General features: G+C 68.9%; 48 protein-coding genes (2 of these 48 running past the window's edge). 26 read left to right on the top strand and 22 right to left on the bottom strand.

The genetic code is table 11. The features are described from left to right. The 7 genes from BKK80_RS03945 to BKK80_RS03915 form a co-directional block, all read right to left on the bottom strand. Nucleotides 1–826 carry the 5' portion of a Tim44 domain-containing protein gene (locus BKK80_RS03945; RefSeq protein WP_205683711.1) on the bottom strand. Its footprint begins 170 nt before the window's first position, so 826 of the gene's 996 nt are visible here — the first part of the coding sequence; its start codon is at nt 824–826; the stop codon falls past the left edge of the window. A gap of 44 nt (nt 827–870) precedes the next feature. Then, the gene (gene ubiE, locus BKK80_RS03940) at nt 871–1,602 is read right to left on the bottom strand and encodes a bifunctional demethylmenaquinone methyltransferase/2-methoxy-6-polyprenyl-1,4-benzoquinol methylase UbiE (RefSeq protein WP_071010971.1); all 732 of its coding nucleotides are present in this window, start codon (nt 1,600–1,602) and stop codon (nt 871–873) included. Between the two features lie 31 nt (nt 1,603–1,633). After that, entirely contained in the window at nt 1,634–2,050 is a 417-nt protein-coding gene (locus BKK80_RS03935; protein ID WP_071010969.1) for a gamma-butyrobetaine hydroxylase family protein, read from the bottom strand. Nucleotides 2,051–2,112: 62 nt separating this feature from the next. Beyond that, on the bottom strand, nt 2,113–3,954 hold the full coding sequence (locus BKK80_RS03930; RefSeq protein ID WP_071010967.1) for an ABC transporter ATP-binding protein/permease: 1,842 nt from the start codon (nt 3,952–3,954) through the stop codon (nt 2,113–2,115). Between the two features lie 175 nt (nt 3,955–4,129). Then, a complete protein-coding gene (locus tag BKK80_RS03925) occupies nt 4,130–4,564 on the bottom strand; it encodes an HIT family protein (protein ID WP_071010965.1) in 435 nt (144 codons plus the stop codon). A 291-nt stretch (nt 4,565–4,855) separates the two neighbouring features. After that, complete coding sequence (locus BKK80_RS03920) at nt 4,856–8,830, bottom strand: DUF3683 domain-containing protein (RefSeq protein WP_071037524.1); 3,975 nt, start codon at nt 8,828–8,830, stop codon at nt 4,856–4,858. A 186-nt stretch (nt 8,831–9,016) separates the two neighbouring features. Continuing rightward, entirely contained in the window at nt 9,017–9,595 is a 579-nt protein-coding gene (locus BKK80_RS03915) for a YqaA family protein (RefSeq protein WP_071010962.1), read from the bottom strand. A gap of 317 nt (nt 9,596–9,912) precedes the next feature. On the opposite strand from BKK80_RS03915, the gene BKK80_RS03910 reads away from it, so the two are divergent. The 8 genes from BKK80_RS03910 (at nt 9,913) to BKK80_RS03875 (ending at nt 18,190) form a co-directional block, all read left to right on the top strand. Beyond that, complete coding sequence (locus tag BKK80_RS03910) at nt 9,913–10,410, top strand: (2Fe-2S)-binding protein (protein ID WP_071010961.1); 498 nt, start codon at nt 9,913–9,915, stop codon at nt 10,408–10,410. Between the two features lie 16 nt (nt 10,411–10,426). Continuing rightward, nucleotides 10,427–12,805: a xanthine dehydrogenase family protein molybdopterin-binding subunit gene (locus BKK80_RS03905; RefSeq protein ID WP_071016053.1), complete on the top strand. Its 2,379-nt coding sequence runs from the start codon at nt 10,427–10,429 to the stop codon at nt 12,803–12,805. Between the two features lie 22 nt (nt 12,806–12,827). Next, entirely contained in the window at nt 12,828–13,628 is an 801-nt protein-coding gene (locus BKK80_RS03900; protein WP_071010959.1) for an FAD binding domain-containing protein, read from the top strand. Between the two features lie 202 nt (nt 13,629–13,830). Then, the gene (locus BKK80_RS03895) at nt 13,831–14,727 is read left to right on the top strand and encodes an AAA family ATPase (RefSeq protein WP_071010958.1); all 897 of its coding nucleotides are present in this window, start codon (nt 13,831–13,833) and stop codon (nt 14,725–14,727) included. A 4-nt stretch (nt 14,728–14,731) separates the two neighbouring features. After that, entirely contained in the window at nt 14,732–16,000 is a 1,269-nt protein-coding gene (locus BKK80_RS03890; RefSeq protein WP_071010956.1) for a vWA domain-containing protein, read from the top strand. After that, nucleotides 15,991–16,575 (top strand): CoxG family protein, encoded by a 585-nt coding sequence (locus BKK80_RS03885; protein WP_071068611.1) that lies wholly within the window; start codon nt 15,991–15,993, stop codon nt 16,573–16,575. The genes BKK80_RS03890 and BKK80_RS03885 overlap by 10 nt, the downstream gene beginning before the upstream one ends. Beyond that, nucleotides 16,548–17,597 (top strand): XdhC family protein, encoded by a 1,050-nt coding sequence (locus BKK80_RS03880; protein ID WP_071068610.1) that lies wholly within the window; start codon nt 16,548–16,550, stop codon nt 17,595–17,597. Before BKK80_RS03885 ends, BKK80_RS03880 begins: the two co-directional genes overlap by 28 nt. Beyond that, entirely contained in the window at nt 17,594–18,190 is a 597-nt protein-coding gene (locus BKK80_RS03875) for a nucleotidyltransferase family protein (RefSeq protein WP_071068609.1), read from the top strand. Before BKK80_RS03880 ends, BKK80_RS03875 begins: the two co-directional genes overlap by 4 nt. Nucleotides 18,191–18,234: 44 nt before the next feature. Here the strand turns inward: BKK80_RS03875 and BKK80_RS03870 are convergent, their stop codons facing one another. The 3 genes from BKK80_RS03870 to otsB form a co-directional block, all read right to left on the bottom strand. Continuing rightward, nucleotides 18,235–19,629 carry an alpha,alpha-trehalose-phosphate synthase (UDP-forming) gene (locus BKK80_RS03870; protein WP_071010952.1) on the bottom strand — a complete coding sequence of 465 codons (1,395 nt, stop codon included), beginning with the start codon at nt 19,627–19,629 and terminating at the stop codon, nt 18,235–18,237. Nucleotides 19,630–19,703: 74 nt separating this feature from the next. Then, nucleotides 19,704–21,461, bottom strand: coding sequence for a glycoside hydrolase family 15 protein (locus tag BKK80_RS03865; RefSeq protein WP_156811344.1), 1,758 nt, complete (start codon nt 21,459–21,461; stop codon nt 19,704–19,706). A 106-nt stretch (nt 21,462–21,567) separates the two neighbouring features. Beyond that, a complete protein-coding gene (gene otsB / locus BKK80_RS03860) occupies nt 21,568–22,332 on the bottom strand; it encodes a trehalose-phosphatase (protein ID WP_071010950.1) in 765 nt (254 codons plus the stop codon). 206 nt (nt 22,333–22,538) lie between these two features. Here otsB and ilvA point away from each other — a divergent pair, with 206 nt between their 5' ends. Then, the gene (gene ilvA / locus BKK80_RS03855; protein WP_071010949.1) at nt 22,539–24,065 is read left to right on the top strand and encodes a threonine ammonia-lyase, biosynthetic; all 1,527 of its coding nucleotides are present in this window, start codon (nt 22,539–22,541) and stop codon (nt 24,063–24,065) included. A 93-nt stretch (nt 24,066–24,158) separates the two neighbouring features. Continuing rightward, a complete protein-coding gene (gene queF / locus BKK80_RS03850; protein ID WP_071010948.1) occupies nt 24,159–24,992 on the top strand; it encodes an NADPH-dependent 7-cyano-7-deazaguanine reductase QueF in 834 nt (277 codons plus the stop codon). 55 nt (nt 24,993–25,047) lie between these two features. On the opposite strand, the gene BKK80_RS03845 is transcribed toward queF, so the two are convergent. Next, nucleotides 25,048–26,562 carry an amidase gene (locus tag BKK80_RS03845; RefSeq protein WP_071068608.1) on the bottom strand — a complete coding sequence of 505 codons (1,515 nt, stop codon included), beginning with the start codon at nt 26,560–26,562 and terminating at the stop codon, nt 25,048–25,050. 271 nt (nt 26,563–26,833) lie between these two features. Further along, nucleotides 26,834–27,976, bottom strand: coding sequence for a substrate-binding domain-containing protein (locus tag BKK80_RS03840; protein WP_236903716.1), 1,143 nt, complete (start codon nt 27,974–27,976; stop codon nt 26,834–26,836). An 86-nt stretch (nt 27,977–28,062) separates the two neighbouring features. On the opposite strand from BKK80_RS03840, the gene BKK80_RS03835 reads away from it, so the two are divergent. Continuing rightward, nucleotides 28,063–28,518, top strand: a complete 456-nt coding sequence (locus BKK80_RS03835; RefSeq protein ID WP_071010946.1) for a MarR family winged helix-turn-helix transcriptional regulator — start codon at nt 28,063–28,065, stop codon at nt 28,516–28,518. Between the two features lie 21 nt (nt 28,519–28,539). Here the strand turns inward: BKK80_RS03835 and BKK80_RS03830 are convergent, their stop codons facing one another. Then, entirely contained in the window at nt 28,540–29,964 is a 1,425-nt protein-coding gene (locus BKK80_RS03830; protein WP_083383931.1) for a carbohydrate porin, read from the bottom strand. Nucleotides 29,965–30,196: 232 nt separating this feature from the next. Between BKK80_RS03830 and BKK80_RS03825 the strand changes: the two genes are divergently transcribed. Genes BKK80_RS03825 through BKK80_RS03805 form a run of 5 tightly spaced genes read left to right on the top strand, consistent with a single transcriptional unit; the run spans nt 30,197 to nt 35,764 of the window. Next, complete coding sequence (locus BKK80_RS03825; RefSeq protein ID WP_071010945.1) at nt 30,197–30,940, top strand: TetR/AcrR family transcriptional regulator; 744 nt, start codon at nt 30,197–30,199, stop codon at nt 30,938–30,940. 20 nt (nt 30,941–30,960) lie between these two features. Then, nucleotides 30,961–31,965 carry an HlyD family secretion protein gene (locus BKK80_RS03820; protein ID WP_084545467.1) on the top strand — a complete coding sequence of 335 codons (1,005 nt, stop codon included), beginning with the start codon at nt 30,961–30,963 and terminating at the stop codon, nt 31,963–31,965. Then, nucleotides 31,962–32,951: an ABC transporter ATP-binding protein gene (locus BKK80_RS03815; protein WP_071068607.1), complete on the top strand. Its 990-nt coding sequence runs from the start codon at nt 31,962–31,964 to the stop codon at nt 32,949–32,951. The genes BKK80_RS03820 and BKK80_RS03815 overlap by 4 nt, the downstream gene beginning before the upstream one ends. Further along, the gene (locus tag BKK80_RS03810) at nt 32,948–34,099 is read left to right on the top strand and encodes an ABC transporter permease (RefSeq protein ID WP_071010943.1); all 1,152 of its coding nucleotides are present in this window, start codon (nt 32,948–32,950) and stop codon (nt 34,097–34,099) included. Before BKK80_RS03815 ends, BKK80_RS03810 begins: the two co-directional genes overlap by 4 nt. A gap of 9 nt (nt 34,100–34,108) precedes the next feature. Beyond that, a complete protein-coding gene (locus BKK80_RS03805; protein ID WP_071068606.1) occupies nt 34,109–35,764 on the top strand; it encodes an efflux transporter outer membrane subunit in 1,656 nt (551 codons plus the stop codon). Here the strand turns inward: BKK80_RS03805 and BKK80_RS03800 are convergent. Continuing rightward, a complete protein-coding gene (locus BKK80_RS03800) occupies nt 35,749–36,951 on the bottom strand; it encodes a pyridoxal phosphate-dependent aminotransferase (protein ID WP_071010942.1) in 1,203 nt (400 codons plus the stop codon). The genes BKK80_RS03805 and BKK80_RS03800 overlap by 16 nt on opposite strands. Nucleotides 36,952–37,057: 106 nt before the next feature. On the opposite strand from BKK80_RS03800, the gene BKK80_RS03795 reads away from it, so the two are divergent. Next, nucleotides 37,058–37,303, top strand: a complete 246-nt coding sequence (locus BKK80_RS03795; protein ID WP_071010941.1) for a hypothetical protein — start codon at nt 37,058–37,060, stop codon at nt 37,301–37,303. Nucleotides 37,304–37,425: 122 nt separating this feature from the next. On the opposite strand, the gene BKK80_RS03790 is transcribed toward BKK80_RS03795, so the two are convergent. Further along, entirely contained in the window at nt 37,426–38,277 is an 852-nt protein-coding gene (locus tag BKK80_RS03790) for a beta-keto acid cleavage family enzyme (RefSeq protein ID WP_071068605.1), read from the bottom strand. A gap of 11 nt (nt 38,278–38,288) precedes the next feature. Further along, a complete protein-coding gene (locus BKK80_RS03785; protein WP_071070659.1) occupies nt 38,289–39,626 on the bottom strand; it encodes an aspartate aminotransferase family protein in 1,338 nt (445 codons plus the stop codon). Nucleotides 39,627–39,835: 209 nt separating this feature from the next. Between BKK80_RS03785 and BKK80_RS03780 the strand changes: the two genes are divergently transcribed. Further along, complete coding sequence (locus tag BKK80_RS03780) at nt 39,836–40,729, top strand: MurR/RpiR family transcriptional regulator (RefSeq protein WP_071068604.1); 894 nt, start codon at nt 39,836–39,838, stop codon at nt 40,727–40,729. A gap of 133 nt (nt 40,730–40,862) precedes the next feature. Here BKK80_RS03780 and BKK80_RS03775 read toward each other — a convergent pair whose 3' ends face one another. Next, nucleotides 40,863–41,774 carry a glutamate/aspartate ABC transporter substrate-binding protein gene (locus BKK80_RS03775; protein ID WP_071010938.1) on the bottom strand — a complete coding sequence of 304 codons (912 nt, stop codon included), beginning with the start codon at nt 41,772–41,774 and terminating at the stop codon, nt 40,863–40,865. Nucleotides 41,775–42,043: 269 nt separating this feature from the next. Between BKK80_RS03775 and BKK80_RS03770 the strand changes: the two genes are divergently transcribed. Further along, a complete protein-coding gene (locus tag BKK80_RS03770; RefSeq protein ID WP_071010937.1) occupies nt 42,044–42,712 on the top strand; it encodes an alpha/beta hydrolase in 669 nt (222 codons plus the stop codon). 340 nt (nt 42,713–43,052) lie between these two features. On the opposite strand, the gene BKK80_RS03765 is transcribed toward BKK80_RS03770, so the two are convergent. Next, nucleotides 43,053–43,403 (bottom strand): MarR family transcriptional regulator, encoded by a 351-nt coding sequence (locus tag BKK80_RS03765; RefSeq protein ID WP_071010936.1) that lies wholly within the window; start codon nt 43,401–43,403, stop codon nt 43,053–43,055. Nucleotides 43,404–43,499: 96 nt separating this feature from the next. Between BKK80_RS03765 and BKK80_RS03760 the strand changes: the two genes are divergently transcribed. Continuing rightward, nucleotides 43,500–44,057: a hypothetical protein gene (locus BKK80_RS03760; protein ID WP_071010935.1), complete on the top strand. Its 558-nt coding sequence runs from the start codon at nt 43,500–43,502 to the stop codon at nt 44,055–44,057. A gap of 85 nt (nt 44,058–44,142) precedes the next feature. Here the strand turns inward: BKK80_RS03760 and BKK80_RS03755 are convergent, their stop codons facing one another. Both BKK80_RS03755 and BKK80_RS03750 read right to left on the bottom strand, forming a co-directional pair. Further along, the gene (locus BKK80_RS03755) at nt 44,143–45,534 is read right to left on the bottom strand and encodes a heavy metal sensor histidine kinase (protein WP_071068603.1); all 1,392 of its coding nucleotides are present in this window, start codon (nt 45,532–45,534) and stop codon (nt 44,143–44,145) included. Continuing rightward, complete coding sequence (locus tag BKK80_RS03750; protein WP_071010933.1) at nt 45,534–46,220, bottom strand: heavy metal response regulator transcription factor; 687 nt, start codon at nt 46,218–46,220, stop codon at nt 45,534–45,536. Before BKK80_RS03750 ends, BKK80_RS03755 begins: the two co-directional genes overlap by 1 nt. Before the next feature lie 194 nt (nt 46,221–46,414). On the opposite strand from BKK80_RS03750, the gene BKK80_RS03745 reads away from it, so the two are divergent. The 4 genes from BKK80_RS03745 to copD are packed head-to-tail and all read left to right on the top strand — an operon-like array spanning nt 46,415 to nt 50,669. After that, nucleotides 46,415–48,259 carry a copper resistance system multicopper oxidase gene (locus BKK80_RS03745; protein ID WP_071010932.1) on the top strand — a complete coding sequence of 615 codons (1,845 nt, stop codon included), beginning with the start codon at nt 46,415–46,417 and terminating at the stop codon, nt 48,257–48,259. Continuing rightward, nucleotides 48,259–49,323 carry a copper resistance protein B gene (locus tag BKK80_RS03740; protein ID WP_418235880.1) on the top strand — a complete coding sequence of 355 codons (1,065 nt, stop codon included), beginning with the start codon at nt 48,259–48,261 and terminating at the stop codon, nt 49,321–49,323. Before BKK80_RS03745 ends, BKK80_RS03740 begins: the two co-directional genes overlap by 1 nt. 31 nt (nt 49,324–49,354) lie before the next feature. Then, a complete protein-coding gene (copC, locus tag BKK80_RS03735) occupies nt 49,355–49,741 on the top strand; it encodes a copper homeostasis periplasmic binding protein CopC (protein WP_071068602.1) in 387 nt (128 codons plus the stop codon). A gap of 4 nt (nt 49,742–49,745) precedes the next feature. Beyond that, complete coding sequence (gene copD, locus BKK80_RS03730) at nt 49,746–50,669, top strand: copper homeostasis membrane protein CopD (protein ID WP_071068601.1); 924 nt, start codon at nt 49,746–49,748, stop codon at nt 50,667–50,669. A gap of 172 nt (nt 50,670–50,841) precedes the next feature. On the opposite strand, the gene BKK80_RS03725 is transcribed toward copD, so the two are convergent. Both BKK80_RS03725 and BKK80_RS03720 read right to left on the bottom strand, forming a co-directional pair. Next, nucleotides 50,842–51,393 (bottom strand): single-stranded DNA-binding protein, encoded by a 552-nt coding sequence (locus BKK80_RS03725; protein ID WP_071010929.1) that lies wholly within the window; start codon nt 51,391–51,393, stop codon nt 50,842–50,844. Nucleotides 51,394–51,682: 289 nt separating this feature from the next. Then, on the bottom strand, nt 51,683–52,930 hold the full coding sequence (locus BKK80_RS03720) for an MFS transporter (RefSeq protein ID WP_071010928.1): 1,248 nt from the start codon (nt 52,928–52,930) through the stop codon (nt 51,683–51,685). 421 nt (nt 52,931–53,351) lie between these two features. Here BKK80_RS03720 and uvrA point away from each other — a divergent pair, with 421 nt between their 5' ends. Both uvrA and BKK80_RS03710 read left to right on the top strand, forming a co-directional pair. Continuing rightward, nucleotides 53,352–56,216 carry an excinuclease ABC subunit UvrA gene (gene uvrA, locus BKK80_RS03715; RefSeq protein ID WP_071068600.1) on the top strand — a complete coding sequence of 955 codons (2,865 nt, stop codon included), beginning with the start codon at nt 53,352–53,354 and terminating at the stop codon, nt 56,214–56,216. Nucleotides 56,217–56,318: 102 nt separating this feature from the next. Next, nucleotides 56,319–56,421 carry the start of an adenosine-specific kinase gene (locus tag BKK80_RS03710; RefSeq protein WP_071010926.1) on the top strand. 395 nt of this gene lie beyond the right edge of the window, so only the first 103 of its 498 coding nucleotides appear in the window; the start codon lies at nt 56,319–56,321; its stop codon lies off the right edge, out of view.

The raw sequence follows: 56,421 nt of genomic DNA, 5'->3' as shown, positions 1-56,421 counted from the left end.
GCATGCGCGCCTCGAGCGTGACGACGTCGGTCTTGTTCGACTCGCCGCCGCGCTCGCTCAGGTCCATCTTGATCTCGGCGAACATTTCCGGCGTGGTGAACTCGCGGATGTCATCGAGGTTGCCGGCATCCCAGGCCGCCTGCAGGCGGACGAAGTGCACCTTGGCGTTACGCAGGAAGGCCTCGGTGTCGAAGTCCGCCGGCACGCCCCAGGGCTGGCCGGCCGAGACCGCGTTGGCTGCGGTGGTCGCAGCGGCTGCCGTGGCAGCCGCTGCCGGTGCAGCTACGGAAGCCGGCGACGGGGCCGCTTCCTGCTGGCGCAGCGTGGGCTCGCCACCGAAGCCGCCCGCCGGGCCGCCCGCGCCGGCGTAGGCCGGCTGCTGACGGCTGGCGCCGCCACGGAACTTGCGGATCAGCCAGATCACGACGAAGGCGGCCAGCGCGATCAGGATCAGGTTGGACAGGAAGCTCAGCGCCGCGCCGCCGAGGCCGAAGTGCGACAACAGCCAGCCGATGCCCAGGCCCGCGGCGATGCCGCCCAGGATGCCGCCCCAGTTGCGCTTGGGCTTGGCTGCGGCGGCGGCTGCGGCGGCAGCGCCGGCCGTGGCCGGTGCCGCCTGCTGGCCGGGCTGCTGCGCCGGTTGCTGGGCCGGCGGCGTCTGCTGGGCCGGAGCCTGCTGCTGGCGCTGCGTCACATTGGAAGACTGCTTACCCACGCTGCGCGAGCCGCCCAGACGCTTGGCTTCCGCGTCGAACGTGGTGCTGAATGCCAGCACGGCAACCAGCGACCCCGCCAGGAATTTCCCGTAAAGCGACGACTTCTTCATTTATCCCCCAATATATTCGCGCATCGCGAGCAAAAAGTGATAGATCAGTACTTTCGCCCGACGTGGAGCGCCACGACTCCTGCCGTCAGATTGAAGTATTCGACCTTCTCCAGGCCCGCTTGTTCCATTAAACGTACAAGTGAATCCTGGTCTGGATGCATTCTGATCGATTCAGCCAGGTAGCGATAGCTGGGGGCATCCCCGGCGATGCGTTCGCCCAGCCAGGGGAGCACCTTGAACGAATAGACATCGTAGACCTTCTCCAGCGGCTTCCATACCTTGGAGAACTCCAGCACCATGACCTTGCCGCCCGGCTTGACCACGCGGCGCATCTCGGCCAGCGCGGCATCCTTGTGCGTCATGTTGCGCAGGCCGAAGGCCACCGTGACCACGTCGAAATAGTTGTCCGGGAAAGGAATGCGCTCGGCGTCGCACAGGCAGACCGGCGTCATCACGCCCTTGTCGAGCAGGCGGTCACGGCCGACGCGCAGCATCGATTCATTGATGTCGGTCAGCCAGACCTCGCCGGCGGGACCGGCCTGGCGGGCAAAGGCCCGCGCCAGGTCGCCGGTGCCGCCGGCGATGTCCAGCACCTTGTACCCGGGCCGCACCGCGGCCTGGGCGATGGTGAACGTCTTCCACAGCCGGTGCAGCCCACCCGACATCAAGTCGTTCATCACGTCGTACTTGCTGGCCACCGAGTGGAAGACGCCGGCCACCTTGCCGGCCTTCTCGGCCTCGTCGACCTTCTCGAACCCGAAGTGGGTCTCGCTCATATATCTGACTCCAGGGGAATGCGGATGCGGCTCAGTGGTGGTGGCCGCAGGCGTGGCCGGCAGCCGCCGGCATCGGGGTGTCGCGATCGGCGCCGGCCGCGGCCAGGCGATCCAGGTAGGCCAGCCACAGCGATTCCTGCTGGTCGCCCAGGCGGTACAGCAGCTCCCAGGAATAGATGCCGGTATCGTGGCCGTCGCTGAAGCGGATCAGCACCGCGTAGTTGCCCACCGGCTCCACCGCGTCGATGCCGACCTCGCGCTTGCCGGTCTGCAGCACTTCCTGTCCGGGACCATGCCCCTGCACCTCCGCCGAGGGCGAGTAGACGCGCAGCAGCTCGAACGGCAGGCGGAAGGCGCGGCCGTTGTCGAAACCGATCTCCAGCACGCGGGACTGGGTGTGGACGGTCAGCGCCGTGGGATGGGGAGTGTCTTTCTCTAGGCCTGCCATGATGATTGGCGCGGGCGCCCGGCGGGCCGCGGCGAGCCGGCAGGCTCACGGCGGCGCGGGCCTCACGCTTCGTGTACGACCCGATAGCTTACCGCAGGCGCCAGGCCTTGCCCATCCACACCGTCGGCCGGCAGGTAGCGCAGGCGCTTGTCATGGAAGCGCGCCACCGTGCTCCGGTGCGCCACGCTGATGATGGCCGAGCGCGGCAGCGCTCCCACCACCAGCTCGTACATGGCGGCCTCGGTGTCCTCGTCCAGCGCGCTGGTGGCCTCGTCCAGCACGAGGAAGTCGGGCTTCTGCAGCAGCGCACGGGCGAAGGCGAGGCGCTGCTGCTCACCCGGCGACAAGCGCAGCGACCAGTTGTCGAGCACGTCGAGCTGGCCGGTGAGCTGGCCCAGCCGGGTCTCGCGCAGTACCTGCTGCAGCCGTTCGCTGCTGTGCGCGGTGCCCGCGTCCGGATAAGCGAGCGCGTCGGCCAGCGTGCCGATCGGCAGGTAGCTGCGCTGCGGCAGGAACAGCATGCGGGCGGCGCGCGGCAGCTCCACCGTGCCGCTGCCATAGGGCCAGATGCCCGCCAGCGCGCGTACCAGCACGCTCTTGCCGCAGCCGGAAGGACCGTTGACCAGCCAGCGCTCACCCGGCGCGATGGTCAGCGAGAACGGCGCCACCAGCGCTGCCTGGGCGCTGGAACTGCGGCGCGGCGTCGGCAGCGCCAGGGCCAGGGCGTCGAGCCGGATGCTGGCGTCGTCGGTGGACACCACCTCGATATCGCGCACGCCGGTATGTTCCTGGTCCTGCCGCTCGGCGATGCGGATGGCCTCCTGGAAGTCGATCAGGCGGTTGGCCGCTGCCTTCCAGCCCACCAGCGTGGAATAGCTGTCGACGAACCACGACAGCGCGCCCTGCACCTGGCCGAAGGCCGAACTCATCTGCATCAGCCCGCCCAGCGTCATCTTGCCGGCGAAGTAGCGCGGCGCGGCCACGATCAGCGGAAAGATGATGGCGAACTGGCTATAGCCGGAATTGACGAAGGTCAGGCGCCGTGTGTAGCGCATCAGCTGGTTCCAGTTGGCGCGGATGCGGCCGAAGCGCGCCCCCAGTCCGGCCTTTTCCGTCGGCTCGCCGCGGTAGAGCGCGACCGGCTCGCTGTTCTCGCGCAGGCGCACCAGGGTGAAACGGAAATCCGCCTCGTACTGCTCCTGCTGGAAGCTCAGGCCGATCAGCGGCCGGCCCACCAGGTGGGCGACCAGCGAACCGATCACCGCGTAGCCGACCGCGAACCAGACCATGTAGCCGGGAATCACGATCTCGCCGCCGCCGAGCGCGAAGCTGATCGGACCCGACACGCTCCACAGGATGCCGACGAAGGAGACCAGGGTGACCACCGAGTTGAGCAGCCCCAGCGACAGCGTCAGCGCGCCGTCGGTGAAGGAGCGCAGGTCATCGGCGATACGCTGGTCGGGGTTGTCGGTGGCGTGGGTCTGCTCGATGCGGTAGTAGGCCTGGTGCCCGAGCCAGTGATCCATGAAGCGGCCGGTCATCCAGGTACGCCAGCGCATCTGCAGCATCATCGTGTAGTACTGGCGCGAGATGGCGGCAACGATGAAGAAGGCGGCGATCCAGGAGAAACGGATCAGCAGCGTCTTGAAGGCGGCGTAGTCGTGCTGCTCCAGCGCGTTGTAGAAGACGCGGTTCCACTCGTTGAGCAGCACGTTGATGTAGACGATGCCCAGGTTGAGCGCGACCACGAAGGCCAGCAGGCCCAGCCCGGCCTTGCGGTCTTCCGATTTCCAGTAGGGCTTGATCAGCGCCCAGGTGGCAGCCAGCCGCAGCCGGCTCTGGATCTCGAGGGCACGGACAGGAACGGCCGGACCCGGCACGGTAACGGAGGTCGGTGTAGACATAAGACCTTTCGCGAACGCGGGCCGGCATGGTGGCACGGGCCGCGTATGGTGGGAACAGAAAGCGGGACGCTGTTAGAAGCCGGGAAGGCGGGCCAGGTTCCGCACCCCTCCCTTCAACGCCGGAAACCGCCTGGACGTGCACAAGGGTGCGCTCGGACGGCCGCGCAACGCGCGCTCAGCGCAGGTCCTGCAGCGGCGCCAGCGCGGTGCGCAGCGCCGGCAACAGCTTGCCGAGGCCCGCCAGCCGGGCCGCATCGGCCTCACGCTGGGCGTTGCCCCATACCGGCTCGGGGAAGTGCGTGTCCCAGCGGTAGCGCGGAATGACGTGCCAGTGCAGGTGCGGGACCATATTGCCGAAGGCCGCCAGGTTGATCTTGTCCGGCGCCATCACCTCGCGCAGCGTCTGCTCCACCGCGACCATCAGCCGCATCAGCCAGGCCTGGTCATCGGGCGACAGGTCGCTCAGCTCGGCGACATGGTCGTTCCAGACGATGCGGCAGAAGCCGGGAAAGCGCTCATGCTCGACCAGGATCAGGCGCGCACGCGCGCCGCGCCAGAGGAGTTCGCCGCCATCGGTGTCGCAGAGGGGGCAGTTCGGGACTGAGGTCATCGGACGGGGACTGTTGATCGAGGTCGGCAGGCGTGGGTGCGGATGCACCGACACCCATCGCCAAGCATAGTGTCTGGGCTCCCTCTCCCCTCATGGGGAGAGGGCGGGGGAGAGGGGTGGTCCAGCAAGGCGCCACGCATAACGAAGCCTTCGGTGTTATCCAGCGCGCCGAGGCCCGAACAAAGCCCACGGTGTGGTCGAGCACGTCGCGATCTGCCGGCGCCCGCCCTCTCCCCCTGCCCCTCTCCCGCAAGCGGGAGAGGGGAGCCAACCAAGGGTGCTGGCTATGCCTTACACCAGCACCCGCTCGATACCGCCGGCGTTGGCCTTCTCCACATACTCCGGCATCCAGTTCTCGCCCAGCAGGTGGCGCGCCATCTCGACCACGATGTAGTCGGCCTGCACCGTGGCGTCTTCGTTGTAGCGCGACAGGCCCTGCAGGCAGGACGGGCAGCTGGTGAGGATCTTGACGTCGCCGTCGAAGCCGTCGCCGCGCAGCTTGTCCGCGCCCTTGCGCATTTCCTCTTCCTTGCGGAAGCGGATCTGCGTCGACACGTCCGGACGGGTCACGGCCAGCGTGCCCGACTCGCCGCAGCAGCGCTCGTTCTTCTCTATCTTGCCCGCCGCGCCGTTGCCGCCGACCAGTTCGTTGACCAGCTTGGTCGGATCCATGGTCTTGATCGGCGTGTGGCAGGGATCGTGGTACATGTAGCGCGTACCGGTCACGCCCTCGAGCTTGACCCCCTTCTCCAGCAGGTACTCGTGGATGTCGATGATGCGGCAGCCCGGGAAGATCTTCTCGAATTCATAGCCGGCAAGCTGGTCGTAGCAGGTGCCGCAGCTGACCACCACCGTCTTGATGTCGAGGTAGTTCAGCGTGTTGGCCACGCGGTGGAACAGCACGCGGTTGTCGGTGACGATCTTCTCGGCCTTGTCGAACTGGCCGGCGCCGCGCTGCGGATAGCCGCAGCACAGGTAGCCCGGCGGCAGCACGGTCTGCACGCCGACATGCCACAGCATGGCCTGGGTGGCCAGGCCGACCTGCGAGAACAGCCGCTCCGAGCCGCAGCCCGGGAAGTAGAACACCGCCTCGGTCTCGGGCGAAGTCCGCTTCGGGTCGCGGATGATCGGCACGATCTCGTTGTCCTCGATGTCGAGCAGCGCGCGCGCCGTCTTCTTGGGCAGGTTGCCCGGCATCTTCTTGTTGACGAAGTGGATCACCTGCTCGCGCACCGGCGGGCGGCCCACCGAAGCGGGCGGATGGGCGGTCTGCTTCTTCGCCAGCGTCTTGAGCACATCGTTGCCCAGGCGCTGCGCCTTGTAGCCCCAGTCGATCATCGCCTTGCGGGCCAGGTTGATCGTCTGCGGGTTGGTGGCATTGAGGAAGAACATCGACGCGGCAGTGCCGGCGTTGAACTTCTTCTGCCCCATCTTGCGCAGCAGGTTGCGCATATTCATCGACACGTCGCCGAAGTCGATCTTCACCGGGCAGGGCGTCACGCACTTGTGGCAGACCGTGCAGTGGTCGGCCACGTCGGAGAACTCGTCCCAGTGCTTGATCGACACGCCGCGGCGGGTCTGCTCCTCGTACAGGAAGGCCTCGACCAGCAGCGAGGTGGCCAGGATCTTGTTGCGCGGGCTGTACAGCAGGTTGGCGCGCGGCACGTGGGTGGCGCACACCGGCTTGCACTTGCCGCAGCGCAGGCAGTCCTTGACGCTGTCGGCGATGGCACCGATGTCGCTCTGCTGCATGATCAGCGATTCGTGGCCCATCAGGCCGAACGACGGCGTGTAGGCGTTGCGCAGGTCGGCGCCAGGCAACAGCTTGCCCTTGTTGAAGCGGCCCTGCGGGTCGATGCGCTGCTTGTAGGCGCGGAAGTCGCCGATCTCGTCCTCGGTGAGGAACTCGAGCTTGGTGATGCCGATGCCGTGCTCGCCCGAAATCACGCCATCCAGCGAACGCGCCAGCGTCATGATGCGGGCCACCGCGCGGTGGGCGTCCTGCAGCATGTCGTAGTCGTCCGAGTTGACGGGGATGTTGGTGTGCACGTTGCCGTCGCCGGCGTGCATGTGCAGCGCCACGAAGACGCGGCCGCGCAGCACCTGCTTGTGGATCTTCTGCGCCTCGTCGAGGATGGGCTTGAACTCGCCGCCGCTGAAGATCTTGCGCAGTTCGGCGCGCACCTCGTTCTTCCAGGACACACGGATGGTGCGGTCCTGCAGCAGGTGGAACACGGTGGCGTCCGGCTGCTGCGCCAGGCGCGCCTCGAAGGCCTGGCCGAGCAGGCCCAGGCCGTGGCCGATCAGCGATGCCTTGGCCGCGGCCAGCGGCATGTCGAGGCTGTCCTGCAGGAAGCGCCAGCGCGCGCGGATCTCGCGCAGCAGTTGCAGCGCGTGCTGGACGCGGTCTTCCAGCAGTTCGGCGCTGGGGATCTCGTTGGCGTCGTCGCTGCGGCCCAGCGGCAGGTTGCCGCGCGCGAAGAAGCCTTCCAGCGCGTCGACCAGCACCAGCTTGTTCTTGATCGACAGCTCGATATTGATGCGCTCGATGCCGTCGGTGTACTCGCCCATGCGCGGCAGCGGGATCACCACGTCTTCGTTGATCTTGAAGGCGTTGGTGTGGCGTGCGATGGCGGCGGTGCGCGAACGGTCGAGCCAGAACTTCTTGCGCGCCTCGGGGCTGACCGCGACGAAACCCTCGCCGCTCTTGCCGTTGGCCATGCGGATGACTTCCGAGGTGGCGCGCGCGACGGCGTCTTCATCGTCGCCGACGATGTCGCCGATCAGCACCATCTTGGGGAAGGCATTGCGCTTGCTCTTGGTGGCATAGCCGACCGCGCGCAGGTAGCGCTCGTCCAGGTGCTCCAGGCCGGCCAGGATGGCGCCGCCGGGCGTCTTCGACTCGATGTCGAGGAAGTCCTTGATCTCGACGATGCTCGGAATGGCATCGCGCGCCTGGCCGAAGAACTCGAGGCACACGGTACGCATGTGCTTCGGCATCCGGTGCAGGATCCAGCGCGCGCTGGTGATGATGCCGTCGCAGCCTTCCTTCTGGATGCCCGGCAGGCCGGCCAGGAACTTGTCGGTGACGTCCTTGCCCAGGCCTTCCTTGCGGAACTTGCGGCCTTCGATGGACAGGGTCTCGGTGCGCAGCAGCTTTTCGCCCGGCGCCCGGCTGCCGTCGAACCACTTCAGTTCGAAGTCGGCCACCGGCACGTCGTGGATCTTGCCCAGGTTGTGGTTCAGGCGGGTGATCTCGAGCCAGTTCCCCTCGGCATCTACCATGCGCCACCAGGCCAGGTTGTCCAGCGCGGTGCCCCACAGCACGGCCTTCTTGCCGCCCGCGTTCATCGCCACGTTACCGCCGATGCAGGACGCATCGATCGAGGTCGGGTCGACCGCGAACACCAGCCCGGCCTTGTCGGCCGCGTCCGCCACGCGGCGCGTGACCACGCCGGCGCCGGAGAAGATGGTGGCCACCTTGCCCGCCACGCCCGGCAGGTCGGTGTCTTCGACCGGACCGAGCTGCTCCAGCTTCTCGGTGTTGATCACCGCGCTCATCGGCGTCAGCGGCACGGCGCCGCCGGTGTAGCCGGTGCCGCCTCCGCGCGGGATGATGGTCAGGCCCAGCTCGAAGCAGCCCTTGACCAGGCCGGCGATCTCTTCCTCGGTGTCGGGCGTCAGCACGACGAAGGGATACTCCACGCGCCAGTCGGTGGCATCGGTCACGTGCGAGACGCGCGACAGGCCGTCGAACTTGATGTTGTCCTTCTGCGTGACCCGGCCCAGCACGCGCTGGGCGCGCTTGCGCAGATCATAGGCGTGGGCGAACTCCTGCTTGAAGTCCTCGATGGCCTGCTTGGCGAAGGCGACCAGCTGCTCGACCCGGTGCGAGCGGCCCTCGGCCGCAGGCTCGGCATGCTCGGCGCGGTCGGCGGCGCGGCGCTTCTCCACTTCGCCGAGGCGATGGTGCAGCGCGCCCACCAGCATCTCGCGGCGCTTGGGATTCTCCAGCAGGTCGTCCTGCAGGTAGGGATTGCGGCGCACCACCCAGATATCACCCAGCACCTCGTACAGCATGCGCGCGGAACGCCCGGTGCGGCGCTCGCCGCGCAACTCGTCCAGGATGCGCCAGGCTTCCTCGCCGAGCAGGCGGATCACGATCTCGCGGTCCGAGAACGAGGTGTAGTTGTAGGGGATTTCGCGCAGGCGCGGCGGGGCGTCCTGCGCAGCGAGCTTGGCGTCGAGCACGAGTGGGGCGTTCATGGGGGACCGCTTCCTGCAGCGCACGGGGACGGTGCGCAAGTCGTCTTTAAACGGGAATTGTACTGCAAGGGCTGGAATCGCTGCGCCGCAGCATGACAAGACCCTTGAAGCGTGGGGAACTTTTCTCCCGAAGTGCTCTACTGGCCGGAAGCCAGGGGAAATCCGGGAATGGAAAACCGGGAATGGCTAGAAGAGTTGCTTCAGGAACACCCCCATCTGATGCCAGAACCCGTCGGGAATCCATAGCAGCGCGCTGGTCATGGCCAGGTAGCGCAGGAACTTGCCGATGGCCATATAGGCCACACTGGGCCAGAAGCGCAGCCGGAGCCACCCCGCCAATGTGCATAAAGGATCACCAATGGCCGGTAGCCAGGACAGCAGCAGCGCCGGCGGCCCCAGCCGGCGCATCCAGCGGAAATAGCGTTCATCCAGGGCCGGCTTGCGCGGCCGCCTCTCATGGGCGCGATGCTGGGCGCGTTCCTGTTCGTGCAGCCGCGCCTGGCGATGCTTGCGGTAGCGTACCAGCGCCAGCTTGGCGGCATAACCCATCCACCAGTCGATCGCGCCGCCGATGGTATTGCCGATCGCGGCCACGATCACCGCCGGCCAGAACATGTGCGGGTTCAGCTTGATATAGCCGAACACGGCCGGCTCCGAACCCAGCGGCAGCAGCGTGGCCGACACCAGGCTGACCAGGAAGATGGCCGGCAGCCCCACCTTGGGCAGGGCGACGATGCCGAACAGCCAGTCGAGGAATCCTTCCATGGAACGTATGGCCGGTAGCGGGCACGGTTGGGGGCGACATTCTATCAGTGCCCCACCTCCGGCCCTGCCCGCATGGCGGCCTCGTGCGATTTGTGATTAACTGTTAGAGCCTGTCGCGGCCGATCCTTCGCCGGCCGCCCGGGCCGCCGCGCCACCGCCCGCCAAGGCCCGCTCCGGGCCCGGCGGCAGCGCCGGCGGCACCACCATCACGAAATAGCCGTACCGACAAACGGCAGTACCGCGCAGTGGCCAGTCCCGCGCCGTCGCTTTCGGGATCCGGGTCCTGTCCATGCGCGTCCACCCACATGGAGACAAGCATGGCAATTCCGATCCGCCTGACGGTCAACGGCAGGTCCGTCGACGCCCAGGTCGAACCCAACACCCTACTGGTCCAGTTCCTGCGCGAGCAGCTGCGGCTGACCGGCACCCACGTCGGCTGCGACACCGCCCAGTGCGGCGCCTGCACCGTCCATCTGGACGGGCGTGCGGTGAAGGCGTGCAACATCCTGGCGGCGCAGGCGGACGGATCCACGGTCACCACCATCGAGGGCCTGGCCGGCAGCAACGGCGAGCTGCATCCGATGCAGGCGGCCTTCCGCGAGTGCCACGGCCTGCAGTGCGGCTTCTGCACGCCCGGCATGGTCATGAGCGCCACCGCGCTGGTACAGGAACAGCCCGATGCCGGCGCGGACGCGATCCGCGCCCATCTCGAAGGCAACCTGTGCCGCTGTACCGGCTATCACAATATCGTGCGTGCAGTGCAGCAGGGCCAGGCCGCCATGCGCGGTGCCGGCGCCGCCGCCAGCGCCGAATGAGCGCGAGGAGGACGCCATGAACGCACCCGACAACAAGCGCCTGGTGGGCGCCGCGGTCAAGCGCAAGGAAGACTACCGCTTCCTGACCGGCAATGGCCAGTACACCGACGACGTCTCGCTGCCGCAGCAGAGTTACGGCTACTTCCTGCGCTCGCCGCACGCGCACGCGCGCATCCGCTCGATCGACACCACCGAGGCCAAGGCCTCGCCCGGCGTGATCGCCGTGCTGACCGGCGCCGACGTGGCGGCCGACAAGATCGGCGGCCTGCCCTGCGGCTGGCTGATCCACAGCATCGACGGCAGCCCCATGAAGGAGCCGCCGCATCCGGTGATCGCCCATGACAAGGTGCGCCACGTGGGCGACCAGGTCGCGCTGGTGGTGGCCGAGACGCTGCAGCAGGCCAAGGACGCGGCCGAGAAGATCGAGGTCGACTACGACGAACTGCCGGCCGTGGTCAACACTGCCCAGGCTGCCGCCAGCCGGACGCTGGTGCACGACGACGTGCCCGCCAACACCTGCTACACCTGGGGCCACGGCGACCGCGCGGCCACCGACGCCGCCTTCGCCCGCGCCGCGCACGTGACCACGCTGGAGATCGTCAACAACCGGCTGATCCCCAACGCCATCGAGCCGCGCGCGGTCAACGCCAGCTACCACCGCCAGGACGACAGCTACACGGTCTACGTGGCCAACCAGAACCCGCACGTCGAGCGCCTGCTGATGGCGGCCTTCGTGATGGGGCTGCCCGAGTCGCGGCTGCGCATCATCGCTCCGGACGTGGGCGGCGGCTTCGGCTCGAAGATCTTCCTCTACGCGGAAGACGTGGCGCTCACCTGGGCCGCGAAGAAAGTCGGCCGCCCGATCAAGTGGACCGCCGAACGCTCCGAGTCCTTCCTCTCGGACGCGCACGGCCGCGACCACGTGACGCGCGCCGAGCTGGCGCTCGACGCCGACGGCAGGTTCCTGGCGATGCGCGTGCACACGGTGGCCAATATGGGCGCCTACCTGAGCACCTTCGCCTCCAGCGTGCCGACCATCCTTTATGCCACGCTGCTGGCCGGCCAGTACGCCACGCCGGCCATCTACGCCGAGGTGCAGGCGGTCTTCACCAACACCGCCCCGGTCGATGCCTATCGCGGCGCCGGCCGCCCCGAGGCCACCTACGTGGTGGAGCGCCTGGTCGAAGCCGCGGCGCACGAATTGAAGGTCGACCCCGCCGAGCTGCGCCGCAAGAACTTCATCCGCCAGTTCCCCTACGCCACCCCGGTGGGCCTGACCTACGACACCGGCGACTACGAGCCCTGCCTGGCGCGCGCGCAGGAACTGGCCGACGTCAAGGGCTTCCCGGCACGGCGCGACGAAGCGAAGCAGCGCGGACGGCTGCGCGGCCTCGGCTACTCCTGCTACATCGAGGCCTGCGGGCTGGCGCCCTCCAACATCGCCGGCGCGCTGGGCGCACGCGCGGGCCTGTTCGAGGTGGGCGAGATCCGCGTCGACCCGACCGGCACCGTGACCGTCTTCACCGGCAGCCACAGCCACGGCCAGGGCCACGAGACCACCTTCGCCCAGGTGGTGGCCGACCGGCTCGGCATCGCGCTGGAAGCGGTCGAAGTGGTGCACGGCGACACCGGCCGCGTGCCCTTCGGCATGGGCACCTACGGCTCGCGCTCGCTGGCCGTGGGCGGCTCGGCCATCATGAAGGCGCTCGACAAGATCGAAGCCAAGGCCAAGAAGATCGCGGCCCACCTGCTGGAAGCCTCGGACGCCGACATCGAGTTCAAGGACGGCGTGTTCCGCGTGGCCGGCACCGATCGCAGCAAGACCTGGGGCGAGGTGGCGCTGACCGCCTACGTGCCGCACAACTACCCGCTCGACAAGCTCGAGCCCGGCCTGAACGAGAACGCCTTCTACGACCCGACCAACTTCACCTATCCATCGGGCGCCTACGTCTGCGAGGTGGAAGTCGACCCGGACACCGGCGAGTCGTGGGTGGTCAAGTTCACCGCGGTGGATGACTTCGGCAACGTCATCAACCCGATGATCGTCGAAGGCCAGGTGCACGGCGGCATCGGCCAGGGCCTCGGCCAGGCCATGCTGGAGCGCTGCGTCTATGACGACGAAAGCGGCCAGCTGCTGACCGGCTCCTACATGGACTACGCCATGCCGCGCGCCGGCGACCTGCCCGACTTCACCGTGGAGACCGCCAAGGGCACGCCCTGCACGCACAATCCGCTGGGCGTCAAGGGCTGCGGCGAGGCCGGCGCGATCGGCTCGCCGCCGGCCTTCATCAATGCCCTGGTCGATGCGCTGTCGCCGCTGGGCGTGCACGACATCCAGATGCCCGCCACGCCGCACCGCGTCTGGCAGGCCATCCAGGCCGCCAAGGCTCCCTGACCCCGACGCACGAGGATCCGACATGTACGCATTCCAATTCGAACGTGCCGCGGACACCCAGGCCGCGGTGGCGAAGCTCAAGGCCGATCCCGACGCCAAGTACCTCGGCGGCGGGCAGAGCCTGCTGGCGGCGATGAAGCTGCGCCTGGCCGCGCCCTCGGCGCTGGTCGACGTGACGCGCATTCCCGGCCTGGCCGGGGTCGGCGCGGAGAACGGCGCGCTGGTGATCGGCGCGGCCACGCGCCATGCCGACGTGGCCGCCGACGCCGAGGTGCGGCGCCGCATCCCGGCGCTGGCCGCGCTCGCCGGCGGCATCGGCGACCGCCAGGTGCGCGCCATGGGCACGCTGGGCGGCTCGCTCGCCAACAACGACCCTGCCGCGTGCTACCCGGCCGCGGTGCTGGCGCTGGGGGCCACGGTGACGACCGACCGCCGCCAGATCGGCGCCGACGACTTCTTCCGGGGCCTGTACGAGACCGCGCTGGAGCCGGACGAGCTGATCCTGTCGGTGCGCTTCCCGGTGCCCGAGCAGGCGGCCTACGTCAAGTTCCGCAACCCCGCCTCGCGCTTCGCCCTGGTCGGCGTGATGGTGGCGCGCAGCGGCAACGCCGTGCGCGTGGCCGTGACCGGGGCGGCCGACTGCGTGTTCCGCTGCCAGCCGCTGGAGCAGGCGCTGTCCGCCAGCTTCACGCCGGCGGCGGCACGCGCGGTCACGCTGGACCCGGCGGGCCTGAACGGCGACCTGCATGCCTCGCCGGAGTACCGGGCCCACCTGATCCCGGTGCTGGCGGCGCGGGCGGTGGAGGCGGCGACGCGGGGCTAGTGGCGCCTGCTTGCTGACTTCTCCGCCGCGGGCTTCCCGCTTCCGCCGGGCGTGGGAGGGATCGGAGCCCCGAGCCAGCGCGCTTCGGGCCTTGCCGCATAGAAACCGCCTGCCCGCGCCTCCGGCCCCTCTCCCGCATGCGGGAGAGGGGAGCTCACCGGCGGTCATTGCCAACGTGCCGCCAAGCCGACCTGACGCATCCATGCTTCCCGCTTCCATCGACCAGACCCTCGCCCTGCTCGAAGCCCAGCAGTATTTCGCCGACCGCGAGACGGCGACCGTGCTCTACCTGGCCCTGCGCATGCAGCGCCCGCTGTTCCTGGAGGGCGAGCCCGGCGTCGGCAAGACCGCGCTGGCCCAGGCCATTGCCGCCACGCTCGGCACGCGCCTGCTGCGGCTGCAGTGCTACGAAGGCCTCGATGCCTCCAGTGCCCTGTACGAGTGGGACTACCCGCGCCAGATCATGGCGCTGCGGCTGGCCGAGGCACGCGGCGAGCGGCCCGAGGCGCAGTCGCTCTATCACGACGACTTCCTGCTCAAGCGCCCGCTGCTGGAGGCGTTGCTGCCCGATCCCGCGGCGCCGGGTGTGCCGCGCGTGCTGCTGATCGACGAGATCGACCGCGCCGACGAGCCGTTCGAGGCCTTCCTGCTCGAAGTGCTGTCCGAATACCAGGTGTCGATCCCCGAGATCGGCACCCTCCGCGCCGAGCGGCCACCGCTGATCCTGGTCACCTCGAACCGCACGCGCGAGGTGCACGACGCGCTCAAGCGCCGCTGCCTGTACCAGTGGATGGGCTACCCGTCGCGCGAGCGCGAACTGCAGATCGTGGCGGCGCGCGCGCCCGAGGCCGCCACCGCGCTGCAGCACCGGGTGGTCAGCGTGATCCACCGGCTGCGCACCCTCGACCTGTACAAGGCGCCGGGCATCGCCGAGGCCATCGACTGGGCCCGTGCGCTAGCCGCGCTCGGCACCACCGAGCTCGACCCGCAGTCGGTGCGCGATACGCTCGGCGTGCTGCTGAAGTACCAGGACGACCTGGCGCGCGTGGACGGCCCCACCATCGCCGAACTGCTGGCCGCGCCCGAGCCGGCCCGCTGACGCCATGGCACGCCCGCATGCCGCCCCCGGCCAGCGCCACGGTCCGCCGATGCTGGCGCGCAACGTCACCCATTTCATGCGCCTGCTGCGCGAGGCTGGCTTCCCGCTGTCGCCCGCGCACGCCGCCGACGCCCTGCAGGCGCTGCAACTGGTCGACATCGGCAGGCGCGACGAGGTACGCGCCGCGCTGGCGGCGCTGGTGCTATCGGGGCCGGACCAGCGTCCGCTGTTCGATGCCGCCTTCGACCTGTTCTGGCGCGACCCCGACTGGGAAGGCAAGTTGCGCGCGTTGCTGCTGCCGCGCGTCGACGCGGGCGCGCCGCCGCCGCGACGCAGCAACCGCCTGGCCGACGCGCTGGCGGCGCAGGTGCCGCCCGGCCTGCGCGCCCCGCCGGAGCCCGGACAGGCCGAGCGCTTCAGCGCGCCGCTCACCTTCTCCGATCAGGAACGCCTGGCCCAGCGCGACTTCGAGACCCTGAGCGCCGAAGAGTGGCGTGCCCTGCGCCACCTGGTGCGGGCGCGCCGCACCCGCCTCGCCATGCAGCACACCCGCCGCCTGCGCACCGCGGCCAGCGGCTGCCGGGCCGACGTGCGCGCCAGCGCGCGCCTGGCGGTGCGCCAGCAGGGCGAATGGATGCGCTGGAAGTTCCGCCGCCGCGTGGAGCGCCGCCCGCCGCTGGTGCTGCTGCTCGACATCTCGGGCTCGATGAGCCAGTACTCGCGCGCGGTGCTCTACTTCTGCCACGCCCTGATGCAGTCGCGCGAGCGCCTCTCGGTCTTCCTGTTCGGCACGCGCCTGACCAATATCACGCGCTCCCTGCGCGAACGCGATCCGGACGAGGCGGTCGAGGCCATCTCCAGCCACGTGCGCGACTGGGCCGGCGGCACCCGCATCGGTGCCGCGCTGGCCAGCTTCAACCGCGAATGGGCGCGCCGCGTACTGGCCGGCCGCGCCACCGTGCTGCTGGTCACGGACGGCCTCGACCACGAGCACATCGACCTGCTCGACAGCGAGATGGCGCGCCTGCGCCGCTTCGCCCACCGCATCATCTGGCTCAACCCGCTGCTGCGCTTCGCCGGCTTCACGCCGCGCGCGCGCGGGGTGCAGGCCATCCTGCCCCACGTCGACGCGCTGCGCTCCGCCCACAACCTGGACAGCCTGTTCGCGCTCGAGGCGCTGCTCACCGACGATGCCGGCCGCGCGGCCGTCCCGCACCCACCTGCCGCGCACGCGGCGCCGACGCACCAGGAGGAACCCCGACCATGGAAATGAACCAGACCCAGCGCCTGCCGGTGCCCAAGCAGGTGGCCTGGGAAGCACTGAACGACACCGCCCTGCTCAAGCAGTGCATCCCGGGCTGCGAGAGCATCGAACCCGATGGCGACAACGCCTACCTGTTGGCGCTGACCGCGGCGATCGGCCCGGTCAAGGCACGCTTCAAGGGCCGCATGGCCCTGCAGGACATCCAGGCGCCCGACAGTTACACTATCCAGTTCGACGGACAGGGCGGCGCGGCCGGCTTCGGCAAGGGCTCCGCCCACGTCAGGCTCGATGCCGAAGGCGAGGAAACGCTGCTGAGCTATACGGTCAACGCGCAGGTGGGCGGCAAGATCGCGCAGATCGGCTCGCGCCTGGTCGATGCCGCCGCGCGCAAGATGGCCGACAGTTTCTTCACCCGCTTCACCGAAGCGCTCGGCGGCGGCGCGCAGGAAGCCGCCGCGCAGGAAGGCGAAGGCAGCGGCCAGGACAAGAACCAGGACGGCAGCCAGGACAGCAGCCAGGGCGGCGGACAGTCAGACGAACCCAAGCGGAAACGATCATGGACAGCGTGGATCTCGAAGTCCTGAAGAGCAGCGTGCGCTGGATGGCCGAGGGCCACCGCGCGCTGCTGGTGACGGTGGTCAGAACCTGGGGCTCCTCGCCCCGCCCCGAAGGCGCCATGCTGGCCGTGCGCGACGACGGCCTGGTGGTCGGCTCCGTCTCCGGCGGCTGCATCGAGGACGACATCATCGACCGCGTGCGCCGCGAAGGCATTCCCGCCAGCGACCGCGCCCGCCCGGAGGCCGTCAAGTACGGCATCAGCGCCGAGGAGGCCCACCGCTTCGGCCTGCCCTGCGGCGGCACCATCGAACTCGTCTGCGAGCCCCTCGCCCCCGCACGCGCCGACGCCAGCGCCCTGCCCGCCCTGCTGCACGCGGTCGAGAACGGCCGCCTGGTGGCGCGCAGCCTCGACATGGCCAGCGGCGACGCGGCCCTCGGCCCGGCCCTGGCCACCGACGGCCTCGCCTTCGACGGCAAGACCCTGCTGACCATCCACGGGCCGCGCTACCGCATGCTCGTCATCGGCGCCGGGCAGCTCTCCAAGTACCTGTGCCAGATCGCCGTCGGCCTCGGCTTCCAGGTCACCGTGTGCGACCCGCGCGAAGAGTACACCGAGACCTGGGACATCCCCGGCATCACGATGGTGCGCACCATGCCCGACGACACCGTCACCGAGATGCAGCTCGATGAACGCTGCGCGGTGATCGCCCTGACCCACGATCCCAAGCTCGACGACCTCGCCCTGATGGAGGCGCTGCGCACCCCGGCCTTCTACGTCGGCGCGCTCGGCTCACGCCGCAACAACCAGGCGCGCCGCGAACGGCTCAAGGAGTTCGACCTCAGCGAGCTCCAGCTCGCCCGCCTGCACGGCCCGGTCGGCATCTACATCGGCAGCCGCACGCCGCCCGAGATCGCCATCTCGATCCTGGCCGAGGTGGTCGCCGCCAAGAACCACGTCTCCCTGCCCGACATCCTGCAGGTCGAGGGCGCCAAGGCCGCGCGCGAGCTGGCGGCCGGTGCCGCCAGTACCTGCGGCACGGCGCCATGAACGGCGCGCCGGACGGCACCGACCTGCCCACCGGCATCCTGCTGGCGGCCGGCTTCGGCCGGCGCTTCGATCCCGCCGGCGCGCGCGACAAGCTGCTGGAAACGCTGCCCGGCGGCCGCACCACGGTCGCCTGGCGCAGCGCGCGCACGCTGGCGGTGGCCTTGCCGGGTGCGCTCGCCGTGGTGCGCCCGGGCAGCGAGGCGCTGGCGCAGGAGCTGCGCCGCGCCGGCTGCCGCGTGCTGGAAGCGCCCGAGGCGCGGGCCGGCATGGGCGCCGCGCTGCGCGCCGCCGTGGCGGCGACCCCGCAGGCGCGCGGCTGGGTAGTGGCACTGGCCGACATGCCCTGGCTCAGCCTCGAACTGGTGCGCGCGGTCGCGCTGTCCATCACCACGCCGGACACCATCGCCGCGCCGTGGCGCGACGGCCGGCGCGGACACCCGGTCGGCTTCGGCCCCCATTGGCGCGAGGCCCTGCTGCAACTCGACGGCGACGAAGGCGCGCGCGCGCTGCTCAAGACCCAGCCGGTGACGCGCATCCTGACCGAGGACGACGGCGCCTTCCGCGACGTGGATACGCCCGCCGACCTGCGCTGAGCGCACGCAGCCACGCGCCCTGGCGGCGGTCCGCGCCCACCCGGTCAGCCGCAGTCGGACTCGGCCAACGTGCGCAGGAACTCCCCGCTCCACCAGTGCACGTCCTGCGCGCGGATGCGCTCGAGCAGCTTGCCGTGGCGCGCCTGGCGCTCGGCCAGCGGCATGTGCAGCGCCTGCTGGACCGCCTGCGCGGTGGCGCGCGTGTCGTAGGGATTGACCAGCAGCGCTTCTTTCATCTGTTCGGCGGCACCGGCGAAGCGCGACAGCACCAGCACGCCGGGATCGGCCGGGTCCTGCGCGGCCACGTACTCCTTGGCCACCAGGTTCATGCCGTCGCGCAGCGGCGTGACCAGGGCCACGCGGCTGGCGCGGCACAGGCCCGGCAGGCGCCGGCGCGAAGTGGTGCGATGGATGTAGCGCACCGGCATCCAGTCCAGTTCTCCATAGCGGCCGTTGATGGCACCGGTAATGCCCTCCATTTCGCGACGCAGGTCCGCATAGGCGTCCACGCTCTCGCGCGAGGGCGCGGCGATCTGCACCAGCGTAGCGCTCATGCGATTCTCCGGATACTCCGCCAGCAGGATCTGGAAGGCCTTGAGCCGCTGCGGCAGGCCTTTCGAGTAGTCGAGCCGGTCGATCCCCAGCAGCAGCCGCCGGCGCGCATACTGCGCCATCATCATCTCGTAGGTTTCGCGCGCTTCCGGGCCGCGGCCGAGCTCGGCGAACTCGTCGACATCGATGCCGATGGGGAAGGCCTGCGCACGCACGGTACGGTGGAAGGCCCGGTAGCGATGCTCGCCCATCGGCTCGGCGCGGGCCTCGGACTGGACGTAGCGTCCGAAGTGCTCGAGGTCGGCATGGCTCTGGAAGCCGACCAGGTCGTAGGCGAACAGCGCCCGCATCAGCCACTCGTGCTGCGGAATGGCAGCCAGGATCAAGGGCGGCGGCAGCGGTATGTGCAGGAAGAAGCCGATGCGCTGGCTGCAGCCGATCGCGCGCAGCTCGGCCGCCAGCGGGATCAGGTGGTAGTCGTGGATCCAGATCTCGTCGTCGGGCTCCAGCAGCGGCGCCAGCTTGCGCGCGAACAGCTGGTTCACGCGCCGGTAGATGTTCAGGTTCTGGCCGGCGTCGAAGTCCGCGAGGTCCAGCCGATAGTGGAACACCGGCCACAACACGCCGTTGCTGTAGCCCAGGTAGTAGCCGTCATGATCCTCCCGGCACAGGTCCACCGTGGCCAGCGTGACATTGCCGGCCTGCTGCTGGTGCAGTTCGCCCTCGCCGGGCGTGCCGCCCTGCGCGGTCTCCACCACCTTGCCGCTCCAGCCGAACCAGAGCCCGCCCGTCACCTTCAGCGCCTCGCCCAGCGCGACGGCCAGGCCGCCGGCCGACGCGTTGCGCGGATCGGCGACGCGGTTCGATACCGCCACCAGTCTACCCATCGTCTTCCTTGTCGTCGTTCACTCCAGTCGCCGAGCGTGCCCGCGCGAGGCCGCCATGGCAGCCTCGCGCGGGCTCAGATCACCGAGTCCCACGGCGCCGACAGGCGCACGGCGCCGTTGATCAGGCCGACCATCGAATAGGTCTGCGGAAAGTTCCCCCACATCTCGCCGCTGACCGGATGCGTGTCTTCCGACAGCAGTCCGAGTGGATTGCGCGCCGCCAGCATGGCTTCGAAAATCTCGCGCGCCTGCTCGCGCCGGCCGATGCGCGCCAGCGCGTCGATACGCCAGAATGTGCAGATGTTGAAGGCGGTCTCGGGCTTGCCGAAGTCGTCGGGAGCCTCGTAGCGACGCATGAAGGGTCCGTCGCACAGCGACCTCTCGAGCGCGTCCACGGTGGCGACGAAGCGCGGGTCGAGCGGGTCGATGAAGCCCACCTCGATCATCAGCAGCGCGCTGGCATCGAGATCGCGCCCGCCGAAGCTCTCGGCGAAGGCCTGGCGCGATTCGCTCCACGCTTCGGCCAGGATGCGCGCGCGCATGCGCTCGGCGTGCTCGCGCCAGTAGGCCGCGCGCGTGGGCAGCTGCAGCTTGTCACCGATCTTGGCGAGACGGTCGCAGGCCGCCCAGCTCATCAATGCCGACGAGGTATGCACGCGGGCGCGCGTGCGCAGCTCCCACATGCCGGCATCGGGCGTGCCGAACACGCGCACCGCCTGTTCGCCCACCTGCTCGAGGATGTGGTACTCGGTGGGGCCGCCACGGTGCAGCAGGCGGTGGTCATGGAAGGCCTGCGCCGCGCCGAGCACCACATTGCCGTAGACATCGTGCTGGAAATGCTCCTGCGCCTGGTTGCCGACCCGCACCGGCCCCATGCCGCGATAGCCCGGCAGGTAGTCCAGCACGGCCTCGGGCAATTCGCGCTCCAGGCCGATGCCGTAGAGCGGCTGGATATGGCCGTCACGCGACTGCATCACCACATTGGACAGCCAGCGCAGATAGTCTTCCATGGTGCCGACCTCGGACAGGCTGTTGAGCGCGCGGATCACGAAGAAGGCGTCGCGCAGCCAGCAGAAGCGGTAGTCCCAGGTGCGGCCGCTGTGCGGTGCCTCGGGAATGCTGGTGGTCATGGCGGCCACGATCGCGCCGGTTTCCTCGAACAGCGACAGCTTGAGCGTGATGGCCGCGCGGATCACCGCGTCCTGCCATTCGCGCGGCACCGCCAGCCGGCGCGACCATATCTTCCAGTAGGCAACGGTTTCCTGCTCGAAGTCGCGTGCGGTCTGCTCCACGCCGCCGGCCAGGGTCTCGTCCGGCCCGAGGATGAAGTCGCAGCTCCGGGTCAGCAGGAAAGGCGTTCCTGACATCACATAGGTCAGCGGCGCATCGGTAGTCATGCGCAGCGTCATGTTCTCGCCGATGAAGCGCACATGGCTGCTGCCGCGCGTGACCTGCGGCACCGTGCGGCCCCATTCGAAGCGCGGCGCCACCACCACGCGCACGCGCGGCGCACCCCGCACGGGACGGATGCGCCGCACCAGGGTGATGGGGCGGAAGTAGCGCCCCATGCGGAAGAAGCGCGGTGCGAAATCGGTCACTTCCACGCAATTGCCGTGGGTATCCGTCAGGCGCGTGTGCAGCACGGCGGTGTTCGGCTCGTACCACTGGCGCGAGCGGTGGAAATTCTCCAGCTCGACGGAGAAATGACCGCCGTTCTCGCTGGGATCGAGCAGGGCATTGAAGACCGGGTCGCCGTCGAAGCGCGGCAGGCAGCACCAGACGATGCGGGCGCGCGCATCGACCAGCGCCGAGAACGAACAGTTGCCGATCATGCCGAGCGCGAGCGAGGACGGCGCATGCGGCCCGGCATCCGGCTGGGCAGAGGGATCGGCAGCCGCGGCAGCTGCGGTGGGCGCTTGGGTCACAGGGATGCCTCCTTCAGGTGAACGCGGTCCGGAACGGTCCCCCGCGCGGCGCGGCCAGCGCCGCGGCGGATCGGTGCAGCCAGCAGCGCAGCGCCGCCGGGCCCGGCACGCTGACGCCGGCGGCGCTGGGGCGCTCGCCCACCAGCACGCCAAGGCCTCCCAGCGCATGCACGGCGACGAAGCCCGCTTCGTCGGTCACGTCGTCGCCGGCGAACAGCGGCCGGCGCGAAGCGAACGGTTCGGCACGCATGAAGGCGGCAATGGCGCTGCCCTTGTCGATGCCCGCCGGCTTGACTTCCATCACCATCTTGCCCGGCAGGATCTCCAGGCCGTGCAGCCCGCGCACCGCCTCGGCCAAGGCCGCGCGCACCAGGGCCTCGAGCTGCGGCGCGGCGCGGTAGTGCACGGCCAGCGCGGCCGATTTCGGCTCCAGCAACAGCTCGGGATAGGCCCGCGCCAGCGGCGCCAGGCGCTCCCACAGCAGCGCCAGCGCCGGCGGCGCGGCCACTGCTGCGGCCTCGCCATCGTGGCGGTACTCGGCACCGTGCACGCCGGCGGCGGGCAGGCGCAGCGGGTGCAGGAAAGCGTCCAGCTCGGCGATCGGGCGTCCCGAGACAATGGCCAGGGCGCCATCCAGCGCCTCGTGCAAGCGCCGCAGCGTGCCGAGCAGTTCCGGCTCGACGCGCACCAGGTCGGGGCGCGGCGCCAGGTCGGCCAGCGTGCCGTCGAAGTCGAGGAACAGCGCGGTATCCGGTTCGATCAGAGGAAGCGAAGGCATCGTTGCACACCCTAGCATGCGGTTCCGGCGATCGTCCACCCGGCGCTGTCCTACACGGCCGGCGCCGGCGACATGGCGTCGGCGCCGCATCGGCCGCCGCTTCGCCCCACCCTGCCATCCATTATCATTAGCGCTTTCCGCATTTTCCAGCCACACGGCCGCGCTTGCGCCGGCCGCCGCTACTGACCCGCCCGCCGGCGCCGACGATGACCCGCAAACCCGACTACCTGAAGAAGATCCTGACCGCCAAGGTGTACGACGTGGCGCAGGAGACCGACCTGACCTACGCCCACCAGCTCTCGGCCCGCACCGGCAATGCCGTGTGGTTCAAGCGCGAGGACACCCAGCCGGTGTTCTCCTTCAAGCTGCGCGGCGCGTACAACAAGATGGCCTCGCTGACGGCCGAGGAACTCAAGCGCGGCGTGATCGCTGCGTCGGCGGGCAACCACGCGCAGGGCGTGGCACTGTCGGCAGCGCGCCTGCAGTGCCGCGCCATCATCGCCATGCCGGTCACCACGCCCCAGGTCAAGATCGATGCGGTGCGCGAGCGCGGCGGCAAGTGGGTGGAAATCGTGCTGCACGGCGAGTCCTACAGCGACGCCTACCTGCACGCCGCCGAGCTGGAGAAGAAGCACAAGCTGACCTTCATCCATCCCTTCGACGATCCCGAGGTGATCGCCGGCCAGGGCACCATCGCCATGGAGATCCTGCGCCAGCACCCGGCGCCGATCCACGCCATCTTCGTCGCCATCGGCGGCGGCGGCCTGATCTCCGGCATCGCCGCCTACGTCAAGGCGGTACGCCCCGACATCAAGGTCATCGGCGTGCAGACGGTGGACTCGGACGCCATGAAGCGCTCGGTCGACGCCGGCAAGCGCGTCGAGCTCAAGGACGTCGGCCTGTTCTCGGACGGCACCGCGGTCAAGCTGGTCGGCAAGGAGACCTTCCGCATCACGCGCGAACTGGTCGACGACATCATCCTGGTGGACACCGACGCCATCTGCGCCGGCCTGAAGGACGTGTTCCAGGACACCCGCAGCATCCTCGAGCCGGCCGGCGCGCTGGCGGTCGCCGGCCTGAAGGCCTACGCCGAGCGCGAGAAGCTCAAGGGCGAGACACTGGTGGCCATCGCCTGCGGCGCCAACATGAACTTCGACCGCCTGCGCTTCGTCGCCGAGCGCGCCGAGGTCGGCGAGGCGCGCGAGGCGGTGTTCGCGGTCACCATCCCGGAAGAGCGCGGCAGCTTCAAGCGCTTCTGCGAGCTGGTGGGCACGCGCAGCGTGACCGAGTTCAACTATCGCATCGCGGACAACGACGTGGCGCACATCTTCGTCGGCGTGCAGATCAGCAGCCGCGCGGAGAGCGACAAGATCGCCGCCAACTTCCGCCGCCACGGCTTTGCCACCCTGGACCTGTCCAACGACGAGCTGGCCAAGCAGCACATCCGCTACATGGTGGGCGGCCATTCGCCGCTGGCGCAGGACGAGCTGCTGTACCGCTTCGAGTTCCCCGAGCGTCCCGGCGCGCTGATGAAGTTCCTGACCAGCATGAGCCCGAACTGGAACATCAGCCTGTTCCACTACCGCAACCAGGGCGGCGACACCTCGAATATCCTGGTGGGCATCCAGGTGCCGAAGAGCGACAAGCGCGCCTTCCGCGCCTTCCTGTCCACGCTGGGCTACACGCACACCGACGAGACCGACAATCCCGTCTACAAGCTGTTCCTGGCCTGAGCATTTCGCCCGCGTTCCGCCCGCGTTCTGCCCGGATCCCGGCACAACCCCAGGCTGTTCCCGCCCGCGCGGGAACGGCCAGCGAGGCAAACCATGAGCCTTCCCGAACATTCCCCGCTGGGCAAGCCCTCGGCCTACAAGACCGAGTACGACCCCACCCTGCTCTTCCCCATCCCGCGCCAGCCCAAGCGCACCGAGATCGGCCTGCCCGAAGGCAAGCGGCCGCCCTTCTTCGGCGTCGACATCTGGAACGCCTACGAGCTGTCCTGGCTCAATATGAAGGGCAAGCCGCAGGTCGCCCTGGCCAGCTTCATCATCCCGGCCGAGTCGCCGAATATCGTCGAGTCGAAGTCGTTCAAGCTCTACCTGAACTCGTTCAACCAGAGCAAGATCGCTTCGCCCGAGGCCCTGCAGCAGCTGCTGCACCACGACCTGTCGGAAGCCGCCGGCGCCACCGTGCAGGTCCGGCTCGCCGCCGAAGGGGACTTCGCGCGCCAGCAGATGGGCGAGCTGGACGGCCTGCTGCTGGACCGCCTCGACATCGAGACCGACGTCTACGAGCCCGCGCCGCATCTGCTGCGCGCGGACCAGGAAGCGCCGCCGGTGGAAGAGACGCTGGTCTCGCACCTGCTCAAGTCGAACTGCCTGGTGACCGGCCAGCCCGACTGGGGCAGCGTGCAGATCCGCTACGTGGGCGCGCCGATCGACCAGGAAGGCCTGCTCAAGTACCTGATCTCGTTCCGCAACCACAACGAATTCCACGAGCAGTGCGTGGAACGCATCTTCATGGACGTGCTGCGGCAGTGCAAGCCGGTCAAGCTCGCCGTCTACGCCCGCTACACGCGGCGCGGCGGGCTCGACATCAACCCCTTCCGCACCAACTACAACACGCCCTGGCCGGACAACCGGCGCAACGCGCGCCAGTAGTCCACGGGACGGCACGGCCGCTGCCGCGGCCGGTCCGCCCGAACGCCCGAACGCCTTACAGCCCGCGCCAGTCGCCGGCCTGCTCGAAGGCATGCGCGGCCTGGTAGATCGTGGCTTCGCCCCAGTGCCGGCCCACCAGCATCAGGCCCACCGGCAGGCCATCGTCGAGACCGCAGGGCAGGCTCATGGCCGGATGGCCGGTGGCGTCGAAGGGCGCCGTGTTGGCCACCATCTCGAAGCCGCGCTGGATCACCTCGGCCAGCGGCGCGTCCGGCGCCGGGATCGGCTTGGCGGTGATCGGCAGGGTCGGCATCAGCAGCAGGTCGAAGCGCTCCAGCTCCGCGTCGTAGGCCAGCCGCAGCTGGCGCGCCAGGTTCTGCGCCTTGGCATAGAAACGCCCGCCGTACTGGCGCAGGTAGAACTCGCCGACGAACATCGACAGCTTCAGCGTGGGCGAGAGCCGGTCGGCATGCTCGCGCCAGCGCGCATGGCGCGCCATCAGCGCGGTGTCGTACAAGCCCTTCCAGTTGAAACCCATGCCGTCGCCGTGCATCATCTGCGCCTGCAGGCCTTCGAGGGCGATCGGCGTCCAGATGGCGACGCCGTCGGCATGCATCGGAATGCTGACCTCCTCCACCTCGGCGCCGAGCTGCGCCAGGCGCCGCGCCGCCGCCCGCACCTTGGCATCGACCCCGGGTTCGCTGTTGGCGTGGCCGAAGCCCTCGCGCACCACGCCGATGCGCAGTCCCGCCACGCCCTTGCCCAGCGCCTCGGTATAGCGCGCCACGCGCGGCGCGTACTGGCGCGGGTCGAGCCCGTCCGGGCCGGCGATCACCTCCAGCAGCAGCGCGTTGTCGGCCACCGTGCGCGTCATCGGCCCGGTGTGGTCGATGGTGGATTCGATCGGCATGATGCCCGTATAAGGCACCAGCCCGTGCGTGGGCTTCATGCCGTAGCAGCCGGAGAAGGCAGCCGGGATGCGGATGGAACCGCCCTGGTCGCCGCCGATCGCCATGTCGACCTCGCCCGAGCCCACCAGCGCGCCGCAGCCCGAGGACGAGCCGCCGGCGATGTAGCCATGGCGGTGCGGGTTGTGCACCGGGCCGGTGGCATTGGTGTGGCTGCCGCCCGACAGGCAGAAGTACTCGCAGTGCGCCTTGCCGGCGATGGTGCCGCCGGCATCGAGGATGCGCGTCACCACGGTGGCGTCCATGGACGGCACATGGCCCTCCAGCGTCGAGGCGCCATTCATCATCGGCACCCCGGCCAGGCTGATGTTGTCCTTCAGGACCACCGCGCGCCCCGCCAGCGGCCCGGCCGGCGCGCCCTTCACCTCGGTCTTCACGTACCAGGCATTGAGCGGGTTCTCCTGCGGCGGCGGCGCGTATCCCGCGTCGCGCGGATAGCGCGGCGCGGGAACGAAGTCCGGCAGCGCTTCGAGGCGGTCGTACGCCTGCATGCTGCCTTCCATCAGCGCCAGGTAGTCGGCGCATTCGGCCTCGCTCATCGTCATGTGCAGGCTGGCGGTGAGTTCGCGCATCTGGGCGAGGGTCGGTCGCTTCACGGTCATGGGGGCTCCTTGGAAGGGGGGGACAGAACGGCAGGAAAAGGGACGGCCGGAAAGGGACGGCCGGCGGGGGCCTGGGCTGCGCCATGCGATCGCCCTGCACCGCCGCGACAGCGAGCATATTATTTTCCCTGGAAATATTTTCCAAGGAAAATAATTGGATCCTAGGGGAAACCACGAGCACGCCAGGAACACCCGACAAGCACGCCCCGGGGCGCCGGCCCCCTTGTCGCCGGCCGTTGACGGCCGGCCACGGCCATGCTGGCCGGTATCGTCAGAGGCGCTCAGTCACCTGGAAGAAATGGCCATCGGCCTCGGCCAGGAAGACCGGCTGCTGCACGCGCGCGTTGCCCTGCCAGGACAGTCCGCGCACGCTGCGGAAGGCGAGCGGCGCCCGCCGTCCCGCCGCGCGGCCCGGCGCTGCCAGCAGCGCGGCCAGGAAATGCACGCCGTCGTAGGCCGACTGGGCCAGCGCGTTCAGCACCGGCGCGCGCTCGCCGTAGCGGCCGTGATAGCGCTCCTTGAAGGCCATGTTGGCATCGTGGCCCAGCGTGGCGAAGTAGCCGGCGCAGGCGAACAGCCCCGCGGTACTGTCGGCGCCGATGGCGAGCAGGGCATTCTCCTCGATCGCGCAGGACAGGCGCCGTATGCGGCGCGCCAGGCCGCGCGCGGCGAACTCGCGGTTGAAGTCGATGGCATCCTGGCCGACCAGCGACAGCAGCACGGCATCGGGACGCAGTCGTTCGATCTCGTCGAGCACCGCGCGGTAGCTTCCACAGGCCGGACGGGTGTAGCGGTCGGCCAGCAGTTGCGCGCCCAGCGCCTGCAGGGCGGCCCCGGCGAAGCGGTGCGAGGCACGCGGCCACACGCAGTCATGCCCGACGAAGACCCAGCGGCGCGCGCCGTAGCGCAGGCACAGGGTGCGCAGCGCGGGCAGCAACTGCAGTTCCGGCGTCTCGCCGATGGCATACACGCCGGGCGCGCGTTCCCCGCCCTCGTAAAGCGGCGTGTAGACGAAGGGGACGCGTCCGCGCGTGGCGGCGCTGACCCGGCCGCGCACCGCGCTGGTGTGCATGCCCACCACCGCGTCGAGGGCGCCCTCGTCGATCAGCGCGCCCAGCTGCTGCGGAATATCGCGGCATTCGTCGGCGGCGTTGAACACGTGCAGGCGCAGCTCGCGGCCGCCGACGCCGCCGGCGCGGTTCAGTTCCTCGGCGGCGAGCTGGGCACAGGCGCGCGCCGACGGTCCCCAGATACCGGTGGCTCCACGCACCGGCACCAGCAAGGCCACTTCCAGCCGGCCCGCATGGCGCGTGCGGGGCGGCGGCGGCGGCCCGACCAGGCAGGTGGCACAGGGATCGTCCACGGGCTCGTCGCCGGTGTCGGCCGGCTTCGCGGGCAGCGGCTTCCATTGCATCGCGTCGTCTCCTTGCGCGCCCGGGAACACGCCGTGGGCCTGGGGCGGAATATTTTCCTGGGAAAGTTTTCCCCTATACTAGCGCAATGTCCCGCACCACTCCGCCCCCGGCCGCCTTCGACGGCTACCTCACCCAGCATCTCGCCCGTGCCCACGCCGCCGTGCAGGCGCGGCTCGAAGCCGCGCTGGCCGCGGAAGGCGTGCAGGTCGAACACTGGAAAGTGCTGCGCGTGCTGGCGGATGCGCACGGCCATGCGATGGGGGAAGTCGCGCAGTCGCTGCTGATGCACCCGCCCACGCTGACCAAGCTGGTCGACAAGATGATCGCCCAGGGACTGGCGATGCGCAGTCCCGACAGCGCAGACAACCGCCGCGTGCTGCTCTACGCCACCGACCAGGGACTGGAGTTGTCGGCGCGGCTGGATGCCCTCGTACAGGCGCACGAAGACAGCCTGGTGCACCGCCTCGGCGCGGCCAAGGCGCGCCAGTTGCGGACCCTGCTCAGCACGCTGGACGAGACGCGCGGCCCGGCCCCGGGCTGATCGCGCGCGCCGGCGCGGCGCTCAGAATTCGCTGTGGAAGCGTACGCCGTAGAACCTGGCGGGACCGCGCGCGGCGTTGTAGCCGGGATTGCGGATGTACTGGAAGTCCGGGCTGATGCTCAGGTACTTGAAGGCCTGGAAGCTGTAGAACACTTCGAACACCTGTTCCGGCGCATAGTCGAGCGCGCCGTCGCCCAGGAAGGCGCCCTGCCCGCCCGCGGCCAGGTAGGCGCGATGGTTCGGCCCCAGCATATTGATCGCCACCGCCATGCCGAGGTTGTCGCGCGGCCGGCCCCAGGCCGTGCCGGCCAGCATGCCGCCCACCGCCACCTGGCGGCCGATCTCCGTGAAGGCGTAGGTCTCGGTCTTGTCGTCCGACATATTGGCGCGCAGGAACACGCCGAGCGAGTCATTGACCTTCTGCATCAGCGATACGCCGATGCCGAGCTTGGCGTGCTCCTCGCGCACGTTGGCGACGTCGGGCGTGGTGCCGGTGGCCTGTCCGTAGCCGAGGGCATCGCTGAAGGAGCCCATGCGCGCCTGGTTGCGCCACAGCAGCAGGCGCGCCACGCCGGGCTGCCCGGCCAGGCGGTAGCGGCGCTCGAATTCCAGGATATCGCCGTAGTGCTTGAACAGGCGCGTATCCAGCGGCAGCCCGTTCGATTCGCGCGGCTGCAGGAAATGGCCGAAGCGCACCGACCAATCGTCGCCGACATACTCCAGCGCGAACCCCCAGTCGTAGCCGCGCGCGTCGGCGGGATAGTCGAAGGAGCCGTGCGCCATGAAGGACCAGTTCATGAACTGGGTGCGCGGGTCGGAACCGTAGTCGTTCTGGTCGAACACATCGAGCACGCCGAAGTTACCGGCGGTCAGCACCAGGCGGCGCTTGTCGACCGAACCGGCAAACTGGTTGAAGTCGGCCTCCTGCTCCTCGCTGCCGCCACCCAGCCCCCAGGTCTGGCGCAGGAAGGCGCGCGCACGGTAGATGGTCGGGTTGGTGCTCGATACCTTGGCCAGTTCGCCGTTGGTGGGGCCGCCTACGCCGTGCAGGTCGGAGAAAGGCACGCCCTGCGTGACCTCGGGATTGAAGTGGAACTCGGCCCCGTTCCACAGCCTGGCGCCGAAATCCAGCGTGGTGCTGAACGAGTAGCTCTTGGCCCGCTGCGACATCAGGCTGTTCGGTCCCGAATAGGCCGCATCGAAGGCCGGCTGGCGCTGCCAGATATAGGTGGCCTGGCCGTGGAAGGCGAAGCGGTCTTCCAGGATCTCCAGCGGCGTACGCTGCGCCGGCGGCGCGACGGCGGCATCCGGTGCGGCAGCCGCGGGCGGCGCGTCCTGTGCCGTGCTCTGCGCCCATGCCGGCGCGGCGGCCAGCGAGCAGGCGGCGCTCAACAGCAGGCAAGGCAGGGGACGCAGCGCCCCGTTGGCGAGTCGGCGGAACAGCATGGAATGGCGGCAGGAGGGGCAGGGAGCGGGCTTGCACGGGTCCGCTCGGTTATTGGGCGCACGAAGCATAGCCAAGCCTGCATGACATGTCCACCTTGTATTGCTGCATTGCAACAAACGCCACCCCGAGCGGGCTTTTCCAGTCATCCTGGCCCAGGTCCGCAGCACCTGGCGATCGTTCTTGAATTAATTAACCCAACAATTAATATGAAACGATCGACAGGAGGGCGCCATGGCCGCACCACCTCTCACCGCACCCCTTTGCGCCGGTCGCCGCCGGCCGGGGCGGCCGAGCCGGCCCGGCCCTTCCGGCGACGCCGGCCCGGACCAGCGCTCCCACCTGCTCGATACGGCCACCTCGCTGTTCGCCGAGCGCGGCGTCGCCGCCACGCCGATCCGGGCCATCGCGACCGCTGCCGGCGTCACGCCGGCCCTGGTTCACTACTATTTCCGAGAGCGCGGCCAATTGCTCGATGCCGTGGTCGACGAACGCCTGCATCCCCTGGTCGACCAGGTCTTTTCCCCGATCGATGCCGTGCTGGCCGACGGCAGCACGGCCAAGGCCGGCGATAGCGCCGCCGACCTCGCGGCCCTGCTGTGCGGCATCGCCGAGCGCCTGATCCGCGCCGCGGCCGCGACGCCATGGTTTCCCGGATTGTGGATCCGCGAGATCGCCGGCGTCGACGGCCAACTGCGTGAACGGATGCTGCAGCGTTTCGCGCTGCCGCGCGCAGGGCGGCTGATCGTGCTGCTGCGCTCAGCCCAGTCGCGCGGCGCGCTCGCCCCCGGGCTGGAGCCGCCCCTGCTGATCGTTTCGCTGATCGGGCTGACGCTGCTGCCGCTCGCTACCGCGCACATCTGGCGACAGTTGCCCGGCGCCGCCGCGCTCGACAGCGAGGCCCTGGTACGCCACGTCAGCACGCTGCTGGCGCATGCCCTCGCGCCAGCACGGCCCTGGCCACCCGCCAACGCCTGAGCCCGCCATCCGGAGCCGCCATGCCGAACCGCCTGCGCACCCTGCCCTGCCGCCCGCGCCTGCCGCGTGCCTCTCCTGCCCGCACCTGGCTGGTCCTGGCGGCCGCGGCCTCGGCCCTGGGCGGCTGCGGCAAGCCGGCACCGACTGCCTGGCAGGGCTATGTCGAAGGCGAGTTCGTCAATGTGGCCTCGCCGTTCGCCGGCCGGCTCGACCAGCTGTCGGTGGCGCGCGGCCAGCAGGTCGTGGCGGGAGCGCCGCTGTTCGCGCTGGAGAACGACGACGAGCGCGCCGCGCGCGACCAGGCCGCCGCCGCCCTGCAGGCGGCCCAGGCCCAGCTGGCGGACCTGGCGACCGGCAAGCGCCGGCCGGAGGTCGACGTCAACCGCGCCCAGCTCGCCCAGGCGCGTGCCCAGGCGCAGCGCAGCGCCACCCAGTACGCGCGCGACCAGGTCCAGTTCGCCGCCGGCGGCATCGCCCGGGCCCAGCTCGATGACAGCCGCGCCGGCGCCGCGGCCGATGCGGCCCGCGTGCGCGAGCTGGAGCGCAGCGTCGCGGTGGCCCGCCTGCCGGGACGCGAAGCCCAGCGCGAGGCGCAGGCACGCCAGGTGGAAGCGCTGCGCGCGGCGCTGGCCCAGGCGGAATGGAAGCTGTCGCGCAAGCGCGTCGCCGCCGCGCAGGATGGACTGGTCTACGACACCGTGTTCCGCCTCGGCGAGTGGGTCCCGGCCGGCAGCCCGGTGGTGCGCATGCTGCCGCCGGGCAACGTCAAGGTGCGCTTCTTCGTGCCCGAGGCCGAGGTGGGCGCGCTGCGCAATGGCGAAGCGGTCACGATGCATTGCGACGGCTGCGCCCGACCGCTGCAGGTGCGCATCAGCTACATCGCCAACGAGGCCGAGTACACCCCGCCGGTGATCTACAGCAACGAGACACGGCGCAAGCTGGTCTTCCTCGTCGAAGCCCATCCCGCGCTCGCCGACGCGGCGGCCCTGCACCCGGGGCAGCCGGTGGAGGTCTTCCGTCCATGAGCCCGACCGACGCACCGGACCACGCCGCGCCCGCCATCGACGTGCGCGGCCTGAGCAAGCGCTACGGCAACCGCCTGGTGGTGGACGGCCTGACCATGCAGGTCGGACACGGCGAGATCTTCGGCTTCCTCGGCCCCAACGGCAGCGGCAAGACGACCTCGATCCGCATGATGTGCGGCCTGCTGACTCCTGACGGCGGCGCGGGCAGCTGCCTGGGTTTCGACATCCTGCGCGAGAGCGCGGAGATCAAGCGCCGTGTCGGCTACATGACGCAGCGGTTCTCTTACTGGGACGACCTGTCGATCCGCGAGAACCTGGACTTCGTCGCCCGCGTCTACGGCATGCCGCGCCGGCGCGAGGCGGTCGAGCGTGCGCTCGAGGATCTCGGCCTGGCGGCGCGCGCCGGCCAGCTCGCGGGCGCACTGTCCGGCGGCTGGAAGCAGCGCCTGGCGCTGGCCGCCTGCCTGCTGCACGAACCGCGCCTGCTGCTGCTCGACGAGCCCACCGCCGGGGTCGACCCCAAGGCGCGGCGCGACTTCTGGGAACAGCTCCACCAGCTCGCCGCGCGCGGCATCTCGGTGCTGGTCAGCACCCATTACATGGACGAGGCCGAGCGCTGCCACAAGCTGGCCTACATCGCCTACGGCAAGCTGCTGGCACAGGGCACCGCGGCCGAGGTGGTGGCCGGCCAGCGGCTCAGCACCTGGTCGGTGCTGGGCGACGACCTCGCCGCGCTGTCGCAGCAGTTGCAGGGCGCCCCCGGCGTGGAGCAGACCGTGGTGTTCGGCAACGCGCTGCACGTCACCGGCCGCGATGCCGACACGCTGGCGGCCACGCTCGCGCGCGTGGCCGGGCCCCGGCACCGCGTCGAAGCCACCGAGACCAGCCTGGAGGATGTCTTCATCCATATGATGAGCCGCTCCGAGGACAATATGCGGGCGCCGGCCAGCGCGCCGGCTCCGGCGCATGGCGGAGCGCGGCCATGAACGGCACCGCGCCCCGTCCCGGCTTCTCGCTGCAGCGCTGGTGGAGCATCGTGCTGAAGGAGTTCCTGCAACTGCGGCGCGACCGCGTCACCTTCGCCATGATCGTCGGCATCCCCATCATGCAGTTGCTTCTGTTCGGTTTCGCCATCAACAACGACCCGCGCCACCTGACCACGGCGGTGATCGCCGCCGACCAGAGCGAGTTCACCCGCTCCTTCATCGCCGGGCTGCAGAATTCCAGCTACTTCCGCGTGGCGGGCACGCTGCCCGGCGAGCAGGCGGGGCGCGAAGCGTTGATGAAGGGGGAGGTCCAGTTCGTGGTCAGCATTCCGGCCGACTTCACGCGGCGCCTGCTGCGCGGCGAGCGCCCCGCCCTGCTGGTGGAAGCGGACGCCACCGACCCGTCGGCCACCAGCGCAGCCATCGCCGCGCTCACCCAGCTGCCCTACAACGTGGCCGGCAAGGACCTGCAAGGCGCGCTGGCGCCGCTGGCCGGCGGCCATCCGCCTTTCGACGTGCAGGTGCAGCGCCTCTACAACCCGGAAGGCATCACCCAGTACAACATCGTCCCCGGCCTGATGGGCGTGATCCTGACCATGACCATGGTGATGATGACCGGGCTGGCGATGACGCGCGAGCGCGAGCGCGGCACCATGGAGAACCTGCTGGCCACCCCGGTGCGGCCGCTGGAAGTGATGACCGGCAAGATCGTGCCCTACATCTTCATCGGCCTGATCCAGGCCACCATCATCCTGCTGGCGGCGCGCTGGGTGTTCCACGTGCCCTTCGTCGGCTCCGTGCTGGCGGTCTACCTGGCCGCGCTGCTGTTCATCGCGGCCAACCTGACGGTGGGCATCACCCTGTCCTCGCTGGCGCAGAACCAGTTGCAGGCGGTTCAACTGACCTTCTTCTACTTCCTGCCCAACATCCTGCTGTCCGGCTTCATGTTCCCCTTCCAGGGCATGCCGGGCTGGGCCCAGGCCATCGGCAACGTCCTGCCGATGACCTACTTCCACCGCCTGATCCGCGGCATCCTGCTGAAGGGCAACGGCTGGCCGGAGCTCTGGCCCAATGTGTGGCCGCTGGCGCTGTTCACCGTGGTGGTGATGGGCATCGCCTTGCGCTTCTACCGGCGCACGCTCGACTAGGAGGCAAGCATGGGTCGACCTGCCGGAGTCAACGCCAGTCCCGCCCCCGTCCTCCGCCTGCGCCACCTGCGCCGGCGGGCGGTGCTCGCCGCCTGCCTGGCACTGGCGGCGGGCTGCACGGTCGGACCGGACTTCCGGCCGCCGCAGCCCCCACTGGACAGCGGCTACACGATGCCGCCTGCGCCGCCCCGGACGGCGCAGGCCGAAGGCAGCCACGGCGGCGCGCAGGTCCTCGACGACGGCGCCGACGTGCCCGAGCGCTGGTGGACCTTGTTCGGCAGTCCCGCGCTGGACCGCACCGTCGAGGCCGCGCTGGCAGCCAATCCGGGCGTCGCCCAGGCCCGCGCGCGCCTGGAGCAGGCCGGCCACGATCTCGCCGCACGCAGCGGGGCGACGCAATGGCCGGCCATCGACGCCAGGCTCAGCAGCACGCGCCAGCAGGTCGATATCAAGAGCCTGGGCATTACCGCTTTTCCCAGCCCCGGACCGTTCACGCTGTACGGGGCCTCGGTGCAGGTGTCCTATGTGCTGGACCTGTTCGGCGCGCAGCGGCGCGAGCTGGAGGGCCTGCGCGCGGCGGTCGACTACCAGCGCTTCGAATGGCAGGCGGCGCGCCTGGCGCTCGCCGCCAACGTGGTCACGGCGGCCATCCGCGAGGCCGGCCTGCGCGCGCAGATTGCCGAACTGCGCGCACAGACGGCCGCGCAACGGCGCAGCCTGGACATCACGCGCGCGCGGCTCGCGGCCGGCGGCGTGGCCGAGGTCGACGTGCGGCGCCAGCAGGGCGTGCTCGACCAGACCGAGGCGCAATTGCCCGGCCTGGCGCGCCAGCTTGCCGCCTGCCGCCACCAGCTGGCTGTCTACCTGGGCCTGGCGCCCGCCGGCACCAGCGACGACGACAGCGCGTCGGACCACAGTAGCGGCGAGGGCGCGGTGCCCGCCTTCGACCTCGACACCCTGCACCTGCCCGCGGCGCTGCCGCTCAGCCTGCCGTCGACACTGGCGCAGCGGCGTCCCGACATCGCCGCCGCCCAGGCCCTGCTGCAGCAGGCCTCGGCCAATATCGGCGTGGCCACCGCCAACCTCTACCCGCAGCTGACCCTGAGCGGCAGCGCCGGCACGCAGGGCCTGTCGGCCGGCGACCTCTTCCGCAGCCTGAACGTGTGGAGCCTGGCGGCCGGCCTGGCCCAACCGGTCTTCCACGGCGGCGAGCTGCTCGAGCGCCGGCGCAGTGCGCAGGCCGCCTACGCGCAATCGCTGGCGGCCTACCGCCAGGTGGTGCTGCAGGGCCTGCTGGAGGTGGCCGACGCGCTGCGCGCGCTGGAGGCCGATGCGCTGGCCCTGCGCGCGCGCGCCGATGCCGCGCAGCGGGCGCGTGAGACGCTGGACATCGTCGCGGCGCAGTACCGGGCCGGCGGCGTCAGCCAGCTCGCGCTGCTCGATGCCGAACGCCAGTACCGCCAGGCCGCGCAGGACCTGGTACAGGCCCAGGCCGCCCGCCTGGCGGACTCGGCGGCGCTGCTGCAGGCGCTGGGCGGAGGCTGGTGGCAGGAGACGGAGAGGGAAACGGAAACGGAAGCGCGAACGGAACCGGCACCCGCCGCTCGCGCCGCACATCCGCGCGCGGGCGCGGACGGCGCCAGCATGGCTCAGCGCGCCAGGTAGTCCCGCAGGCGCCGCACGCCCTCGTCCAGGCGCTCCGTGCCGCAGGCATAGCACCAGCGCACGAATCCCTCGCCTTCGTCGCCAAAGGCGCTGCCGGGCGCCAGGCCGAGGCCGGCCTCGCGCACCAGGCGCTTGCACAGGTCCAAGCTGTCACGCGTGCCGGCCAGGCGGAAGAACACGTACATGGCGCCATCGGGGGCATGGGCGTCCACGCCCGGCAAGGCCGACAGCGCGCCGACCAGATGATCGCGCGCCGCGCGCAGCCGGCCGACCAGGTCGCGCGTGAAGGCCTCGCCCTCGCGCACCGCCACCACGCCGGCTTCCTGCACGAAGGCGGGGGCGCACGAGGTGTTGTACTCGATCAGTTTGCCCAGGTCGCCCTCCATCGCCTCGGGCAGGACCATCCAGCCCAGCCGCCAGCCGGTCATCAGCCAGGCCTTGGAGAAGGAATTGATGCAGATCACGCGCTCGTCGCGCCTGGCGATGTCGAGGAAGGATGGCGCGGCGCCGCCCACGCCGGGTTCGTCGCCGTAGTACAGCCGCTCGTAGACCTCGTCGGCGATGATCCAGATGCCGTGGCGGCGGCAGTGCGCCAGCACCGCCTGCTGTACCGCGCGTGGCATGGTCCAGCCGGTCGGGTTGTTGGGAGAGTTGATCAGCAGCGCGCGCGTGTCCGGCGTCAGCGCGGCCAGCAGACGCTCCAGGTCCAGGGTCCAGCCGTCGGCGCCATAGTCGAGCGATACGGTATGCACCGCGGCGCCGAGGATCTTGGGGATCTCCACCAGGTTGGGCCAAAGCGGCGTGACGGCGACGATGCGGTCGCCGGCGCCGGCCACCAGCTGGGCCGCCAGCATCAGGCCGCTGTCGCCGGAACTGGTCACGGCGACCTGCGCCACGCTGGTGGGTCCGTGCAGCGCGCTGACATACTCGGCCAGCGCGCCGCGCAGCGCGGTGATGCCGAGATTGTGCGTGTAGAAGGTGGCGCCGGCCTCCAGCGCCCGGCTGCCGGCCTCGCGGATGAAGGCTGGCGTGACCTGGTCCGACTCGCCGAACCAGAAGGGCAGCACGTCGGGCCGGCCGATGCCGGCATTGGCGACCTCGCGGATGCGCGAGGCGCGCAGCTGGCGCACGGCCGCGCGTGCCTGCGCGGGAAACTCGGCGGAAGGGGGAACCGCTGGCTGGGACATCGGCAGGTCTCCTGGGCTTGGGGTGCGCAGCAAGCGTACTCCAAAAGCCGCGCCGCGGGCATGCCGCCGGTGCGGAGCGGGGCCCTAGCGGCCGCTGTCGCGTGGCGTGAAGCCGAACTTCGGCTTCAGGCCGAAGCTGCTGCCGCCGTCGGAGTCCGGCCGCAGCGCGTATTGGCTCGAGCTGCTGGCGGCGTCGCGGCCGTCCGTGCGCGCCGCCCTGGCCGGCGGCCGCGAGGCCGACCCGCCTGCGCGCTGGCTTCGCGCCTTCGCCGCCGGGCCGCTTGCCGCGGCCGGCTGCGCGCCCGCGGCGGACGCCAGCGGGACCGCCAGCGATGCCAGCAAGGTGATGTAAAGGATAGGCCTCACGGCGGGATTGCCGGTTGTGTTCCGGACGGATTGCGGGACCCCCATTGTGACAGGTCCGCTGCCACCGCGGCGCCGTTCCGGCGGTGGCTCGCGGTGGCTCGCGGCCGGCTACGCCAGCAGCGCGCGCAGCGCGTGCGCATCCATCGGCGGCAGCGCCAGCCCACCCAGCGCACCGCGCACGCCGGCCAGCAAGGCCGCGTTGTCGGGCGCGACGCTGCCGTCCGGCAATTGCATGTTGTTCTCGAAGCCGATGCGGGCGTGCCCGCCCAGCAGTACCGCTGCCGTGGCACAGGCGGCCTCCTGCGGCCCGAAGGCGCAGACCGCCCACGGCGTGCCCGCCAGCTCCATGCCATGCTCGCGCCAGGCCTGCAGGAAAGGCAGCAGGTCGGCCGGGGTCGAGGTCTGCCCGGCCGCGTAGCGGCCGAGCACGAACAGCACCCAGTGCCGTCCCGGCGGAATCGCGCCGCTGGCCCGCAGCGCGGCGTAGCGACGCACGTCTGCCGCATCGTAGAGGATGTACTGCGCCACCACGCGCTCGCGGTGCATCCAATGGAAGAAGTCGCGCGCCTGCGCCGGGTCGCCCTCCTGCGGCAGCAGCTCGCGCACCGCCACCGAAGCGGCTTCCGGACGCAAGGCGCGGATCGCGGCGATCTGCTGGTCGGGCCGGTAGATGCCGACCGCCTCGGTCGTAAGCTGGATCACCAGCGCCTCGCCCACGGCGCGGCGCACCGCGTCGATGGCCGGCGCATAGTCGGCGGTTTCCAGGCTGTGGGTGCCGTCGGCGCGGCGCACATGCAGGTGGATCATGGCCGCGCCGGCGTCCAGGCAATCCTTGGCGCATTGCGCCAGTTCCGCCGGCGTCATCGGCAGCCGCGGGTGATCGGTGTGGGTCTTGCGCGCGCCGTTGGGCGCGACGGCCAGCGAGAACGGCTGCGCCGTGTTGCCTGCGGGATTCGTCATCGCGCTCTCCCTCAGGCCGCCCGCTGCGCCGGCAGTACCTCGCCGACTGCCGCGACGAAGCGCGCGACGATGCGCTCGATGTCCGCCTCGGTGCAGATGAAGGGCGGCGCCAGCAGGACATGGTCGCCATGCACGCCATCGACGGTGCCGCCCATCGGATAGACCAGCAGGCCCTGCTGCATGGCCGCCGCCTTGAGCCTGGCGTGCGTCTTCAGCGCCGGATCGAGGGTCGCCTTGCTGGCGCGGTCGGCGACGAACTCCACGCCGACGAACAGGCCGCGTCCGCGCACGTCGCCCAGGTTGGGATGCGCGCCCAGTGCCTCGCGCAGGCGCGCACGCAGCTGCTCGCCGCGCGCCAGCACATTGGCCAGCAGCCCCTCCTCGGCGATGGTGCGCTGAACCGCCAGCGCCGCGGCGCAGGCGGTGGCATGGCCGATATAGGTATGACCGTGCTGGAAGAAGCCGCTGCCGCCCACGATGGCGTCGTAGATACGGTCGGTGCACAGGGTGGCGCCGATCGGCTGGTAGCCGGCGCCCAGCCCCTTGGCGATGGTGACGATGTCCGGGACCACGCCATCCTCCGCGCAGGCGAACAGGTGGCCGGTGCGGCCCATGCCGGACATCACCTCGTCCAGGATCAGCAGCACGCCGTACTTGTCGCACACCGCGCGGATGCGCTTCAGGTAGTCGGCCACCGGCGGCACCGCGCCGGCGGTAGCGCCCACCACCGTCTCGGCCACGAAGGCAGCCACGCTGTCCGGTCCGAGTTCGAGGATCTTGGCCTCCAGTTCGTCGGCCAGCCGCTGCGCATACTGCGTGCCGGTCTCGCCCGCGGCCTGGTCGCGGTAGGCATAGCACGGCGAGACATGGTGCGCGGGCACCAGCAGCGGCAGGAAGGGCTCGCGCCGCCAGGCGTTGCCGCCGATGGCCAGCGCGCCCAGCGTATTGCCGTGGTAGCTCTGGCGCCGCGCGATGAAATGGCGGCGCGTGCCCTGCCCGGTCTCGACGAAATACTGGCGCGCGAGCTTGAGCGCAGCCTCCACCGCCTCCGACCCGCCCGAGACGAAGTAGACGTGGTTGAGATCACCGGGTGCCGCCTCCGCCAGCGTGGCCGCGAGCGCCTCCGCCGGTTCCGTGGTGAAGAAGGAGGTATGCGCATAGGCCAGCGTCTGCACCTGGCGCTGGATCGCCTCGATCACGCGCGGATGGCCGTGCCCCAGGCAGGAAACGGCCGCGCCACCGGAGGCATCCAGATAGCGCTTGCCGTTGCTGTCGATCAGTTCGATACCCTGGCCGCCCACGGCCATGGGGAGGGCCTGGCGGGGATTGCGGTGGAATACGTGGGTCATGGAGAAGACGGAGAGGACGTGGCCGCACCGGCCTTGCGCCGGTGCGGCCTGGAAGTCGCCAGTATAGGAAAGCGCCCCGGCCAATGCAACATATGTTTCCTCAATAAAACACAAGATACATGCATTTCAAACCCGGATGGCAGCAGGGGCCAGCACGGCTGTCATGGAAGTTGTGCAACAATCGTTACACTCATCGCCCGGAATTCCCGATGCCATCCGACCCCCTTCAACCGCCACGCAGTCCCGACGAACTGCTCGCCCGGCTGCGCAGCCTGTTTCCCGAACTCAGCGCGCAATTCCAGGGTGGCGCACGCTACCTGCTCGACCATCCGCAAGACATTCCGGTGCTGTCGATGCGCAAGCTGGCCGGCAATGCCGGCGTGCAGCCCGCCACCTTGGTACGCCTGTCGCAGTTCCTCGGTTTCGACGGCTGGCAGAGCCTGCGCGAGTTGTTCGTCGACGTGCTGCGCGCCGGCCCGCAGCCGTACGCCAAGCGTGCCCGCAAGGTGGTGCGTGAGACCGAGTCGGGCAGGATGCTGGCCGAGATGCTGGAAGCGCAGCACCAGAACCTGGACCGCATCGCCAATGCCAACGCGCAATCGCTGCCGCGCGCGGCCGAGCTGATCGCGGCGGCGCCCAGCCTGCACATCGCCGGCTTCCGCGCCTGCTTCCCGATCGCCTTCACCTTCCACTATGTGTACCGGCTGTTCCGCAGTTCGGTGCATCTCGTGCGCGGCGAGGCGGGCACGCTGGAGATGGAACTGCGTGCGCTGGCGCCCGAGGATGCGGTCTTCGTGGCGAGCTTCGCGCCGTACTCGCAGGAGAGCATCCGCGTCGCCACGCTGGCGCGCGCCAGCGGCTGCACGGTCATCGCCCTGACCGACAGCACGGTGTCGCCGATCGCACTGGAGGCCGATTGCACCCTGCTGTTCTCGGTGGAGAGCCCGTCCTTCTTTCCCTCCGTCAGCGCCGGCGTGGCGACCGTCGAAGCCCTGGTCGAGCAACTGCTCGCCAAGCAGGGCAAGGGGGCGATCCGCGCCCTGGAACTGGCCGAAGGCCAGCTCCACCAGGCCGGCGCCTATGCGCCGGCCGGCGGCCGCTAGCGTCCAGGATCCTCAGCCAGCGGAAGCACGCGGCCCGGCAAGAAACCGTGCCAGGCCTGCCGGCGGACCGGGCCGGCGCACCAGCGATGCAGGACACCGGGCGCGCCGGCGCCCTCCTCCCCTGCCGCGGGCCTCATTCGAAGGCCTGGTCGTTCGGGTTGGCGTAGGCCTTCCTGACCATGTCGCTCATCGGGAATTCGAAGTTGATCCCCTTGGGCGGCACCGGCTTGTTGAACCACTTGTCATAGAGCGCCTCGATCTCGCCGCTCTTCATCAGGCCCGTCATCACGCCGTCGACCAGCTGTTTGAAGCCCGGATCGTCCTTGGGCATCATGAAACCGTAGGCCTCGAAGGATTGCGGCGTGCCCACCACGGTCCAGTCGGCAGGATTCTGCGCCAGCGTGCGGGCGCCGGAGAGCAGCACGTCGTCCATCATGAAGGCCGCGACGCGGCCGGACTGCAGGATCAGGAAGGACTCGCCGTAGTCCTTCGCGCTCTGGATGGTGATATTGGCCTTCTTCTCGTCGTTGAGCCGGCGCAGGATACGCTCGGACGTGGTGCCGGCGTTGGTGACCACGGTGCGGCCCGACAGATCGGCGAAATCGTGCACGGGGCCGTCCTTCTTCACCAGCAGGCGCGTGCCGGCCACGAAGAAGGTGGTGGAAAAGGCGACCTGCTGCTGGCGCGCCTTCAGGTTGGTGGTCACGCCGCACTCGAGGTCGACGGTGCCGTTCTGCACCAGCGAGATGCGGTTCTGCGAGGTGACCGGCACCATGCGCACCTGCAGCGCCGGCAGGCCGGTCGCCTTCTTCACCTGGGCGATGACGCGGTCGCAGATGTCCTGCGAGAAGCCCACCACCTTCTGGTTGCTGTCGTAGTACGAGAACGGGATGGACGAGGTGCGGTGCCCGATCGAAATCATGCCGGCCTGCTTGATCTTGCCCAGCGTCGGGCTGGCCGGCACGTCGGCGGCGCCGGCCACGCCCTGGGCCAGCAGGGAGGCCAGGCATGCGGCAACCAGGCTGGTGCGCTTCACGACTTTCATTCAATGCTCCTTGGGTTGGCATCCACGCGATGAGCCATCGCGATCCGGATGCTAAGCAATGAGCAACAACTGTTCCATCATGGATAACCATGAAACATATGTTATGAAATCCGCGAAAAGCAGCACATGGATCACAATAATCGTTCACTCGATGCCGGCGCTGGTGCACGCTGCCGCCCATGCACCCTGCCTGGGCACCGCGCCGACGGCGGCAGGCGTGCGACAATGCGGACCCGTCCGCCCGCGCCTGCAGCCGTTTCCCCGCCGTCATGTCCAGCACCACGCCCCCGCCGACCGAACGCATCGCCCTTGCCGGCCCCGCCGGCCATATCGATGTCCTGCGCGATGCGCCCGTGGGACCGATGCGCGGCGTGGCGGTGGTCGCCCACCCGCACCCCGAACTGGGCGGCACCGCCCTGCACAAGGTGCCGCAGCAACTGGCGCGGGCGCTGCAATCGTTCGGCTTCCTGACACTGCGGCCGAACTTCCGCGGCGTGGGCCGCAGCGAGGGCACGCATGACCAGGGCATCGGCGAGACCGAGGACCTGCTCGCGGTGGTCGCCAGCCTGCGCGCGGCGCATCCGGACGGGGAACTGGCGCTGGCCGGCTTCTCCTTCGGCGCTTTCGTGCAGTCGCACGTGGCCGGGCGCCTGGTGCAGGCAGGCGTGGCGATCCACCACCTGATCCTGGCCGGCATTCCTGCCGGCGCCATCGCCGGCCGCCGCGACTACGACACGCCGGCGGTGCCGGCCCATGCCCTGGTGGTGCACGGCGAACGCGACGAAACCGTGCCGCTGGGCCACGTGTTCGAGTGGGCCCGGCCGCAGCAGCTGCCGGTGGTGGTGATCCCCGGCGCGGACCATTTCTTCAGCGGGCGCCTGCCGGTACTGCGCGGCGTGGCGGAACGCTATCTGCGGCGGCCGCCCGAAGCCGCCTAGCCCGGACCGACGCCTGCCGCTTGGTGCCTGCGCTTGCGGTGGCAGGCCGACCATCTCCTGGCGGTAGCGCACGCCGATGCGGCACCCCGCCCCGGCTCCCCCCCCCCGATCGACGCCGCGGCACAAGCGCACAAGCGGTCATGCCGCGCAAAATCCTGTGGATAAGTCTTGGGATAAGTCCCTGGATAAGTGGCGGGACAAGTGTGGGACAAGTGCGGGAAAACTACCGGATAAGTGCCGGGAAAGCTGTGCGCAAGCTGTGCGCAAGTTGTGGAAACGCTGTGCGCAGCGTGTGGACAGGCGGCCGGCTGCACGCCCGCCCCCCGGCCCGGAAGCAGCCCTAGCCGTCGCGCCGGGCCGCCCTGACCACACAGTCGGACAGCCTGGCGAAGTGCCGCAAGGCGGCCTGGGTCAGTTCGACCTGCTTGCGCCGGGTGTCTTCCGTGTCGGACAACTGGATCCAGCCCTTCTCGCGCATGGACTTCAAGCGCGCATGCAGGGTCGAGGGAGAGCCCAGCTCGGCGTGGTGGATCAGGTCGCGCACGGAGAGCTGTGCCTTGGCCAGGCCGGCACGGCCGACACACTCCAGGATGCGCTGCTCCAGAGGATCCAGCGCGGGCAGCGAAGGCAGGCCGCGCACCGCTTCGGCAAGTTGCAGGAAACGCAAATAAATGTCAGCGGGTCGGGTCATGGGGTCGTTCCGAGGCTGGCGTCAGACTGGTTTGCGCTATGATCGGCACTCCGTTTCCGGCCGCCCGTTCACGCGCGCAGCCGCCATTCTATGTCAATGACCAAGCTCCGCCTGCAGGCCGGCATGGTGCTGGCGACGCTGCTGCTGTTCGTCGCGGCCCTGGCCTTGAACGAGTGCGTGTTCGCCCGCTCGGAATACGTGCGCGGCATCAACTGGATCTACCTGCCGGCAGGCGTGCGCCTGCTGTGCACCCTGCTGTTCGGCGAAGCCGGCGCGGTCGGCCTGCTGTTCGCGTCCTGGCTGGTCTGCTTCGGTTACTTCTTCCCGCACGACTTCAGCCGCGCCTTCATGGGTGGCATCATCGCCGCCGTCGCACCCTACCTTGTCTACCGGCTGGCGCAGCTGCGCTTCGGCCTGAAGGCCTCGCTGGTCAACCTGACACCGCGGCGCCTGCTCGCCTGCGTCCTTGCCTATTCGGTCGCCAGCCCGCTGCTGTACCACGCATGGCTGTTCCTCAGCGGCGCGCGGGAACACCTGCTGCAGGGCCTGCTGGTGATGTTCGTGGGCGACCTCAGCGGCACGCTGATCGTGATCTACACGCTCAAGGGGCTGCTGACCCTGTGCACCCGCCGCTCGACCAAGCTGCCCTGCTGAAGTCGCAGGTGCGGGCACGAAAAGGCCCGCGCGACAGCGGGCGCGGGCTCGGGATCCTTGCGCAGATGGTTTGCCCACAGGAGCGTCATGGGTGGATCGCAGCGCGGGGAAGAGCGCGGGGAAAAACAAGTGTGAAGCGCGTCTTTCCGTTTGCGGAGGCGACGGATATATCCCCTCCATGCGCGGCCATGATGGCGCGCGTGATCGGCAGGCCAAGGCCGCTGCTGTCGGATTCCGGGCGCACCCGCGACTTGTCGCCGCGAAAAAACCGGTCAAACAACGATGCCAGCAGCTCGACGGCAATCTCCGGGCCGGTGTTCTCCACGGCGATGCTGACTTCGTGCATATCGGAGCTCGCCTCGATCAGGACTTTCCCATCAGCCGGCGTATGGCGCAATGCGTTGGACAGCAAGTTGCTCAGCGCCCGTCGCAGCATCAGGCGATCTCCCTCGATCGTGGCTTGCCCCCGCCATTCGAATTCAATGCCCTTGTCTTCGGCCAATGCCTCGTAGAACTCGAACAGCGCGGACACTTCGGACTCGACGGAGATGACCTCCTTGTGTGGCAGGTCAAGGCCGTGCTCCATCTTGGCCAGGTAGAGCATGTCGGAGACCATCCGCGAAAGCCGTTGCAACTCCTCGGCATTGGAGGCGAGTATCTCGCGATACCTGGCGGCGTCCCGGGGCTGCGAAAGCGCGACCTGCGTCTGGGTCATCAGGTTTGTCAGCGGTGTGCGCAGGTCATGTGCCAGGTCTGACGAGAAGTCCGACAGCCGCCGGAAGTCGTCCTGCAAGCGGTCGAGCATGGCATTCAGATCGGATGCCAGGTCCGCCATTTCCACCGGTACGGCATCGACCGGCATTCTCTCGGAGAGCTTCTCGCCCGTGACGGTCTGCGCGCGCGATGCCATGGTCCGCAGCGGCAGCAAGCCGCGCCGCGCCGCCCACCAGCCGAGGACGCCGCTGGCAAGCGCCGCCAGCGCGACATAGAAGACCAATGACTTGCGGAATGCCCGCATGAAATGCGCATGGATCTCGGTGTCCATGGCAAGAACGACTTCCACGGATTGGCCATCCTGCGCCACCATCGATGCCCGCAGCGCGCGATACGCCTTGCCGGCGTCGGTCCACTGGATGACGTCACCCTTGTCACCGTGCTGCTCCAGCGCCTCGAGGGCGAGCGTGGTGTCGAATCCGGGCGAGGCATAGTGTGTGCGACCCGGAGCATCGCGCACCAATACCAGCAGCCCTGCGTGATGCTGGTAGGTCTCGGTGAGACGTGCTGGCAATGTCGCGGTCGAACCCATGGTAATGGTGCTTTCCACCAGGCGCATATTGTCGCGCAGCATGACGTAGTCTTCGTCGGCAAAATGCCGGTTCATGGCCGTGTAGATCAGCAGGCCAAGTCCTAGCAGCACGCAGGTCGACGACAGGGAGAACAATGCCGTCAGGCGCGTGGTGAGCGAATACCTGCGCATCAGGCGTCGTCCCCGGGTGCCTCCAGCACGTAACCCATGCCGCGTATCGTCTGGATCAGCTTCGTTTCGTATTCGTCGTCGATCTTCGCGCGCAGGCGACGGATGGCAACGTCGATGACATTGCTGTCGCTGTCAAAATTCATGTCCCAGATCTGGGAGGCGATCAAGGACCGAGGCAGCACTTCGCCCCGACGTCTCGCCAGCAGCTCGAGCAGTGCGAACTCCTTGTTGGTCAAGACGATCTTGCGACCGGCCCGGATAGCCCGGCGGCGCGCGAGATCCAGTACCAGGTCGCCGACCTGAACGCGATCGATGGGCTGGCTACCGGCGCCGCGCCGCAGCAGTGTCCTGACCCTGGCAAGCAGTTCGGCAAAGGCGAACGGCTTCACCAGATAGTCATCGGCACCCAGTTCCAGACCCTTCACGCGATCGGCGACGCTGTCTCGCGCTGTCAGGAACAGAGCGGGCACGGGATTCTCCGAGGCACGCAAGCGCTGCAAGACTTTCCAGCCATCCAGGTCCGGGAGCATGACATCGAGAATCAACAGGTCGTAGCTCTCCGTCGAGGCCATATGCAGGCCGTCCTGACCATTGCGCACGAGATCCACCACAAAACCTGCTTCCGAGAGGCCCTGGCGCAGGTATTCGCCCGTCTTCGCTTCATCCTCGACCACCAGCAGCTTCATCGCCTCTCCCCGTCCGCACGCATCCTGGATTCCCTTGATCCCGAAACGACGCCAGTGTACGGGCTGGAGGGAACATTACGCCCACCTTACTGGAATGTAATATTCGAGTCATTTCAAAGTTAGCCCGGGATCTCTAATCTTCGCTCGTGGCACCATTGCGAGGTGCCAGAGAAATAGGGAAGAGGAACCACTTCATGCGTTCGAAAACCTCCGCGGGCTTCGTTCTGCCCGGGCCTCATGGCCTTTCCAGGCGTCGCTTCGTCCAGGGACTGGCTGCCGGTGGCGTACTGGGAGCACTAGGCGGATTGCCGACGGGAGCCTGGCCTCAAGCGACATCCGCCCGGCCACACGCCGGCAGCGGTACTGCGCCCGTGCTGCGCGGTAGCGAGTTCGATCTGGTCATCGAGGATGCCGCGGTGAACTTCACCGGCAGGCCGGGCGTTGCGCAGACCATCAACGGAATGCTGCCTGGCCCCACGCTGTGCTGGCGCAAGGGCGATACCGTCACCATTCGTGTCACGAACCGCCTGAACGAGCCAACCTCGATCCATTGGCACGGCATCATCCTGCCGTTCCAGATGGACGGGGTGCCCGGCATCAGCTTTGCCGGGATCGCGCCCGGCGAAACGTTCACATACCGGTTCAAGGTCGAGCAAACGGGCAGCTACTGGTATCACTCGCACTCGGGCTTCCAGGAGATGACGGGCGTCTACGGTGGCCTGATCATCGAAGGCGACGGCGACCCCGTCCGCGCCGACCGGGACTACTCCGTGCTGTTGTCGGACTGGACAGACGAGGACCCGATGCGGGTGCTCTCCAAGCTCAAGGTCCGGAGCGACTATTACAACTACAACCAGCCCACGGTCCTGGATTTCTTCCGTGACATCTCCCATGACGGCCTCAAGGCCGCCTTGGACAAGCGGAAGATGTGGAACCAGATGCGAATGAACCCGACGGATCTTGCCGACCTGTCCGGGGCAACGCTCACCTACCTCATGAACGGGGTCACGCCTGCCGGCAACTGGACGGGGCTTTTCCGTCCGGGCGAAAAGGTGCGGCTCCGCTTCATCAATGGTGCGGGCAATACCTTCTACGATGTGCGCATTCCGGGACTCAAGCTTAAGGTGGTCCAGGTCGATGGCCAGAACATCGAACCGGTCACCATCGACGAATTCCGCTTCGGGCCTGGCGAGACATGCGACGTGCTGGTCGAACCGACCGACGAAGCTCACACCATCTTTGCGCAAAGCATGGACCGGACAGGCTTTGCCCGCGGCACGCTGGCCGCTCGTGAGGGGCTTCAGGCGCCGGTGCCCGCGCCGGACAAGGTGGAATGGCTCGCCATGGCCGACATGATGGGGAGCATGGGCCATGGCGGCATGGATCATGCCGCGATGAACCATGGAGCCATGCCCATGGAGCACAGCCAGCATGGTGGCATGGCGATGGACCATAGCCAGCACACCATCTCCGGCAGGCAAGGCATGGAGGTGGCAGATCCGCTCAAGGTGCCCAGCACGAAGGCGCGGCACGCGCGCACGGAGTACGGCGCCAGCACGGACATGCGTGTCGACATGGCACGGACCAATCTCGACGATCCCGGCATCGGACTGCGCAACAACGGGCGACGCGTCCTGACTCTGTCGGACCAGCACACGATTGGCGGCGCGATGGATGCGCGCGGCCCGGGGCGCGAGGTGGAGCTGCACTTGACGGGAAACATGGAACGCTATGCCTGGTCGCTCGACGGCGTGGAATTCGGCCAGTCGACGCCTGTCTTCTTCAAGCACGGCGAGCGACTACGGGTCATCCTGCACAACGACACGATGATGACGCACCCGATGCATCTGCACGGCATGTGGAGCGAGCTGGAAACGCCGGACGGATCTTTTCAGGCGCGGCGCCACACCATTCCCGTGCAGCCGGCGCAACGCATCAGCTTTCTGGTCACGGCCGATGCGCTGGGGCGCTGGGCATGGCACTGCCACCTGATGCTGCATATGGACGCAGGCATGTTCCGCGAAGTGGTGGTGGCCTGATGCTTCAGTTCCCGAAGGCTTATCGCATGCGCCATCCGAAAGCGACACTGCTTGCCGTGCTGGTCGCCGGCACAACCACGATGCCGGCATGGGCGCAACATTCCCATGGCGACCATGCCGCGCCACAGGCTGCGGGTGCCGCCCCCTCAGCGCCCGGGGCCGAGGGTGCGTCCGCAGCGCCGCTGCAAGGCATGGATGGCGACACCATGCCAACGATGGATGGCGGCGAGATGCAGGGCATGGACGGAGAGCCGATCCAGACCATGGACGGTGCGTCACCGCCGACGACGACCATGGACCATGGCGACATGCAGATGCAGGGTGGCAGCGCCCCCGCCGATGCTCGTGATCCACATGCCTATTCAGGTGGATACCAACTCGGTGTCGGAAAATACGCGCTCGGTGACCATCGCCAGCTTCATATGGCAGACGAACACCTGTTCGCGTCGGTGCTTGTCGATCGACTCGAATGGACGCGCGGAGCCGACAGCAATGCTGCATCGTACGAGGCGCAAGCCTGGTTCGGAAGCACCTACAACAAGTTCGTGATCAAGGCGGAAGGCGAGGCTGAGCGCGGAAAGGTCCATGACGCACGCACGGAACTCCTGTGGGGCCACGCGGTGGCAACGTACTGGGACACGCAACTGGGTTTCCGCAACGATGCCGGCTATGGACGCCCAGGCCGCAACTGGCTCGCATTCGGTGTGCAGGGACTGGCTCCCTACTGGTTCGAGGTGGACGCAACGGGATACGTCGGCACCGAAGGCCGCACTGCACTGCGGCTGTCCGCCGAATACGAACTGCTGATCACCCAGCGGTTGATCCTGCAGCCGCGCCTCGAGGCCAATCTGTACGGCAAGAGCGATCCTGCCGTGGGCGTCGGCAGCGGCCTTTCAAACGGCACCATCGGGATTCGATTGCGTTATGAAATCAGCCGGCAGTTCGCCCCGTACATCGGCGTCGAACGGTACCAGACGTTCGGCAACACGGCGGACCTGGTCCGGGCCTCTGGCGGCCGCAGTGGAGAAACGCGGTTTGTTGCCGGTGTACGGCTCTGGTTCTGATTCCCGCATCATCACCATCGAAGGAAAGTCCATGACATCCATGATCTCCGCGGCTAGGCCGCTGCTGGCGGCCGCCGCCATCCTTGCCAGCACCGCTGCGCTGGCACATCCCAGGCTGGTCAGTTCATCGCCCGCCGAAGGGGCGGAAGGCGCCGCCCCCCAAAGGATCGAACTGCACTTCTCCGAGAACCTGGTCAAGCAATTCTCCGGCGCCAATCTGGTCATGACCGGCATGCCGGGAATGAGCGATCACGCCGCCATGAAGGTGACCAGCTCGGTCTCCGGGGGCGACGATCCGAAGACCATGCTCATTACGCCGAAGAGCCCATTGGTGCCGGGCACCTACCGTGTGGAGTGGCGTGCCGTGTCCTCGGATACACACTCGATCACGGGTGCCATCAACTTCAAGGTGAACTGAGCGCATGCAGGTCGACTGGATGAATGTACTGGTGCGATTCGCACTGTATCTGGATCTGATGCTCGTGTTCGGCCTGCCCATGTTTGCCTGCTATGCGTTGCAAGGCGCCGAACGGATCTCCCCGCTCGCGCGCCAGTACATCAAGTGGACCGCCGCGGCCAGCGCGGCGGGCATCATGCTGTCTGGAATCGAGATGCTTGTGATGGCAAAAGCCATGACCGGAGCCTCGGCATACTCGGATCTGAGCGTCCACGTCTTCGAGATGATGGTGACCGGAACCGGCTTCGGTACCGCATGGTCCGGTCGACAGATCGGGCTGCTCGCCAGCCTCCTCATCACGCTCGCCTTGGCAAGGCGACCCTCCGCTCAGATCCGCCTGCTGGCACTGACGGGGGCGGTGGCGCTGTCCTCGCTGGCCTGGGCGGGGCACGGCGCCATGGACGACGGGGATCGCCGCGTCATCCACCTGCTCGCCGATATCGCGCATCTGCTCGCGGCCGGGGCATGGGTCGGCGCGCTCGCCGCCTTCGTTCTGCTTGGCAAGGCGACGCAACGTGATGCGACCCTGCTGAGTCTTCTGGCGCGGACTGCGCATGGTTTCGCGCGGCCAGGGAGTGTCATCGTGGCAACGCTGGTCGTAACCGGTACCGCAAACTATTGGCTCATCGCCGGGTTGCCCTCGGCATCCGCAATGCGCACGTCTTACGGCATGTTGCTGCTGATCAAGCTCGCACTGTTCGGGACCATGCTCGTCATGGCGGCGTTGAACAGGTATCGGCTGACTCCCAGGCTGGCTGCCGAGATCCGGATCGGCAACGCAGTGGGAGCCAGCCGGGCCCTGCGCAGAAGCCTGCAGTGGGAGATGGCGACGTCGATCGCGGTGCTCGTCGCAGTTGCGATCCTGGGCGTGTTATCGCCAGACGCCTAAGGTGCCGCTCGGATATCGGGAACCTGCGACAGACGCGCCGCGATCGCTTCCGGCGTATCTGGTGCCTTCCTTCGTGTGGCGAACATCTGTTGACGGCCTCGTGGTCGCCTGAGATGAAACAAAAACCCCGCACGAGGCGGGGTAGATGTTGACAGCTTTCCGTGACGGAATCTCAGAACGGGATATCGTCGTCCATGTCCTCGAAGCCGTTCGACGGTGCCTGCTGCTGGCGCCGTGCGCCGCCCTGCTGGCCACCGCCCTGACCGCCGCCCTGACCGCCGCCCTGGCCGCGGCCACCGCCGTAGCCACCGCCCGAGGCCTCGCGGCCGCCGCCGTAGCCACCACCACCGCCACCGCCGCCCATGTCGTCACCGCCGCCACCCATACCCTGGCGCGCCCCCAGCATCTGCATCTGGTCGGCGACGATCTCGGTGCTGTACTTGTCCTGGCCGGACTGGTCCTGCCACTTGCGGGTGCGGATGCGCCCTTCGATGTAGACCTGGGAGCCCTTGCGCAGGTACTGGCCGGCGATCTCGGCGAGCTTGCCGAAGAAGGCCACGCGGTGCCATTCGGTCAGCTCCTTCATGTCGCCGCTGGCCTTGTCGCGATAGCGGTCGGTGGTAGCCAGGCGGATGTTGGTCACGGCGTCGCCGCTGGGCATGTAGCGGGTTTCCGGGTCCGCGCCCAGGTTGCCGACGAGAATGACTTTGTTGACCGATGCCATATGATGATCTCCGAAGACCACGCCCTGCGAGTCCAGACAAGTGGCGTGGCAATACCCTGACGATTGCTGCGAGGCGCCGTGGCGGCATCGCGGCCGCCGCTGCGCGCCAGCTGGCGCAACGGCATCCGGACGCGCATCGGCGGCCACGTAAACGAACAACGCGCACCCGGCCAGGAAGTCGGGCGCGCGGTCATGCTAAAGCCTGCGGCTGGCCGGAAACGTTGCAAAACGACGCGATTCGATGTGATCGATGCGCCGGCGCGGCCGGCCGGGCCGCTCAGTGCTCCGGCTAGTGCGCCGGTGCCGGCGTGCCGCCCTGACCCCGGGCCGGCGGCGGCTTCATGCTCCAGGCGATTATAAGCCAGAGCACCAGCACGGCCGCGCAGGCATAGAACACGGCGCCATGTCCCTCGTGCTTGAGGATCCAGCCGCCCACGGCGCCGCCCAGGAACAGGCCAAGCGCCTGCGTCGTGTTGTACACGCCCAGCGCCGCGCCGCGCGAGGCCGCCGCGTAGCGCGACACCAGCGAGGGCTGCATGGCTTCCAGCACGTTGAAGGCGACGAAGAACAGCAGCAGGACGCCGACGATGCTCCAGAAACCGTGCACGCCCGCGAACAGCAGCTGCACCACCGTCATCAGCGCCACCGAGCTGAGCAGCACGGGACGTACCTTGCCATAGCGTTCGGCCGCCATCATCGGAGCCAGCATCAACAGGAAGGACACCAGCACCACCGGCAGGTAGACCTTCCAGTGCTGGTCCAGCGGCATGCCCGCCTCGGTCAGCATGGCCGGCACCACCATGAACATCGCCACCTGGCTCGCGTGCAGGGCCAGCACGCCGACGTTGAGGCGCGCCAGGTCGGCATTGAGCAGCACGCTGCGGAACGGCAGGCGCACCGGATGCGGCGGCGGCGGGCTCGGCACCACGAACAGGGTGACGCCGATCGCCACCACGCCCAGCACCGACATCAGCGCGAAGATGCCGTGCATGCCGATCGAGTGCAGCAGCGGCGAGGCGATCACCAGCGACAGGGCAAAGGTCAAGCCGATGCTGCCGCCGACCATGGCCATGGCCTTGGTGCGGTGCCGCTCGCGCGTGAGGTCGGCAATGCAGGCGGTGATGGCCGCCGAGATCGCGCCCATGCCTTGCAGCGCGCGGCCGATGATGATGCCGGTCAGCGTATCCGAGAAGGCGGCCACCGCGCCGCCGGCGATGAACAGCAGCAGGCCGCCGACCATCACCGGCTTGCGGCCGATGCGATCGGACAGCCAGCCGAGCGGAATGTGCAGGAAGGCCTGCATCAGGCCATAAATGCCCATCGCCAGGCCGACGCGCTGGGCGTCGTGGCCGTCGGGCAGGCCGCGCGCGTATTCGGCGAACACCGGCAGGATCAGGAACAGGCCCAGCATGCGCAGGGCGAAGATGCTGGCCAGCGACAGGCTGGCACGCAGTTCGGCGCGGGTCATGCGCTCGCGCGCGGCGCCGGCCTGGGCGTCCGTGGCGGCACCTTGGGAAGAAGACGGGATCGACGGCATCGCGGTCGTTGGGGGAAAGGTTCGGACAGGTCGGCAGCTGCGCACTCCGGCCCGGCGGCCAACCGGCGCCGGCAGATTCGATCGCGCCGGCGGCGGGAAGTTGCCGGCTTCGCGGCGGGCACGGCCTGCGACCGATCGCCGCAGCAGCCTGCCGCTCGTGGCGGCATCCGGCGCGCCTGGACAGGCTGACAACCCGGGAAACCGAAGTTCGGTATATTAACAGGTTTGCCCCTTCGCGCTTCGCGGGCCACATCCCCGGCCCTGCCTTGAAAACAGGCGTGCCTGGGCACACTTTTCCCGCTTCGCCTCTTGCTGGCCCGCCCCGCCTCCCGGCCTGCCCGGCGGCACTGGAAATGGCGCATGATGCACATTAAGGAAGCGGCCTGGCGGGGACGGGCCTGAATGCGTGAGAACTCGGCGTATGGACGAAATCAAGATCCGTGGGGCACGTACCCATAACCTGAAGAACATCAATCTCGACCTGCCGCGCAACCAGCTGGTCGTGATCACCGGCCTGTCGGGCTCGGGCAAGTCGTCGCTGGCCTTCGACACGCTCTATGCCGAAGGCCAGCGGCGCTACGTCGAGTCGCTGTCGGCCTACGCGCGCCAGTTCCTGCAGATGATGGAAAAGCCCGACGTCGACCTGATCGAGGGCCTGTCCCCTGCCATCTCCATCGAGCAGAAGGCCACCAGCCACAACCCGCGCTCCACCGTGGGCACGGTGACCGAGATCCACGACTACCTGCGCCTGCTGTTTGCGCGCGCCGGCACCCCGTACTGCCCCGACCACGGGCTGGCCCTGGAGGCGCAGAGCGTGTCGCAGATGGTGGATGCCGTGCTGGCGCTGCCCGAGGACACCAAGCTGATGATCCTGGCGCCGGTGGTCACCGATCGCAAGGGCGAGCACGGCGACCTGTTCGACGCCATGCAGGCGCAGGGCTTCGTGCGCTTCCGCATCCGCTCGGGCGGCGGCGCCGCGCACGAGGCGCCGGCCGCGGTCTACGAGGCCGACGCCCTGCCCAAGCTGAAGAAGACCGAGAAGCACACCATCGACGTGGTGGTGGACCGCGTCAAGGTGCGCGCCGACATCAAGCAGCGCCTGGCCGAGTCCTTCGAGACCGCGCTGCGCCTGGCTGACGGCCGTGCCGTCGCGCTGGAGCTCGACAGCGGGCATGAGCACCTGTTCAGCTCCAAGTTCGCCTGCCCGATCTGCTCCTATTCGCTGCAGGAGCTGGAGCCGCGGCTGTTCTCCTTCAACAACCCGATGGGCGCCTGCCCGAGTTGCGATGGCCTGGGCCAGATCACCTTCTTCGATCCGAAGCGGGTGGTGGCCTTTCCCAATCTGTCGCTGGCCTCGGGTGCGATCAAGGGCTGGGACCGCCGCAACCAGTTCTACTTCCAGATGCTGCAGAGCCTGGCGGCCTTCTACGACTTCGACACCGACACCCCCTTCGAGGACCTGCCGGAAACGGTGCAGAAGGTGGTGCTGCACGGCTCGGGCGAGCAACAGATCCCGTTCTCCTACATCAACGAGCGCGGGCGCACCACGGTGCGCGAGCATGCCTTCGAGGGCATCATCCCCAACCTGGAGCGGCGCTACCGCGAGACCGACTCGGTGGCGGTGCGCGAGGAACTGGCCAAGTACCAGAACAACCAGCCCTGCCCGGCCTGCCAGGGCACGCGCCTGCGCACCGAGGCGCGCCACGTCAAGGTCGGCGACGGCGGGCAGGCACGCGCCATCTTCGAGATCAATGGCTGGCCGCTGCGCGACGCGCTGACCTGGTTCCTGACGCTGGACCTGCACGGCGCCAAGCGCGAGATCGCCGACAAGATCGTCAAGGAAATCACTGCGCGGCTGAACTTCCTCAACAATGTCGGGCTGGACTACCTGTCGCTGGAGCGCAGCGCCGACACGCTGTCGGGCGGCGAGGCCCAGCGCATCCGCCTCGCCTCGCAGATCGGCTCGGGCCTGACCGGCGTGATGTACGTGCTGGACGAGCCGTCGATCGGCCTGCACCAGCGCGACAACGACCGCCTGATCGGCACCCTCAAGCACCTGCGCGACATCGGCAACTCGGTGCTGGTGGTCGAGCATGACGAAGACATGATCCGCGCCAGCGACTACGTGGTCGACATGGGCCCGGGCGCCGGCGTGCACGGCGGCATGGTGGTGGCCGAAGGCACGCCGGGCGAGGTCGAGGCGGCGCCCGCCTCGCTGACCGGCCAGTACCTGTCCGGCGCGCGCCGCATCGCGGTGCCGGCCGAGCGCGCCGCACCCGACGCGGAGCGCCTGCTGCGCATCGTCAACGCCAGCGGCAACAACCTGAAGCACGTCAACGCCGAGATCCCGGTCGGGCTGCTGACCTGCGTCACCGGCGTGTCCGGCTCGGGCAAGTCGACGCTGATCAACGATACGCTGTACAACGCCGTGGCACGCCACCTGTACGGCTCCACGCCGGAGCCGGCGCCCTACGAGCGCATCGACGGGCTGGAGCACTTCGACAAGGTCATCAACGTCGACCAGAGCCCGATCGGGCGCACGCCGCGCTCGAACCCCGCCACCTACACCGGCCTCTTCACGCCGATCCGCGAGTTGTTCGCCGGGGTGCCATCGGCCAAGGAACGCGGCTACGACCCGGGCCGCTTCTCCTTCAACGTCAAGGGCGGACGCTGCGAGTCCTGCCAGGGCGACGGCGTGATCAAGGTGGAGATGCACTTCCTGCCCGACGTCTACGTGCCCTGCGATGTCTGCCACGGCAAGCGCTACAACCGCGAGACACTGGAGGTGCTGTACAAGGGCCGCAACATCTCCGAGGTGCTCGAACTGACGGTGGAGCAGGCGCACGAGTTCTTCGGCGCGGTGCCGGTGATCCGGCGCAAGCTGCAGACCCTGCTCGACGTCGGCCTGGGCTACATCCGGCTGGGGCAGTCGGCCACCACGCTGTCCGGCGGCGAGGCGCAGCGCGTCAAGCTGTCGCTGGAACTCTCCAAGCGCGACACCGGCCGCACCCTGTACATCCTCGACGAGCCCACCACCGGCCTGCACTTCCATGACATCGAGCTGCTGCTCAAGGTCATCCACAAGTTGCGCGACCAGGGCAATACGGTGGTCATCATCGAGCACAACCTGGACGTGATCAAGACCGCGGACTGGCTGCTCGACCTGGGTCCCGAGGGCGGCGCCGGCGGCGGGCAGATCGTCGCGCGCGGCACGCCGGAGGATGTCGCGGCCAGCAAGGCGAGCTTCACCGGCCGCTACCTGGCACCGCTGCTGACGCGCGGCTAGGCGTTCGCCGCCGCGCTTGCCATGGCGCTTGCATTCGCGCCGGCGGCACCTACCATGGACTGCAGCGGCGCCCCACGGCGCCGCCCGAGCAGGAGTCCCGTCATGGATGCCGCCGTCAGCCTGAGCCTGGTCCAGGTCGCCAAACCCGAGGCGGCCAACTTCATCTTCGGCCAATCCCACTTCATCAAGACCGTGGAAGACATCC

Origin of the sequence: Cupriavidus malaysiensis (assembly GCF_001854325.1) — a bacterium.
Classification (GTDB): Bacteria; Pseudomonadota; Gammaproteobacteria; order Burkholderiales; family Burkholderiaceae; genus Cupriavidus; species Cupriavidus malaysiensis.
The sequence above is the reverse complement of the archived record's forward strand: the minus strand, read 5'-3'. Positions and strand labels throughout refer to the sequence as shown.

Excerpts from the sequence above, each read along its gene's own strand:
- ubiE (WP_071010971.1), bottom strand. The coding sequence starts at position 1,602 with ATGAGCGAGACCCACTTCGGGTTCGAGAAGGTCGACGAGGCCGAGAAG.
- BKK80_RS03935 (WP_071010969.1), bottom strand. The coding sequence starts at position 2,050 with ATGGCAGGCCTAGAGAAAGACACTCCCCATCCCACGGCGCTGACCGTC.
- BKK80_RS03930 (WP_071010967.1), bottom strand. The coding sequence starts at position 3,954 with ATGTCTACACCGACCTCCGTTACCGTGCCGGGTCCGGCCGTTCCTGTC.
- BKK80_RS03925 (WP_071010965.1), bottom strand. The coding sequence starts at position 4,564 with ATGACCTCAGTCCCGAACTGCCCCCTCTGCGACACCGATGGCGGCGAA.
- BKK80_RS03920 (WP_071037524.1), bottom strand. The coding sequence starts at position 8,830 with ATGAACGCCCCACTCGTGCTCGACGCCAAGCTCGCTGCGCAGGACGCC.
- BKK80_RS03915 (WP_071010962.1), bottom strand. The coding sequence starts at position 9,595 with ATGGAAGGATTCCTCGACTGGCTGTTCGGCATCGTCGCCCTGCCCAAG.
- BKK80_RS03910 (WP_071010961.1), top strand. The coding sequence starts at position 9,913 with ATGGCAATTCCGATCCGCCTGACGGTCAACGGCAGGTCCGTCGACGCC.
- BKK80_RS03905 (WP_071016053.1), top strand. The coding sequence starts at position 10,427 with ATGAACGCACCCGACAACAAGCGCCTGGTGGGCGCCGCGGTCAAGCGC.
- BKK80_RS03900 (WP_071010959.1), top strand. The coding sequence starts at position 12,828 with ATGTACGCATTCCAATTCGAACGTGCCGCGGACACCCAGGCCGCGGTG.
- BKK80_RS03895 (WP_071010958.1), top strand. The coding sequence starts at position 13,831 with ATGCTTCCCGCTTCCATCGACCAGACCCTCGCCCTGCTCGAAGCCCAG.
- BKK80_RS03890 (WP_071010956.1), top strand. The coding sequence starts at position 14,732 with ATGGCACGCCCGCATGCCGCCCCCGGCCAGCGCCACGGTCCGCCGATG.
- BKK80_RS03885 (WP_071068611.1), top strand. The coding sequence starts at position 15,991 with ATGGAAATGAACCAGACCCAGCGCCTGCCGGTGCCCAAGCAGGTGGCC.
- BKK80_RS03880 (WP_071068610.1), top strand. The coding sequence starts at position 16,548 with ATGGACAGCGTGGATCTCGAAGTCCTGAAGAGCAGCGTGCGCTGGATG.
- BKK80_RS03875 (WP_071068609.1), top strand. The coding sequence starts at position 17,594 with ATGAACGGCGCGCCGGACGGCACCGACCTGCCCACCGGCATCCTGCTG.
- BKK80_RS03870 (WP_071010952.1), bottom strand. The coding sequence starts at position 19,629 with ATGGGTAGACTGGTGGCGGTATCGAACCGCGTCGCCGATCCGCGCAAC.
- BKK80_RS03865 (WP_156811344.1), bottom strand. The coding sequence starts at position 21,461 with ATGATCGGCAACTGTTCGTTCTCGGCGCTGGTCGATGCGCGCGCCCGC.
- otsB (WP_071010950.1), bottom strand. The coding sequence starts at position 22,332 with ATGCCTTCGCTTCCTCTGATCGAACCGGATACCGCGCTGTTCCTCGAC.
- ilvA (WP_071010949.1), top strand. The coding sequence starts at position 22,539 with ATGACCCGCAAACCCGACTACCTGAAGAAGATCCTGACCGCCAAGGTG.
- queF (WP_071010948.1), top strand. The coding sequence starts at position 24,159 with ATGAGCCTTCCCGAACATTCCCCGCTGGGCAAGCCCTCGGCCTACAAG.
- BKK80_RS03845 (WP_071068608.1), bottom strand. The coding sequence starts at position 26,562 with ATGACCGTGAAGCGACCGACCCTCGCCCAGATGCGCGAACTCACCGCC.
- BKK80_RS03840 (WP_236903716.1), bottom strand. The coding sequence starts at position 27,976 with ATGCAATGGAAGCCGCTGCCCGCGAAGCCGGCCGACACCGGCGACGAG.
- BKK80_RS03835 (WP_071010946.1), top strand. The coding sequence starts at position 28,063 with ATGTCCCGCACCACTCCGCCCCCGGCCGCCTTCGACGGCTACCTCACC.
- BKK80_RS03830 (WP_083383931.1), bottom strand. The coding sequence starts at position 29,964 with ATGCTGTTCCGCCGACTCGCCAACGGGGCGCTGCGTCCCCTGCCTTGC.
- BKK80_RS03825 (WP_071010945.1), top strand. The coding sequence starts at position 30,197 with ATGGCCGCACCACCTCTCACCGCACCCCTTTGCGCCGGTCGCCGCCGG.
- BKK80_RS03820 (WP_084545467.1), top strand. The coding sequence starts at position 30,961 with ATGCCGAACCGCCTGCGCACCCTGCCCTGCCGCCCGCGCCTGCCGCGT.
- BKK80_RS03815 (WP_071068607.1), top strand. The coding sequence starts at position 31,962 with ATGAGCCCGACCGACGCACCGGACCACGCCGCGCCCGCCATCGACGTG.
- BKK80_RS03810 (WP_071010943.1), top strand. The coding sequence starts at position 32,948 with ATGAACGGCACCGCGCCCCGTCCCGGCTTCTCGCTGCAGCGCTGGTGG.
- BKK80_RS03805 (WP_071068606.1), top strand. The coding sequence starts at position 34,109 with ATGGGTCGACCTGCCGGAGTCAACGCCAGTCCCGCCCCCGTCCTCCGC.
- BKK80_RS03800 (WP_071010942.1), bottom strand. The coding sequence starts at position 36,951 with ATGTCCCAGCCAGCGGTTCCCCCTTCCGCCGAGTTTCCCGCGCAGGCA.
- BKK80_RS03790 (WP_071068605.1), bottom strand. The coding sequence starts at position 38,277 with ATGACGAATCCCGCAGGCAACACGGCGCAGCCGTTCTCGCTGGCCGTC.
- BKK80_RS03785 (WP_071070659.1), bottom strand. The coding sequence starts at position 39,626 with ATGACCCACGTATTCCACCGCAATCCCCGCCAGGCCCTCCCCATGGCC.
- BKK80_RS03780 (WP_071068604.1), top strand. The coding sequence starts at position 39,836 with ATGCCATCCGACCCCCTTCAACCGCCACGCAGTCCCGACGAACTGCTC.
- BKK80_RS03775 (WP_071010938.1), bottom strand. The coding sequence starts at position 41,774 with ATGAAAGTCGTGAAGCGCACCAGCCTGGTTGCCGCATGCCTGGCCTCC.
- BKK80_RS03770 (WP_071010937.1), top strand. The coding sequence starts at position 42,044 with ATGTCCAGCACCACGCCCCCGCCGACCGAACGCATCGCCCTTGCCGGC.
- BKK80_RS03765 (WP_071010936.1), bottom strand. The coding sequence starts at position 43,403 with ATGACCCGACCCGCTGACATTTATTTGCGTTTCCTGCAACTTGCCGAA.
- BKK80_RS03760 (WP_071010935.1), top strand. The coding sequence starts at position 43,500 with ATGACCAAGCTCCGCCTGCAGGCCGGCATGGTGCTGGCGACGCTGCTG.
- BKK80_RS03755 (WP_071068603.1), bottom strand. The coding sequence starts at position 45,534 with ATGCGCAGGTATTCGCTCACCACGCGCCTGACGGCATTGTTCTCCCTG.
- BKK80_RS03750 (WP_071010933.1), bottom strand. The coding sequence starts at position 46,220 with ATGAAGCTGCTGGTGGTCGAGGATGAAGCGAAGACGGGCGAATACCTG.
- BKK80_RS03745 (WP_071010932.1), top strand. The coding sequence starts at position 46,415 with ATGCGTTCGAAAACCTCCGCGGGCTTCGTTCTGCCCGGGCCTCATGGC.
- BKK80_RS03740 (WP_418235880.1), top strand. The coding sequence starts at position 48,259 with ATGCTTCAGTTCCCGAAGGCTTATCGCATGCGCCATCCGAAAGCGACA.
- copC (WP_071068602.1), top strand. The coding sequence starts at position 49,355 with ATGACATCCATGATCTCCGCGGCTAGGCCGCTGCTGGCGGCCGCCGCC.
- copD (WP_071068601.1), top strand. The coding sequence starts at position 49,746 with ATGCAGGTCGACTGGATGAATGTACTGGTGCGATTCGCACTGTATCTG.
- BKK80_RS03725 (WP_071010929.1), bottom strand. The coding sequence starts at position 51,393 with ATGGCATCGGTCAACAAAGTCATTCTCGTCGGCAACCTGGGCGCGGAC.
- BKK80_RS03720 (WP_071010928.1), bottom strand. The coding sequence starts at position 52,930 with ATGCCGTCGATCCCGTCTTCTTCCCAAGGTGCCGCCACGGACGCCCAG.
- uvrA (WP_071068600.1), top strand. The coding sequence starts at position 53,352 with ATGGACGAAATCAAGATCCGTGGGGCACGTACCCATAACCTGAAGAAC.